Consider the following 57,671-nt stretch of genomic DNA (forward strand, 5'->3'; position numbering starts at 1 on the left):
TAAGGACTCGCTTTTCTATTGTACAAACAGGGCACTGGCATCTGTAGGTACGAACTTATTTGTGAATTACTCATATGTATAAAATTAATTTTGAATAGTTACTTATGTAATTATTTTTATAGAGTGATTGAAGTGCTGGGATGGATTGCAGATCCTTTTCTAAAGGCTTTAGTCACTCTTTTTTTATTTTTTCCAGTTGCGATTGGTTACTATACCATAAGCTTTGCACTTGTTGAGTTTTAATTATTTTAAAATTATGATTATGGAAAACATTGAAAATACAGGACTTCAAAGATTTATCGAAGCCCAAAACGACAGTTATGACCAAGCTTTGAAAGAGATAATAAACGGCAGGAAATTGACGCACTGGATATGGTATATCTTCCCGCAGATGAAAGGTCTTGGTTTCAGCTATAATTCAGAGTACTATGGAGTTACCTCCTTGCAGGAAGCCAGAGATTATCTTGAAAATGAATTGCTCCGTAAAAGACTTTTCGAGATAACAGAAAGTCTGCTTATGCATAAAGGAAAAGACATCGAAAGCATTATGGGAGATATTGATGCTTTGAAACTTAAATCAAGCATGACGCTGTTCGATGCAGTGAAGCCGGGTAGCATATTCGGCGAAGTGCTCGACGGTTTTTATGGAGGGGAGAGGTGTAGAAGGACGTTGGAAAAGATACGTTGATATATGGGTGGTCCCAATAATAAAGATACCAATTAGTATTTATGGATAAAGAGAAAATAAAAGAAATAATAGGAAGTAATCTGCCTTCTGGTATTGGTTTAAGTTTTTCAGATGATACACTTGAAATCGTATTGAATCGTAAGTCAGTATTCGGAAATATGCAGGAGGATGCATCTGCATTCGAGGGATGGATATTGTGCATAAAATCAGAATTGGAGAATAAAGGATATCAGGTAAAAAAAGTAAACATAAAGTTTTGTGACAGCTTTCAGATGGGTGACTCTCCAAAAGAGAAACAATTCTGTTACCGTCTGTTTAAATGTAGCCGGAATTATGGCTGGAAGATACCGGAAGATGCAATGATAATGGCAAATGTATCTTCACTGGACAGAGCGGTATTGACATGTCCGAAAAATGATGCAGCAAGCATCGAAGTGGCACAGAACGCGGAAGCCAGACTGGAACGCATATACATAGAAGCTCAAAAGAAGAAAGGAAAGGTTATAAACCAACAGTTGCCCATAGGGCTTTTTAAGGACAAAGTGGCCGACGTTAACAGATTGACTCTGACTTCATTTCTCGATATGTGGGAAATAGAAGAAGAAACCATGAAAATCTATGAACTGAAAGCCAAAGGAAACAATAAGGTAGGTATAATATCCGAACTCCTGTATTATACCAACATGATGTCGGACATACTCAATGGTCGTTTCTATTTTGAGCCGAACAGCAAGGATTTTAGGGGAGTGGAAACGTTAAAGAAAAGCATCGGAAAGATAAAATATCTGAAAGGAGTATTTCTTACGGATACTCTTCATCCGTTAATTTCTGAAAATAAGAAAAAGCTTGCCGATGCAATGGCGTTTGTTTCCGGAGCTGTAAATGTATCATTTACGTTTGAGAAAAACACTGATGATATATCGGACTATAGCGATTATATGGGAAGGTAGTGCGAGAATCATGAAATTTTTCTTGATGAGAAAATGAATTGTTGGATAAGGGGGTGTATCGTTTGGTTGATCCTCATTTGATAGTAGAAACTATTGCTAAGGATGATAAATATGGGGAATTGGTGAGGTATTTAAGGGTACACTATAGTTGAGGGTAATAAAGGGTTACTTTCATTAAGCTTTTGAGACATAAAAAATCCCCCGTTAAAGGACGAGGGAACCTAATGTTTTCACAACGGAATAATCCTTATTGTGAATTGCTTCAAATCATATTGCAAATGTAAAGAAAAAAATATATGTTCAAAATGATTTTAAGTAAAATTATATTATATTTGTTGCAAAACATATATAATATTTACCATGAAAAAGATTTTAGGACTTGATTTGGGAACCAACAGTATAGGTTGGGCAGTTATAAATAAAGCGGAAAACGAAGGTAAAGATGTCCTGTGCGGTATTGAGGCTGCTGGTAGTAGAATTATACCTATGGACGCAACTATTATGGGGGATTTTGAAAAGGGTAATAGTGTTTCTCAGACAAAAGATCGCAGGGAACATAGAAGTACAAGGCGTTTGTACGAAAGAGGTAAATTAAGACGCGAAAGGTTGAATAGAGTTTTGTCTGTAATGGGGTTTTTGCCTGATCATTATGTTTCTCAACTAGACAGATATGGAAAGTTTCTTTCCAATACAGAACCTAAACTGGCATGGGTCAGAAATGCTGACTGCAAATATCATTTTCTTTTTATGGATTCCTTTTCAGAAATGCTTCAGGAGTTTAAAACAAATAGTCCACAATATATTTCTGAAGAATCTAAAGTTCCATACGATTGGACTTTGTATTATCTTCGAAAGAAAGCCTTGACTCACAAGGTTACTAAAGAAGAACTTGCTTGGATTCTGCTTAATTTTAATCAGAAAAGAGGGTATTTCCAACTTAGAGATGAAAGTGAAGAGGAAAAGAAGCCAAGTAAGATCAGGCAGTATTTTGAACATCAAAAGGTGGTAGATATTATAGATACAAACGAAGTTTATAAGGGCTTGAAAGTTCTTATCGTAATATTGGCAAATGGTATCTCAGGCAAAATCTTTAAAAAGGAAATACCTGATTGGATTGGTGTTGAGAAAGATATTATTGTTAAAGTAGATATTGATAAGGATGGTAAAGATAAGTTTAATGAAGATGGTTCTTTGTCGTGCAGATTCAATATACCTACCGAAGCTGAATGGGATACAGAATGGGAACTTATAAAGCAAAAGACACAAAACGACCTTGATGCATCAGGAAAGACAGTAGGTGAGTACATTTTCGATACACTGCTGCGTAATCCGGAGCAGAAGATACGTGGAAAACTTGTACGTACTATAGAAAGAAGATATTATAAAGAAGAAATCAACGCAATACTTAAAAAACAGAAAGAGTTTCATCCTGAGTTAAGTGATAGAGCTCTTTATGAGAAATGTGTTGAAGAATTATATCCCAACAATCCAGCACATAGGAACATGATGCTGATACATGATTTGTCTTATTTCCTTGTAAATGATATATTATTTTACCAGAGACCTTTAAAGAGTAAAAAATCTTTGATAGATGAATGTCCTTATGAATCACACTTATATATTGATAAAAAATCGGGTGAAAGAAAACCGGTAGCAGTGAAATGTATAGCCAAATCCCATCCTCTATATCAGGAGTTCAGGCTTTGGCAGTTTATTTCAAATCTTCGTATATATCAAAAGACAAAAGAGGTAGGTAATTCTCTCAAAGTAGATGTAGATGTAACAAATGAGTTCCTTAAAGGTGAGAATGATTATGTAGAATTATTTGATTGGCTTAATACTAAGAAGGAAATAAAACAGGAAGACTTTTTGAAGTATAAGCCATTCGGATTTACAAAAGGCAATATAAACAATTACCGTTGGAATTATGTGGAGGATAAGATATATCCATGTAATAAAACTCATTATACAATTTTAAAAGGGCTTGAAAAGGCTGATATTACTTTTGATGAGTTTATAAGTCACGATTCATTAGCAGAAGAAAACTTGTGGCATATATTATATTCAGTTTCGAGTAAAGAAGAGTTAAAACATGCTTTGGAGTCATTTGCAGATAAACGCGGTTTGAGTATTAAGTTTGTTGATGCTTTTATAAATACTCCTGCCTTCGAAAAATCGTATGGTGCATATTCTGCCAAGGCAATAAAGAAACTTCTTCCTCTCATGCGTATGGGAAAATATTGGAAGGAGGAAAATATATGTGATTCTACACGTGAAAGAATAGATAAAATCATTACAGGAGAATATGACGAAAATATACGCGACAGAGTAAGGGAGAAATCTATCAATCTTACAGATATCACTTTGTTTAGAGGTTTGCCGCTATGGCTTGCGTGCTATGTGGTGTATGACCGTCATTCGGAAGCTGGAAATACAGAGCGGTGGACATCTCCTTCTGATATAGACCATTATATTAGAAAATTCAAGCAGCACTCATTGCGTAATCCTATAGTTGAACAGATTGTGCTTGAAACATTGCGAACAGTTAGGGATGTGTGGACTGAAGTAGGAGGTATAGATGAAATCCATGTGGAATTAGGCAGAGAAATGAAGAATCCGTCTGACAAGAGACGCAAAATGAGTCTGCAAATGCAGGAGAATGAAAACACGAACTTGCGTATAAAGGCTCTTTTGGCAGAGTTTATAAACCCGGAATTGGGTATTGAAAATGTTCGTCCTTATTCACCTTCACAACAGGATTTACTCCGCCTTTATGAAGAAGGAGCCTGGAACTCTCCTGAAATAGATGAAAAGCAAGTTGACGAAATGCTTGCCATATTGAAAAAGTTTAATGAAACAGACTCTAGTAAACGACCTACAAAGTCTGAGATTAAGCGTTACCGTCTGTGGCTTGAGCAGAAGTATAGATCTCCATATACAGGTACTCCTATACCATTGAGTAAACTCTTCACTACTGCCTACGAGATAGAACATGTCATACCAAGATCACGTTTTTTTGATGATTCACTAACAAATAAGGTTATTTGTGAATCAGAAGTCAATAAGCTGAAGGGTAATATGCTTGGTTATGAGTTTATAAAGAGTCATTATGGAGAAAAAGTACAATTATCATCAGGCTCTGAGGTACAAATATTTTCGGTAAATGATTATGAGAAGTTTGTTAAGGATCATTATTCAAAGAATAAAGCAAAAATGAAGAAACTTCTTATGGATGATATACCAGAAAAGTTCACAGAACGACAAATGAACGACAGCCGATATATAAGCAGATTAATTGTTTCTTTGCTTTCGAATATAGTAAGAGAAAAAGGCGAACAGGAATCAATTTCCAAGAATGTTTTGGTTTGTACGGGTGGAGTGACCGACCGCTTGAAGAACGATTGGGGTGTGAACGATGTATGGAACAAGATAATACTTCCGCGTTTCAAGAGAATGAATGAGATTACAGATAGTACAGATTATACCTCTGTAAATACAAGCGGACATATAATACCTGCAATGCCACTACATTTGCAGAAGGGGTTTAACAAGAAACGTATAGATCATCGCCATCATGCCATGGACGCTATTGTGATTGCTTGTGCAGGAAGAAACATTGTAAATTATCTTAATAATCAATCCTCCAAGAGCGATGTAAGCCGTCATGATCTTCGTAATTTATTGTGTGAAAAGGATAAATCAGACAGAAAAGAGTTGATTATTAAGCCGTGGGATACATTTACTCAAGACGTTTATTCGGTTCTATCAAGTATCATTGTAAGTATAAAGCAGAATTTGAGAGTTATAAACAAAACTAAAAACATTTATCAGCGTAAGGAAGATGGTAAAGTTATAATATCAAAACAGGAGAATAACATTAATTGGTGGGCTATAAGAAAACCTTTGCATAAGGAGACTGTTAGCGGTGAAGTCAACTTGAGAAAAGAGACTACAATAAGTTTGAAGGAGGCTATTGATAATCCTGCAAGAATTATCGATAAGGATTTTAAGAAAAAATTGCGTGAACTTATTCTTATGGGGTACAATGAAAAACTTATAAAGAAGTATTTTTATGATAATAATGAAAGTTGGCAGGATGTGAATCTGAAGAAGATTCCTGCATATTACTTTACTAAAGATACAAATGACAGGTATTTTGCCTCGCGTAGTCTGCTTGATGAAAACTTTGACAAAAAGAAGATAGAAAATAAAGTTACGGATACAGGTATTAGAACTATCTTGTTGAGACATCTTGAGGTAGAGGGGGGTGATTCTAAGGTCGCTTTTTCTCCAGAAGGTCTTGAGCGTATGAACAAAAATATTGAAATCTTGAATGGAGGGAAGAAACATAAGCCAATCTACAAGGTGAGAGAATATGAAAAGGCAGAAAAGTTTGCGGTAGGAATGAGAGGTAATAAAGCCTCAAAATTTGTAGAGGCAGCCAAAGGCACTAATTTGTTTTTTGCAGTTTATGATAATGGTAAGAAACGCTCATTTGCTACTGTTCCGCTTAATGAAGTAATAAGACTGCAAAAAGAAGGGTTGCCTTCTGCTCCTGCTAATGAAGAAGGTTTACTTCCAAAGTTTGTTTTATCTCCTAATGATTTGGTATATGTACCTACGGAAGATGAATTGAGGAGTGGCTTGCTGCCGGAAAATCCTGCACCTGAAAGGATTTATAAGATGGTGAGTTGTACAGGATATCAATGCTTTTTTATTCATTTTAGTGTTTCTGGAGTGCTGTGTGATAAAAAAGAATTTTCAAGTCTAAATAAGATGGAGAGAGCCATATCTGGTGAAATGATTAAGGAAATATGCATTCCACTTAAAGTAAATCGTCTAGGTAAGATTATGTATAACTTGTAGTTAAAACTATATTAATTGTAATGCTTTATGATAAAGAAGACATTGTATTTTGGAAATCCTGCGTATTTGTCGTTAAGAAATGCACAGCTGGTTATAAGACTTCCTGAAGTAGTAAATAGTAATTCTCTTCCAGACTCATTTAAGCATCAGTCCGAAATAACCAAGCCTATAGAAGATATAGGTGTGGTTATTTTGGATAACAAGCAAATAACCATAACAACAGGAGCTTTAGATGCTCTTTTGGAAAACAATTGTGCCATAATTACTTGTGATAGTAGAGGTATGCCTGTTGGTATGATGCTGCCACTTGAGGGAAATACCATTCAAAGTGAGCGATTTAGGAAACAGATTGATGCATCCATTCCTTTGAAGAAGCAATTATGGCAGCACACCGTTCAGGCTAAGATATTGAATCAAGCATCAGTGTTATCAGTATGCAAAGGAGAAGAAATAAAATGTATGCAAGTATGGGCTAATAGTGTTAAAAGCGGTGATTCTGAAAATATTGAGGCAAGGGCTGCTGCTTATTATTGGAAATCGTTGTTTGCAGAGGTGGATGGTTTTACACGCGAAAGAGATGGTGTACCCCCTAACAATCTTTTAAACTACGGTTATGCAATTTTAAGAGCTATTGTATCAAGAGCTTTAGTTTCAAGTGGATTACTCCCAACATTGGGCATACATCACCATAATAGATATAATGCATATTGTTTGGCGGATGATATAATGGAACCTTATAGACCGTATGTTGATCGTTTGGTGTACACTATTTATAAAAGTATATTTGATACTTGTGATGGTAAAAGTATTGAATTGAATAAGGAAATAAAAACTTCATTATTGTCTATCCCTACTATGGAAGTAATTATTGGTGGAAAACGAAGTCCTTTAATGGTAGCAGTAGCTCAGACAACTTCTTCATTGTACAAATGTTTTGATGGAGAATTAAGGCGTATTCAGTATCCAATTATTCCAATTTAACGTATATGTAATATAAAACTTTTTTAGAGTAAATATTCTTTTATGGAACGATTTAGTGAATATAGGGTTATGTGGATACTCGTTTTTTTTGATTTGCCAACAGAAACAAAAAAAGAAAGAAAAGCTGCATCGGATTTTCGCAAACTTCTTCAGCGAGATGGGTTCACTATGTTTCAGTTTTCCATATATATACGTCATTGCGCAAGTAGTGAAAATGCAGATGTTCATATAAAAAGAGTTCAGTCATTTTTACCAGAATTGGGACAGGTAGGAATTCTTTGTATAACTGATAAGCAATTTGCACAAATTAAGATTTTTTATGGTAAGAAAATTACAAGTCCTAATGCTCCTGGACAACAGCTGGAATTATTTTAAAACAATATAACCCGCTAGAAGCGGGTTATATTGTTTTAAAGAACAGCATTTTTTTATTTCTAACAATGCTTCTAATAGATTGAAGCATAGGGCGTTGTACGTGTTGTGCTGTTCTTGTTAGCACAAAGATAATGATTTGAAAGCAATTCACAACAACATAGGAACTTTCCATTTAAAATCCAAAGCTGTTCTTGTTAGCACAAAGATAATGATTTGAAAGCAATTCACAACACCAGGACCATAAAGACCTGATAAGCGAATGCTGTTCTTGTTAGCACAAAGATAATGATTTGAAAGCAATTCACAACAGATGTTGATGATTGCCAAATTGAAATGAAGCTGTTCTTGTTAGCACAAAGATAATGATTTGAAAGCAATTCACAACACTGCATTTCGTTTCGTGGATGGCAAGACGGCTGTTCTTGTTAGCACAAAGATAATGATTTGAAAGCAATTCACAACTGGATTCTATAAATCAAGAATAGATGCAAAGCTGTTCTTGTTAGCACAAAGATAATGATTTGAAAGCAATTCACAACGCCTTCTTCAGTTTCAACGCCGGTAAAAACGCTGTTCTTGTTAGCACAAAGATAATGATTTGAAAGCAATTCACAACAGGTCACAGCCCGTACATTGATTAGAATCGGCTGTTCTTGTTAGCACAAAGATAATGATTTGAAAGCAATTCACAACAATATTTTGATTCATACGATGAAGTCAGGGCTGTTCTTGTTAGCACAAAGATAATGATTTGAAAGCAATTCACAACCATGCAACAACAACTGCAGGATGATGCACAGCTGTTCTTGTTAGCACAAAGATAATGATTTGAAAGCAATTCACAACTCCTGAACATCCTTAATAAAATCCTCGAAGCTGTTCTTGTTAGCACAAAGATAATGATTTGAAAGCAATTCACAACTTGTTCTATATAATTAAGCTGGTTTGATGGCTGTTCTTGTTAGCACAAAGATAATGATTTGAAAGCAATTCACAACAACGGAGAAATTAATTTAAAATTAGAATCAGCTGTTCTTGTTAGCACAAAGATAATGATTTGAAAGCAATTCACAACTATGTTCACTGAGGGATTATATTCACCTCGCTGTTCTTGTTAGCACAAAGATAATGATTTGAAAGCAATTCACAACGATTAGGAGAATAGAGGAATTTATTAAATGCTGTTCTTGTTAGCACAAAGATAATGATTTGAAAGCAATTCACAACATAATTCAGTCAAACATAAGAAACAAAACGCTGTTCTTGTTAGCACAAAGATAATGATTTGAAAGCAATTCACAACAGATGCACAGAACAGATGAGCGAGAAAGAAGCTGTTCTTGTTAGCACAAAGATAATGATTTGAAAGCAATTCACAACATATTTCTTTTTTTTGCCAACTTTGCACAGGCTGTTCTTGTTAGCACAAAGATAATGATTTGAAAGCAATTCACAACGTATGACTCCTTATTCAGTAGAAAGTACTGCTGTTCTTGTTAGCACAAAGATAATGATTTGAAAGCAATTCACAACCAAGCCTTGATAATCAAGAGGAAGAACCCAGCTGTTCTTGTTAGCACAAAGATAATGATTTGAAAGCAATTCACAACCCACTATAATCGAACAGTATCTGAATCTCGCTGTTCTTGTTAGCACAAAGATAATGATTTGAAAGCAATTCACAACTGCACAGGCAAGTGATAGTTATGATACTGAGCTGTTCTTGTTAGCACAAAGATAATGATTTGAAAGCAATTCACAACTCTTCATCTTTCATTCACTTTTACACAAAAGCTGTTCTTGTTAGCACAAAGATAATGATTTGAAAGCAATTCACAACTCTTTAAACTTGCATATATTATATATTAAGCTGTTCTTGTTAGCACAAAGATAATGATTTGAAAGCAATTCACAACCATACACAAGTTTTCTTGTATCCTTGTCTGCTGTTCTTGTTAGCACAAAGATAATGATTTGAAAGCAATTCACAACATAATACAAGAAATATAATGAATATTTTTAGCTGTTCTTGTTAGCACAAAGATAATGATTTGAAAGCAATTCACAACAGCTAATCTACATTCAGAAGATTAAGCTGGCTGTTCTTGTTAGCACAAAGATAATGATTTGAAAGCAATTCACAACCGAGTTCAAAAATAGAGGAGCTACAGTCTGCTGTTCTTGTTAGCACAAAGATAATGATTTGAAAGCAATTCACAACTTAGAAGTTTTCCATACTGAATTTATTCTGCTGTTCTTGTTAGCACAAAGATAATGATTTGAAAGCAATTCACAACAATATTCTGGGTATGCTTTGGCCGCCTGGAGCTGTTCTTGTTAGCACAAAGATAATGATTTGAAAGCAATTCACAACTATCATGCTTATACCTTTATTGGTATTTTGCTGTTCTTGTTAGCACAAAGATAATGATTTGAAAGCAATTCACAACAGTATCTTAAACTTATGGAACAACAGAAAGGCTGTTCTTGTTAGCACAAAGATAATGATTTGAAAGCAATTCACAACAACTGCTCCATGCTGTCAAGTCCGGCGTCAGCTGTTCTTGTTAGCACAAAGATAATGATTTGAAAGCAATTCACAACGAATACCGAACAGTACACAACCCATACGGGGCTGTTCTTGTTAGCACAAAGATAATGATTTGAAAGCAATTCACAACGATATGCTTGTAAACGTCATTCTTAATATCGCTGTTCTTGTTAGCACAAAGATAATGATTTGAAAGCAATTCACAACTCTTTTGGATTGCTCTTCTAATTTAGATAAGCTGTTCTTGTTAGCACAAAGATAATGATTTGAAAGCAATTCACAACTATCGAAGCTCGTCATAGATACCGTGTCCTGCTGTTCTTGTTAGCACAAAGATAATGATTTGAAAGCAATTCACAACATAATTACTAACGCTATTTGTTCTGTCCTGCTGTTCTTGTTAGCACAAAGATAATGATTTGAAAGCAATTCACGACAACATAGGAACTTTCCATTTAAAATCCAAAGCTGTTCTTGTTAGCACAAAGATAATGATTTGAAAGCAATTCACAACAAAGCGTTTACGTAAACATTATGCAAAATGCTGTTCTTGTTAGCACAAAGATAATGATTTGAAAGCAATTCACAACTCCAGAGTACTTCAAACGGAACAAAATAAGCTGTTCTTGTTAGCACAAAGATAATGATTTGAAAGCAATTCACAACTATCGCAAATATAATCTTTATTCTTTAAGGGCTGTTCTTGTTAGCACAAAGATAATGATTTGAAAGCAATTCACAACTAGGAACGATAAATAGTGTAACAGCACGTAGCTGTTCTTGTTAGCACAAAGATAATGATTTGAAAGCAATTCACAACAGTTCTACCACCGTTTACTTTGGTGGGCTTGCTGTTCTTGTTAGCACAAAGATAATGATTTGAAAGCAATTCACAACACCAGTCAAAGAATTTTGTAACATCTTTAGCTGTTCTTGTTAGCACAAAGATAATGATTTGAAAGCAATTCACAACTCTTCGGAAATAGTAAGGAAAAATTTTCTGGCTGTTCTTGTTAGCACAAAGATAATGATTTGAAAGCAATTCACAACGCAGATTGTATAACTGATATAGATAAAAAAGCTGTTCTTGTTAGCACAAAGATAATGATTTGAAAGCAATTCACAACAATATGACGGCCGTCCTGTTCTTGATACCGCTGTTCTTGTTAGCACAAAGATAATGATTTGAAAGCAATTCACAACCCGTCAACGTAGTGATAAACGGGAAAATCGGCTGTTCTTGTTAGCACAAAGATAATGATTTGAAAGCAATTCACAACTAGGAACGATAAATAGTGTAACAGCACGTAGCTGTTCTTGTTAGCACAAAGATAATGATTTGAAAGCAATTCACAACATAATTCTATAAAACATAAAAAGCAAAATGGCTGTTCTTGTTAGCACAAAGATAATGATTTGAAAGCAATTCACAACCAATCAATGGCATACTACTGACAGTTACATGCTGTTCTTGTTAGCACAAAGATAATGATTTGAAAGCAATTCACAACTATCAGCTACATTAGTATCAACAAGGTTTGGCTGTTCTTGTTAGCACAAAGATAATGATTTGAAAGCAATTCACAACTCGATGCCATTTTAAATTTCTATTATAACGCTGTTCTTGTTAGCACAAAGATAATGATTTGAAAGCAATTCACAACAGAAGGAATGAGTGTATATGCGTCTGACAGCTGTTCTTGTTAGCACAAAGATAATGATTTGAAATAATTTACAACAAATTAATATTTATTTCTACGATTTGTTATGGTATATTTTATCGTTTTGATAGAAGTTATATAAGATAATGCACAAATGTTATATACTAATAATTAAAAAAAATATTTGGATAACATAAATTTATTGTATATATTTCGTAAACATAAATTTTTGTAACCTTTAGAATTTAAACTTATGAATTCAAAAATTAAAATTTGCCCGAATTGTGGAAATGATATGAATTTGGGAAAGAGATTTTATTTCTGTCAAGAATGTGGCATGTCTTTGCCTATAATTGACAATATTCGTTCAGTTAAAAAACTTTATTCTTCTAGATATGTATTTATAAGTTATGGACATGATTCATATGCTGAGTTTGCGAACCGTTTATGTGATGATTTAAAGATAAGGGGGCATCACGTATGGACTGACCTTGAATTGAAAATAGGTAATGATTGGGAGTATAGTATTGAAGATGCATTAAACAAAGTTACATCTCATAAACCAAATGGATGTTTTGTGCTATTGATGTCACCACATTCTGTTAGGCGTCCTGATGGCTATTGTTTGAATGAATTGTCTGTTGCTATTAGAAGTGGATTATTTCTTATTCCTGTAAAATTACAGAGTATAGAACCTCCGTTGTCAATAGCTAGAATTCAATATTTGGATATGTCTGAATGCTTATTGTCTGGTTTTAGTGAATCTATTTATCAGAGGCAGTTGGGACTTCTAGTTAACGCCATAGAAAATGATGAAGTTAACTTTGATGGAATGCAGTCTCGTTTAATAAGCCTGCTTCGTCCTATTGAGTTCAAGAATGAAATAAAAAAATATATGAGAAGGTTTACTGGACGTCAGTGGGTCCTTAAACGAATTAGGGAGTGGTTATATACCCCTAATGCTTCAAAGGTATTTTGGCTAACGGGTGGACCAGGGGTGGGGAAAACTGCTTTGTCTATATGGTTAAGTTGTCGTGAAATACCGGAGATTCATGCATGGCATTTGTGTCAACACTCGGATACGTTAACAAGTAATCCTAAAAATTGTGTACTTTCTCTTGCATATTATTTATCTTCACATTTACAGGAATATTTTGATAAATTGTGCTCAATGAATTTGGAAGAGCTTGTTAATCTAACTAACGTAAATATTAATACTTTATTTACTAGATTATTGTTGGATCCGTTGAACGAGATAGAACCTCCACAAAAACCTGTTGCTATTTTGATAGATGCTATAGACGAGGCTGGTATGGAGAACGGAGAAAATGTATTAGCCAAATTTATTGGACGTTATTTCTCGGAATTTCCTGATTGGGTAAGGCTTATAGTAACAAGTCGGCCGGTATTGGAAGTGGAAAAGTGGTTTAGACAACTTAAGCCGGAAATTCTTGATACGGCAGATGCTAGAAATGTAGAGGATATACGTTTGTATGTAAAGAAAAGAATTGCAGATAAAAATCTTACGGTCTCAGAAAAAATAGATATCGAGGAGGCTATAATAAATAAAAGTGAAGGAGTGTTCTTGTATGCAGAGTTTGTATGTGATTCTTTGGATAACGGAGATCTTGATGCGTTGAAACCTTCATCATTTCCTGCCGGATTGTATAATACTTATGAGGATTATTTTGAACGGCGTTTCCCAGTGATAGAGGTATATGAGAAGGAAATATTACCTTTCCTTAGTTTGATTGTAGCTGCAAGGGAACCGTTGAATTTACAGGATATAGACAGATTTTTTGGCGTAAAGAATGTTTTATGGGAAGAAGATAATATTTATTTTTTGACAAAGAAAGTAGGATCGTTGTTCAAAGTTAATGATAATATTATTGTTCCATTTCATAAATCTATAATAGATTGGTTGACTAAAGATAAGAACTCAAAATATTATATTAATAAACGTAGAGGGGACATGTGTTTTATTGAATGGGCTGAGGCATTTAATAATGATTACACAAAACTTCCAAACTACTTTCTTAAATTTCTAGTAACTCATTATATTCAGTTAAGGATGTTTAAGGAAGTAGAGAATGTACTTATAAGTTATGAATATTTTAATCAACAAGTTTGCAGACTGGGCTTTGATGATGCTTTGTCCATATATTTCTCTAATTTAAAGCAATTTGCCCAATGTTGTATTGATTCATTGGAAAAAATATATCTGTCAGACTTTTTTCTAAATCTTATAAATAATCATAGAAGATATCTTTTAGATAATGGTTATTTTTTGGATCTTAGTACAATGAATTTTAGCTGTATAGTTTCAAAATTGTTGATTTCTCCTGTTTGCGAAGTTTCAAGGTATATTGGGCTATTGTATTATTATTATGCGATTGAAGATTTTTCATCAGTAATTAGCCTTACGCATAAATTATTGGAGAATTCATCTTTTATAAATGTTTCGGATTATTCTAAATCTCAAATGTATGAGGTTTATGGATTAAGTCATAGAAAATTAGGAAACTTTATGATAGCCAGGGAAGCTTTTGAAAATACAGCTAAATTAGGTAAATCCTCAAATAACTCATATCAAGTTTCATTGGGATATGCAAATTTGGCAAAAATAGAATATCATCAGTTGAATTTTGAAAAAGGGTATGAATATAATCATTTGGCTTTTGAATCTTTATCTAGAAGTTTGGATGAGTTAGATAAAACTAAGGGAGATAAAACTATTAGTATTCGTTTGTTTATGGCTGAATATAAAAGATTAGCAGCTGAAACATATATTTGGGGATATGAATTTTCAAAAGCCAAAGAATGTTTAGATTATATTGAAAACGTATATTCGCAAATTAAAATTAGGGATAGATATTATGTTAGGTATCTTTACACGTCTGCTTTGTATAATATATGTATATCTGATTTGGATTTGGCGACTATGCTTTTGGATAAAGCGACCATGCATTGTAGAAATAGTTATGATATGGCTACTGTTTTTTATTATAAATCGATAATAATGCTAGCTAATGATTTTCTTTGTTGTAAAGGTAAAATAGATGTCCTGATAAATGAGTCAGAAAAATTGTTTTCAAAAATTAATGCAAACATTGAGTTGACAGAAATTAGGATTCTTAGATTATTTGTCGATATGTCAGCTAAAGTTGAAGTCGATTTAAATAATATCCGGTGGTTTAAATATGTATATGATTTTTTTGTTAATTTATTATCTAATGTATATGGAATTAAAAGTATTGGGAAGTGGAGGATGGATTCCGACAAGTGCTCGGGAAACTTGTTCTTATATAGTGAATAATAATGGGGATATTTTGTTTCTTGATATGGGGACTGGTATTTCAAGGTTTGATTTGTTTGAACATGAAATAACAGGTGAAAGAGTTAATATTGTTTTGTCTCATTATCATCTTGACCACATAATAGGTCTTGTATATTTTCTAAATGTATGTAGGGATAAGGATATATATATATGGGGGCCAGGAAAGGATTTTTATGGCGCAACATGTAAAGAAATATTAGAAAAAATAATTTCGCCTCCTTATTTTGGAAGACCTATTATGAATTTTTCCAATAATGTAGTTATTTCTGATTTTAGGATTGGTGTAAATAATATAACTGATAATTTGATTTTTGAGACGGTAATGCAAAAACATTCCTCACCGTCTTTTGGTATTATTGTTAATAATAAAGTATATTATGCCACTGATACATCTGTATTGAATGATACATTTAAAAGATCTGTAAATTTTGACTGTCTGCTTCATGAATGTTGGACTTTGGATAATGAAATGTCAGGATCTAAACATTCGTCATTGGTAGATATAATAAAAATGTTTGATGAATATAGAATTGAAAATTTGAAATTGATTCACATTAATCCCAATTGGAGAGAGATTGAATTTGAAAAAGCTGGTAAGATGATAGGAAAACGTAATATATCATTTGCAAATGATGGTGACATCTATTTTTTAGATAAATGTTCGTATAAATCTGTTAATTTAGAAAATTTGTAATTATGGAAACTAAATCTGCTCAAGTGGTTATTTTTTCATCAGGAAGTCAGAGGAATACTATATTGAAGCTTTCTGAGGAACTGGAAAAAAAGAATTGTAATTGTACGTTATGGACAAACCTGTTTACCCGTCAGAATGATAACAGTAAATTTGCTTTGTTGCCTACCTTGCTGAAAAAAATCCCAACTTTCGACTTCGCTATAATTCTGGCTACACCCGATGATTCGGTTAACAGAATACGCGACGGGGTAGAAGAAAATTTCCAGTGTATGAGGGATAATGTAATTTTTGAAATAGGATTGTGTGTCATGGCACTGGGGGCCAACCGTACAATTATACTTCAGAATGAGAGTGTACACTTGTTTGATGACCTGATAGGGGTGTCTGGTGTAAATAATACTGAGACTATGTTGTCGGCTTCTGCTTTGGGGGTAAAATGTTTTACATATTCTGATGTTAAACGTCTGGAACAGATTTATGATCCTCTGGTTGATTATATAAACAGTGAAATGCAGGTGTTCTCGCCGGTTGTAATTGGAGCTGCATGTTCTACGGCAATTGGATATTATAATATGTTTATAAAGAGAATTGTTCGAGGTTTGGACAGTCCGGATTTTGCTATGAAAGATAAGGAGGTAAGGGTACTGGTTCCGCTGTATATCAGTAGCAGTATCTTTAAGGATATTGATGATTATTATGCTGATAATGGTTTCAGTAAGATGACACGAAAAATGGATTCCGGAAGAGATATGTCGTTCTATTACAAAATGGAGAATGACAGTTTTATAGTATGTGACATTCCTACAAGTATTGGTGCTTCTTATCAGATGGCTCAGGATATACTGTCAATAGAAGCGGCTGATATAGATGATGTGGACTCGGAAAAACGGTTTTTGATGAAAGAGGCCAACATGTTTTATCTGACATTGAAAAAACTGTTGGCGGAAGAACTCACGAACAGTAAAGTGAAAATTGTGCTTGAAAGAATGTGTGAAAATTAATTGTCTTAATACTGAAAATTATGAGCCTGAATGAATATAAACCAAAACCGGTTGATGTGTCGGATGTGGATTTGCCTGATTCGCTTAAAGAACTGATGGAACAGATTGCTGAGAATGTGCATGAGGTATGGAGTCGTGGTAGAATGGAGGATGGATGGGTGTATGGTCCTGAAAGGGATGATAAACTGAAGACGCACCCGTGCCTGATTCCGTATGGAGAATTGGATGAAAAGGAGAAGGAATATGACAGAAATACCGCTCTCAATACTTTGAAACTTATAATTAAATTGGGGTATAATATTAATAAGGGGTAGATTATGAGTGTAATAGGATATTACAAGCGATTGTTCTCACAAGAGAATATTGACAGAACTATATCTGGAGGTATCAGACCACAATTGAAAATACTAATGACTTTAGTAGCTACAATCTTATTCATATTCTTTATTATAGTTCTTATATTTTCTATTGAACTTGGAGGTTCTGATGGTTTCTGGGAACGGCTATGGCTTGTTTATAATAATTTTGTCGATTCTGGTAACCAGGTAGTGGAAAAGGGATGGGTAAACCGTTTATTGGTCACATTTATGAGTTTGTGTGGCACTGTATTGTTGAGCGGGGTGCTGATTTCAACTATCTCGAACATTATTGAAAGAAGAGTGGATGCCATCAAGTCGGGAAAGGTGACATATCGTAAAATCAAACAGCATTATGTGATAATCGGTTTTTGTGATACTACAATTAGTCTTATAAAGGAGATATGTAAAAAAGACAATACCAATCCTTTGTTATTGATGAGTGGGGTGGAAACTGAAACTATTCGTTCGGAAATACAGTCGCATTTGAGTAAGGAGGATGAAAGTAGGGTTATTATTTATTTTGGAAATATAGAATCTGAAGAAGAACTGGCGAGACTTAATATTCATCTTGCAAAAGAAGTCTATATTTTGGGAGATGAGAATATGATGGGGCGTGATTCCAAGAGTATTGAATCTGTGCATAAGGTTAGTAAGCTTAGGGGAAATCCTGCAGGAAAACCTTTGCTGAATGTTTATGTGCAATTTGACAGAATACCATCGTATTCTAATATACAGAAAATGGTTTTACCGAAAGAGTATGTGTGCTATGGGAATGTTCCGAATATTTATTTCAGGCCGTTTAATTATTATGAGAATTGGGCGCGTCAGTTATGGGGCTTGTATTCTGTAGAAAATGGCTATGGCTTTAAACCGTTGTTTAATAGACCTCTGACAATGACTGTAATGGATGGTAAATCTGTGGCTGATAGTGCTAATAGCTTTGTTCATTTGGTAATAGCAGGCTTTAACCGCATGGGGCGTTCTTTATTCTTGGAAGCATTGCGCGTATGTCATTATCCAAACTACGATGATACCGTGGATAAGAGCAGAAGTGTGCGTACAAAGATAACATTGATTGATAGGAATATGGATGAAATGTTGCCATATTTTAAAGCTCAGTTCCCGTATTTGGATAGTCAGATTTTTGATATAGATATCAATTATATGAATGCTGACATAAGTAGTAAACAGGTTAGGGATTACATTGTGGGGTTGGCTTCGGATAAGGATTGTATGCCTACGATTGCAATTTGCGTAAGTGATCCTGATATGAGTCTTTCGTTAGGACTTAACTTGCCTTCTGAAATATATGAGAAGGAGGTTTCTGTTCTTATACGTCAGGAGATACAGACAGACCTTGGAAGATTGATAAACAGTGACAGTGGAAGATTTAAGAATGTAAAGATTTTTGGAATGCTGGATCAGGGTATGTCAATGTCTTTATTGGGTGATGAACTGCCGGCTTATGTAAATCAAATGTATAAATGCAGTTGCTGTAAGAATACTCCGGGAAAAGAGGATAAGTCTTCTAACGATTATTGTTCGATATATGGAACCAAAGGCTGTAAGTTATTTGTAGAAGGAAGTGCAAATAATCATTACATGTTGAGCTTGTGTAAGTTTGTTCATGACGAACCTGAGTATGCTGCAAGGATGAAAGAATGTGCATATGATGCATGGTTTACTTTGTCTGAGGTATATCGTTGGGCTAACAGATACCAGATTGATGCATATGTGGTTTATTGTCGTACTCTTGGATATGAAATCTTTAAAGGTGAAGTTGGTAAGGAATGGGAAGAAGTTTCATATGAAGATTTTGAGAAGAGAATAGATGAAGGATATTTACGTACTCTGATGCGTATGGAAAAGTACAGATGGAATGCTGAAAGAACTATTGAGGGATGGCGGTATGGTGAGGTTCGTAATAATACTTATCTGGTGCATAATCTTATTTTGCCGTATAATGAGTTAGAGAAAAAATATCCGCAAGAGATAGGTAAGGATGAGGATGTTATAAGAAATATTCCTTATATCTTGAAGTTGGGTGGATATAAAATTTATAGAAAAATCACTCTTTAATCAGTGAAAATGCTATATATTTACACTGATGAACACCTAAACAACATGGAAAATCAAGTTACGAAGCAGGATAATAAGGACATGGTAAAGGATTTACCATACAATATAGGTCTGGCACTTAGCGGTGGCGGAGCAAAAGGTTTTGCACATCTTGGTGCCTTGCAGGCTCTGGATGAAAAAGGTATTAAACCTGATATTATAGCCGGTACAAGTGCCGGAGCTGTGGTAGGTGCCTTTTATGCAGCCGGATTCAAACCTAAGGAGATTCTGAAATTGTTTTTGGGGCATGACTTCCGTGATTTCGTGAGTTTTATGATACCGAAGGAGGCTTTGCTGAAATATGACGGATTCATAGAATTTATGGAGAAGAACTTGCCGGTGAAACGGTTTGAGGAACTGAATATTCCTTTCTGTGCCGTGGCGTCAGATTTTGACAAAGGTGAGAGTAAGGTCTTTACCGAGGGTGAGCTTGTGCCTAGAGTTATGGCTTCGTGTACCATTCCCATTGTGTTCAAGCCGATGATGATTGACGGTGTGAGGTATGTGGACGGTGGGTTGTTCAAGAATTTCCCTGTTACGCCTATTCGTGATTTGTGCCGTAAGGTGATTGGGGTGAATGTATGTCCCAAGCATCCGGAGGAGTATGAGGATAATATCCTGCGTGTGGCTCTGAGGTCTTATCTGTTTTTGTTCAAGCAGAATGCGGTGGAGGATTCGGAACTGTGCGACTTGTTGCTTGAGGTGGATTCCATAGATGAATATAATATTTTCAATCTTAAAAATGCTTTGAAGATTTATAATCAGGGATACAGGCAGATGGTTGAACTGCTAGCCTCACAAACTCATAAACTCATAACCGACGGTCAGCGAAGTTAAACTTATAAACTCAAAAACTTATAAACTTAAAAAATATATGGAGAAATTATCAAATGATGTACTGAGCATTCAGGTGTCGGCAGCCGGTGCCGAACTGTGCAGCATACAGTGTAACGGTAAGGAGTATCTGTGGCAGGCTGATCCTGCATTCTGGAACAGACACTCGCCGGTTCTTTTCCCTATAGTGGGAAGAGTGTGGGATAACACTTACAGATGCGAGGGTGAGACTTATTCGTTGGGGCAGCACGGATTTGCGCGCGATATGGAGTTTCAGCTTGTGAGCATTACTGACAATGAGGTGTGGTACAGACTGACTGACAATGAAGAGACTCATAAGAAATATCCTTACAATTTCTGTCTGGAGATAGGTTACAGGATAGAGCAGAAGAAGATTCATGTGATGTGGAGGGTTAAGAATACCGGAAAGGGGGATATGTATTTCCAGATAGGAGCTCATCCGGCTTTTTATTTCCCGGGATTTGACGCATCTACAAAAGAACGTGGCTACTTCGGTTTCGATAAGAAAGAGGGACTGGAATATATCCTCATAGGTGAGAAGGGATGTGCCAATACTGATGTGCACTATCCGTTGGAACTGAAGGACGGACTGTTGCCGATGAATACTTCTACTTTCGATGGTGATGCTCTGATTTTGGAGAACGGACAGGTGGGTGAAGTTGCCTTGTATGACAATTCGCGAAAGGCTGTGTTGCATCTGTTATTCGACGCTCCGGTTGTAGGACTGTGGTCGCCTCCTGGAAAGAATGCTCCGTTTGTGTGTATCGAACCTTGGTATGGACGTTGTGACAGTATGAATTTTGATGGCGAATATAAGGAAAAGGACTGGATACAACATCTGCCTGAAAACGGAACTTTCGATGGCGGTTATGTGATTGAAATAATGGAATAAGTTTTATGAAGATTATACACACGAGCGACTGGCATTTGGGACATACCTTATATGAGCATGACAGGACGGCGGAACATGCCGCTTTCCTGTCTCAGTTCAGGGATATAGTGGAGGAGGAAAAACCGGATGCCCTTCTTGTAAGCGGTGATATCTACGACCGTACCAATCCTTCTACTTCGGTGCAGAAAATGTATTACAAGGCTTTGCTGGAGATGCATAAGGCATGTCCGGATATGGCTATTGTGGTGACTGCTGGCAACCATGACAGCAAGGCGATGCTGGAACTTGGACGTGAACTGTGGCTGATGGCAGGAGTAAGGGTAGTGGGACAGCTGGAAAGGAAAGACGGGACGGTCGATCTGGACAGGCATATCATAGGTATAGAGGATGCCGATGGTGTGTTGAAGGGATATGTGGTGGCTGTGCCGCATATATTCGACCAGAGTTATCCGCTGATGGATGAGGAGGCTTCCAAAGAGGAACGCAGGTGTGTATTTTTCCGTGCTTTGCAGGACAGGGTTAAGATGGTGAATACTGCCGGGGTGCCGGTGGTGTTGATGGCACATATGACGGTGGCAAACAGTAATCTTGAAGGGCACGACACTGACGTGATAGGGGGAATCAATGAGGTGGCTCATGAGGAGCTCGGTATGGGTTATGACTATATCGCGCTGGGACACATACATTATCCTCAGACACTGAGAGGAGCTGCCGGAGTGGCAAGATATTCTGGTTCGCCTGTTCCTGTGAATTTTGATGAGACTTATCCTCACTCCGTTTCAGTGATTACGGTGGAGAGAGGAAGGGAACCTGAAATAAGGGAGATAAGGATTAAGAATATTCGTCCTATGCTGACTGTTCCTGCTGTTCCTTCTGCTTTTGACGTGGCTGTTGACGGGCTTTCTGACATCGGTGATGACGAGGAGTGTTATGTAAGACTGAATATACTTCTTGATAAGCCTATGCCTGCCGATTATATGGAGAAGATAGCTAAGGCCCTAGATGGCAAACGTGCCGCATATTGTTATTGTAAGATTACCAGACCGGAAATGCTGGCCGCGGATAGTGATACGGTTATGACTTATGATGAGTTTCAGGAACTTACTCCGATAGATGTGGCACAGAGATTTTACAAATCGAAGTTTGGTACTGATATGCCTTCTGAGATGGCTGATATGATAGATGAAGCCGTGAAGAGATATAACGGGAGAAATGTATAAAAGTCTTTACAATTTATGAAACTGGCTAAACTGAAAATTGAGAACATAGCGTCTGTAGAGGTGGCTGAGATTGATTTCGATAGTGGAGCGTTGGCTGAAGCTTCTGTTTTTCTGATTACCGGCGATACGGGGGCAGGCAAGACTACCATTCTGGATTCAATCTGCCTGGCTTTGTATAACACTACTCCAAGGCTGAATATGGCATCGGGGGTGAAATCGAATTTCGGAACAGACAATATCACCGCTAGAAACACGTCAAATCTTTTGAGGCATGGGGCACGTCAGGCCTCGGCTGTACTTACTTTTCTCGGGTCTGACGGGGTAATGTATGAGGCTGTGTGGCAGGTGAAGCGTAACAGGAACAATAAGCTTACATCGCCGGAACAGACTTTGTCGTGGGGTGACACTACTGTGAAGAATGCCGATGCCGTGAGAAAGGTTACGGAGGAAGCTGTAGGGCTGGATTTTGATCAGTTCTGCCGTACTACGATGCTGGCTCAGGGACAGTTCACTCAGTTCTTAAAAAGTAAGGATGATGAGAAATCTGAAATTCTGGAAAAACTTACAGGAACGGAGATATATTCGGAAATAGGAAAGAAAATAGAGGAGATAAAAAAGGAAAAGGAAGCTGATTATAATGCTCAAAGGAGTTTGACAGAAGGGATAGTATTGCTTAAACAGGAGGAGATTGACTCGCTGAACGGACAGAAATCGGAAGCTTTGCTCAGAAAGAAACAGCTTGATGGGGAGGCGTCGCGTCTGGATTCTTGTGTGAAATGGATGGAGGTCTATAAAAAGCTGCAGGAAGAAAAGGTGGTGGCAGAACGGAAATTCAAGTTATGTATGGAGGTAATAAATTCTGACAGCTTTAAAGAGGAAGCCAGACTTATCTCTGATTATGACAGAATGGGTAATGCCGGTAGCTGCCTGCAGACGAAGAGAGAGGCAGAACAAAAGGTAAGAGAGCTTGAACTTGAAGCGGGTAGGTTGAAGACACTGTTCGTAGAGCTTCATAAGGGAAGAAACGGTTTGAGGGCATGGATACAGCAAAAGAACAACCTGCTTGAAGCATTGAATGTCCGTATAGCCGGAGCTGCGGCAAATGTACCTATGTTTTCGAACGTACAGAAAATAGAGACTTTGCTTAATTCTGTTTTGGAGACATCTGTCAGGGTTAGGGGAAATACAGAGGCTCTGAAGAAACGAAATAACAGTATGCCTGTAATAGAAAAAGCCTGTTCGGACAAAGAGGATAGCGTAAGTAAGCTGGGAAACCTTGTAGAATTAAAGGAAAAAGAGATAAGTGCCGCCACACAGGCTGTAGCCGATATGAAACCGGAGACAGTCAATGAGGAGGTACGTAGTCTGTCGGTAGAGAAGGATAGTCTGAATAGGCTTAATACGCAGATTGGCGTACTGAAAGATTGCAGCAAGACTCTTGCAAGGCTGGAGAAAGAAACGTCGGCTCTTATGGAGGAATGTAAACTTCATGAGGCTGAACAGGTAAAACTGGATGTGAGGCTTGAAGAAAAGAATAAAAAGCTGGTGGAGGCCAGAAAGGCTTATGACGGAGTGGAGCTTTCTTTGCGTGACTGGACTGTGAGTCTAAGAAGTAAATTGGCAGTGGGTGATGTATGTCCGGTATGCGGACAGGTGATAGACAGGTTGACTACAGATGAGGAGTGCGAAGAGAGATTGAAACCGCTTGAGGAGATGGTTGCATTGGCTGAGAAAGAACTCAGAGAAACTTTGGCTGAATGTAATGCCATACAGATTATTGTGGAGCGCCTGAAGAAGGATATTCAGGCTAAACTGAATGAGAAGAAGGAGGCTGAAGACGCAATAAGGAATGCCGGGGCTCTGGTAAGGAACATGTGTGCGGAATTGTCTGTCAAGTGCGGAGAAGGTGATGAGCTTGATGTGACGAATCTGGATGAGACTTTACATATTGTATCTGCAAATAATTCGGCAAGGATGAGTGCTTTGATAGAGATGCAGAAGAAAATAAATGACAGCAACAACCATCTTACTTTGCTGAATAATGAACTGAAGGATATAAGGAAGGAATTTGAGAATGCTGTCAAGTCGAGAGATAAGGCAAAAGAGGACAGGCAGACGGTGGTGAATGAAATTGAGCGTATCAGCTCGTTGATAAAGATTGACAATGAGATGATAGCCAAGGCCCTTCAAGATGCCGGCGGAATGATTGTGATAGAAGGATGGAGGAATATGTGGGATAGTGATCCGTCAGGCTTGCTGTCTTCCATACGCAATTCCGCTGCTGAGTATGATGGATGGGTGAAAGACGTAGCGGCAACTGAAAAGCTGCTTTCCCAGGCTTTGCCGGCATTGGAGAATGTGGAAAAAATCCTTACAGAGATATCCGAAGTATGGAAGAACTGGAATTGTGATAATATTACGGACGCTATATTGGTTGACAGGCTTACAGACAAGTGTATTGACTTTTCTGCCAAGGTGCATGCCCTTACTACATCGCTTGCCAATGAACGTGAGAGGATGGTCAAGGCAACCGGCGAACTGGATGCTTTCCTTTCACTGAATCAGGATTTCGACCTCGGAAGGATAGAATATATCTCTTCAATAAAGAATATATCAGAGATAAGAAAACAGCATGATGCCGAAATCACCGGAAGCAAGAATGCGGAAAGTGTTCTTGCGGCTAAACAGAAGGAGCTTGATTTGCATCTTGCGTCTTGTCCTGAAGATGTACGCGATGGTGTAGCCATAGAAATGATGAAATCAATGCTTGCAGACGTACGTAGTGCCATTGATACGGTCATGTCTGATATTGGCCGTATAGAGCAGCAACTCAAATCGAATGAGCAGAACATTGCCAGATTTAGTGTGGAAAAGGAAAAAGAAGAAGCCAAAAGGCGCATTTTTGTGGAATGGGAGTCTCTGAACAAGCTTTTCGGCGGTGGCGACGGAAAGATTTTCAGAAGGATTGCTCAGAGCTTTATACTTAATGACTTGCTGCATCGTGCGAATGGGTATCTGGTTAAGTTGAACAAACGCTACAGGTTGGACTGTGAGCCGGGTACATTGACTATCAGGATGATGGATATGTATCAGAATGATGCTCAGGGACCGGTTGACATTCTTTCAGGAGGAGAGGGATTTCTGGTTTCTCTTTCTTTGGCTTTGGCTCTTTCCTCGCTCAACAGGAGAAATCTTTCCGTGGATACATTGTTTATCGACGAGGGATTCGGAACGCTGAGTGGTGATGTACTGAATACGGTTATGAATATGCTGGAAAAACTGCAGGGTATCAACGGAAAGCGTGTGGGTATAATCAGCCATGTGGAAGGACTAAAGGAAAGGATACCTGTGCAGATCAAGGTCAGTCGTATTGACCAGACGCGAAGTATGGTGGAAGTGGTAGATAACAGAATATAACAGATGAAGTATGAAGAATATAGTATGGATGTTGTTTGTGGTGCTGGCGTATGGATGTACGGAAGAAACAACAGTAGATAATGGTGAAGATAATCAGAGTAAGATAGTGGGTAGCATTGAACTTAAAGAATTGATTTCTAGCGATTCATATGATGTTACTTCAACCAAAACTTTCATATTTTCTGATGGCCGAATATCATATTATGTCTCAGCCCAGGAGGTTGAGGGAGGAAAGCTGTTCAGCAGTTCGGATACTACATTCGTTTCTGCCTCAGACCAAAGTGTGAGAATAACCGACAGCTATGGCAATATACGAACTTATCAGTTGGATACTTCCGGATTTGCGGTTTCATGCCGTATGGAGGAAGGCGGAGGTACAGAAAGAAACTATGATTTCACATATATTACCGACAGTGAAGGACATAAATATCTGTCGGGAGTTACGGAGAAAACAGATAACGGGGATACTTATTCTTCATTGAGGCTTGACTATTCTGAAGAAGGGAAGGTGAGAGTTGAACAGACAGTTGACGGATCATCAGAGACTTATATAATTGAGTTCAATAAATCGGTTGCCGTAGAGAATGCGCATGGCTTGCCGGATTTATTCCTGTCGGAATTATATCCGCTTTCCATGCACATGGTGGCATTTTATGGAGGGTTTATCGGTGATTCATACAGGTACTTATGCACGGATATGTATCCGGCCAGCAGTCCGGAACTGGAAGAACACACCTCTTACGAGTATTCCTTGGGTGACGATGGTGAATTGAGCGGTTGCCGGATGTTGACTGTCAGTGGCGGAGAAGAATATGTAAGAAACATTAGTGTAAAACTTACAATATAAAATATTTTTAATATATTTGTCCGTGAAAGACATACAGGCATATATTCCTGATGAATGGAATTTATGCAAAACCATTAAACTAATATGAAAACGGACAATATTAAATCAATAGCTGTTGTAGCAGCTGTAATTGTTACAAGCGAAGGTATCCTTGCCACTCAGAGAGGTAGTGGCGATTTCAAGGATAAATGGGAATTCCCCGGAGGAAAGATAGAAGCCGGAGAGACACCAGAACAGGCCTTGATGCGCGAGATACGAGAGGAACTTGATCTGGAGATACGTATCGACTCGTTTTTGGATACGGTTGATTATACATATCCTGATTTTAATATAAAGCTACATGTGTATGTGTGCTCGGTCATATCAGGTATTCTAAACCTGAAAGAACACAAATCTTTGAAGTGGCTTAAATCGGACGGACTTTATTCTGTAGAATGGTTACCTGCAGACAAAGTGATATTGCCGGCATTGGAGAACTATCTTGAAAATGTGACTGTGGATAAGAAGGATGACATGCCGGCATATACTTATCTTCAGGAAGGGCATTTTGCATTGCTTCGTAAGCCTGTTCCTCATATCGTCAATCCCAAAGACGCGATAGTGCGTGTGACTTTGAGCAGTATATGCACTAGCGACCTTCATATAAAGCATGGAAGTGTGCCGCGTGCCGTTCCCGGAATAACCGTAGGCCATGAGATGGTAGGAGTGGTTGAGCAGGTTGGTAGGGAAGTCGCCAATGTGAAACCGGGTGACCGTGTTACCGTGAACGTGGAAACTTATTGCGGTGAGTGTTTCTTCTGCAAAAACGGTTATGTGAATAATTGCGAAGACCAAGATGGAGGATGGGCCCTGGGATGCCGTATAGACGGCGGACAGGCATGCTATGTGCGTGTACCTCATGCGGATATGGGATTGAACCGTATTCCTGATAATGTTACAGACGAACAGGCTCTTTTCGTAGGTGACATTCTGGCTACCGGATATTGGGCTGCGCGAATATCTGAAATAAAGGAAGAAGATACTGTATTGATTATCGGGGCCGGACCTACTGGCGTTTGCACTCTTCTGTGTGTGAAGCTGAAAAATCCGCGTAAAATAATTGTCTGCGAGAAGTCGGAAGAAAGGATAGCCTTTATCAAAAGACACTATCCTGATGTCATGGTGGTGAAACCTGAAAACTGTAAGGATTTTGTGATGCAGGAGTCTGCACATGGAGGTGCTGATGTAGTGCTTGAAGTGGCAGGGGCAGATGATACTTTCCGCCTGGCATGGGAATGTGCGCGACCTAACGCGGTGGTGACAGTGGTTGCCCTTTATGACAAGCCTCAGGTATTGCCTTTGCCTGATATGTATGGAAAGAACCTTACTTTCAAAACCGGAGGAGTTGACGGATGCGACTGTGAGGAAATACTCCGCCTTATCTCCGAAGGCAAGATTGACACTACACCGCTCATCACACACCGTTTTGCGCTTGATGAAATAGAGGAAGCATACCGTGTTTTCGAAAACCGCCTCGACGGTGTGATAAAGGTGGCTGTAAACGAGAATTAACACTATCGTATTTTTAACCTAATAAACAATTTTATGATTTTATTATGAGAAAGACATTTAAATCCATGCTCCTATGTGTGGGTATGGCGCTGTGCGGAGTAATGGCTTATGCACAGGATCCTAATTTTTATATTTATCTGTGTCTGGGACAGTCTAACATGGAAGGTAACGCCAGATACGAGTCTCAGGACACAACTGTCAATCCGCGTTTTCAGGTATTGTCGGCTGTCAATAATGATGAAGTGGGAAGAGTGAAGGGTAAGTGGTATCCTGCTCGTGCTCCATTGTGTCGTAAAGGTACCGGTCTGACTCCTGCTGACTATTTTGGACGTACCATGGTGGAATATCTTCCAGAGAATGTAAGGATTGGTGTGGTACATGTGGCTATTGGCGGTTGCCGTATAGAATTATTCCAGAAAGATAAGCGCGAGGAGTATATAAAGACTGCCCCTGACTGGATGAAGGGAATACTGGGCGAGTATGACAATAATCCTTATGAGCGTCTTGTAGAGATGGCACGACTGGCGCAGAAGGATGGTGTGATAAAAGGTATTCTGCTGCATCAGGGAGAATCCAATACCGGTGATAAAGAATGGCCGATGAAAGTAAAGAATGTTTACGAGAGCCTGTTGTCTGACCTTAATCTGAAGGCTGAGGATGTGCCTTTGATTGCCGGAGAGGTGGTTAATGCCGACCATAAAGGTACCTGTGCAAGCATGAATGAGATAATTGCCACCCTGCCACAGGTTATCAAGAACTCTGCCGTTGTTTCTTCTGCCGGACTCAGCTGTGCAAGCGATCATCTGCATTTCGATGCTGCCGGTTATCGTGTTCTGGGACGACGTTATGCTGAAAAGGTTCTTGGAATGATGGGCATCAGACTGCAGACTGCAGAGGATGTGATAGCTAGCACTGTTCCTGCGTCATCAAATATGCATGGCTGCGATTTCCCGCGTCTGGATAAGGACAATCGTGCTTATTTCCGTATCTATGCTCCGGACGTAAAGAGATTGCAGGCTGATGTGTGTGGAGTGAAATATGATTTGTCGAAAGACGAAAACGGTTGGTGGACTGGTCATACCAATCCTCTTGTGGTAGGTTTCCATTATTATTTCCTGTTGGTTGACGGATTTTCCGTAATTGATCCTATGAGCTGTACCTTCTTCGGCTGCAGCCGTATGGCAAGTGGAATAGAAGTGCCTGAAGGCAGTGAAGGTGATTATTATCGCACGAAGGATGTGCCTCACGGACAGGTTAGGACGTGTACTTATTACTCGGAGTCGCAGAAACGTTTCCGTCGTTGTGTAGTCTATACTCCGGCCGAATATGAGACAAACAGTAAGAAACGTTTTCCGGTATTATATCTTCAGCATGGTATGGGAGAGGATGAGACCGGATGGAGCACTCAGGGATATATGTATAATATTCTCGACAATCAGATTGCCGAAGGCAAATGTGAGCCTATGATTGTGGTGATGGAAAGTGGGGATATCGAAGTCGGTTTCCGTCCGCGTCCGGGAAAGAATGTTGACGAGGAAAGAAATCTGTATGGGGCTTCGTTTGCCACTCTTATGGTTCATGATCTTATACCATATATCGACAAGACATTCCGTACCTATACCGACGGAGATCATCGTGCCATGGCTGGACTGTCATGGGGAGGAAAGCAGACATTCGACATTACGCTGAATAACCTCGACAAGTTCTCCTATATCGGAGGTTTCAGTGGGGCTATTTTCGGAGTTGATGTTAATACGGCCTTCAACGGAGTGTTTACTGATGCCAAGGCCTTCAACAAGAAGGTACATTATCTTTTCCTTGGATGCGGAACAGATGAAAACATGGGGACGGAGTCTTTGGTCAAGTCTTTGCGTGGTCTCGGTATTGAGGTTGACTATTATGTGTCAGAAGGTACCGGACACGAGTGGCTGACATGGCGCAGATGTCTGAACGAGTTTATTCCACATTTGTTTAAAAAATGATATATACTGAAATTATGATAAAGAATTTATTTTTCTCATTGGGATTGCTCTTAATGTCCGGTCCTGCTTTTTCTGAAAGTGCCGGAAGGGCTGTAAATCCACTTATTTATTCTGATGTACCCGATATGTCGATGGTCAGGGTTGGAGACACGTATTACATGAGCAGTACAACCATGCACATGGTTCCCGGTGTACCTATAATGAAATCAAAGGATTTGTCGAACTGGGAACTTGCAGGTTATGCGTACGACACCCTTACTGACAGTCTGGCTACGATGAATCTTGAGGATGGAAAGAATACATACGGACAGGGTTCGTGGGCAAGCTGCATCCGCTACCATAACGGAAAGTATTATGTCTCTACCTTTGCTCAGACTACCAATAAAACATATTTTTTCATTACGGACAATCCAGAAAAGGGCCCGTGGAAACGTATAGAGTTTTCTCCTTCGTATCATGACATGAATTTCTTTTTTGATGAGGACGGTAAAAAATATATGATTTACGGAAATGGAAAGCTTGTCATGGCAGAGCTTAAAGACGATTTGTCGGGAATATTGCCTGAAACCAAACATGTTCTTATAGAGAATGCCAGTGCTCCTGCAGGAGACAATATCATGCTTGGTTCTGAAGGCTCGCAGCTGTTTAAGGTGAATGGTAAATACTATCTGTTTAATATCGTATGGCCAAGAAACGAAATGCGTACGGTAGTGGTTCACCGTGCTGATAAGATTACAGGTCCTTATGAGGGCAGGGTAGTGTTCCAGGACAAGGGAATTGCCCAAGGTGGTATCGTTGATACTCCAGATGGACGGTGGTTTGCTTATCTGTTCCAGGATTGTGGGGCGGTAGGACGTATCCCTTATCTGGTGCCAATGGAGTGGAAAGACGGATGGCCGGTTATTGGAGTAAACGGCAAAGCTCCCGAATATCTGGATTTGCCTGCTTCCAAAGGTCTCGATCCCGGAATTGTATGCTCCGACGATTTCTCAAGAAAGTCAGGTGAGAGGGCATTGCCTCTTACATGGCAGTGGAACCATAATCCTGATAATTCCTTGTGGTCTGTTTCCGACCGTAAAGGTTATCTGCGCCTTACTACAGGAAGTGTAACCAACTCTATCTTACAAGCTAAAAATACATTGACACAACGAACTTTCGGTCCTGTATCGTCGGCTACTACCTGTGTAGATGTTTCTGCAATGAAAGACGGTGATTATGCGGGTCTGTCGCTGTTCCAGAAAAAATACGGTTATGTGGCAGTGAAGAAAGTTGATAACAAGAGATATATTGTCATGGAGGACGCTTCCGGTAATGAACCGGTGGAAGTGGCCTGCATACCGTGTAAATCAGATAAAGTGTATTTTAAGGCAGAATGTGATTTCAGAAACCGCACCGACAAAGGATATTTCTATTATAGTCTTGACGGTAAGAAATGGACTGAAATAGGTAGTGTGGTGAAAATGCAATACACCATGCCGCACTTCATGGGATACCGTTTCGGATTGTTCAATTATGCCACTAAAGAGACAGGCGGTTATGTCGATTTCGACTTTTTCAAGATAGATGACAGTATCTCCAGATAATGTATATCTGATATAAAAGAAAAAAGTTCCCGGATTGTTACATTTTCGGGAACTTTTTTGTTGGGATATGTTATATTAGTAACTTTGCCTGTACGAATATTTATAAGATATGGAAAACTTTGCAGCAATAGATTTTGAAACAGCCAACTATGAGCGTAGTTCTGTTTGTTCTGTCGGCATCGTTATAGTGCGTAATGGTGAGATTGTTGACAGATTTTATTCATTGATACAGCCCGAACCTAATTATTACAATTACCGTTGTTCGTGCGTTCATGGATTGAGCTGTTCTGATACTGACGATGCTCCTGTGTTTAGCGAAGTATGGTCAAAAGTAGAACCTTTGATAGAAGGCTTGCCGTTGGTGGCCCATAACAAGTCTTTCGACGAAGGATGTCTGAAAGCGGCTTTTCGCGTTTACAGGATGGACTATCCGGACTATGAGTTTTATGACACATTGTATGCGGCACGCAAGGCATTCCCTTATTTGGACAATCACAGGCTTGACACTGTCGCTGCCGAATGCGGTTATGACCTGTCACATCATCATCATGCCCTGGCTGACGCGGAGGCGTGTGCGGTGATAGCCATAAATATTCTGTAGGCATCCGGCAGTCCGTCAATCTGAAAGAACCGTCATTTATTGTCCTTAAAGAATTTCTTGTGATAATATGAGTTGGCTGTATAAAGTGCTGCTACAGGATTGTTGCCTGTCACACGGTCTTTAGTCACAAGAGTAGTGACATACGCATCCGAATATTTATAGAACAGGCTGTCATGTCCCACGCACAAACCAATCACCACATTCAGGTCGGTCTGTGCCTTGTTAAGCAGGCGTGCCTGCATTATCGGGTTACACATGGCAGGGCCTATCTTCTCACATTCTGCCGGTATTCCCATTGATGTTTTTGCCTGTCCTGCCACTTTGCATATCACCGAGTAAACTTCAAATCCGTTTGCTCTCAGTATCTTTGCGAATATGCGTGCCTCATTTATCAGACCGATGCAGTTGGCTATACCGATACGTTTGGCATTTATCTTTCTGGCGAATTCCATTATCTCCTGTACTCGTGTCCACTGGCAGTATCCTTCGTATTCCACTTCGGCACTGGCAATCATTATTTGCCGGTTGTTGCCTTCGTCATATCTTTCCAAAGCCCATTCCTTATCTTCTTCAGTCAAGGCTGTAGTTAGGCAGAAGTCAGGATATGTGCGGTCTTTGAACTTGCAGTTCTGTGTACCGCAGTCCACACATGAGTGTATTGTTTCTTTTTCCATAATATAAAATTATTTCATTCCTTTCATCGTAAGCTGTACACGCTTCCTTTCATGGTCTATTCCGAGGACTCTGACACGTACATGCTGATGTATGCTGACCACACTAGTAGGATCGCTCACGAACTTGTCAGCAAGCTGGGAGATGTGCACAAGACCGTTCTCCTTTATACCTATATCGACAAAACAACCGAAGTTGGTAATGTTTGTCACTATTCCCGGCAGTTCCATGCCTTCACGGAGATCGTCGAGTGTTTTTACGTCCTTGTCGAACTCGAATACCTGAATCTGCTGACGAGGGTCTCTTCCCGGTTTGTCGAGTTCCTTCATTATGTCGTTCAGGGTAGGGAGGCCTACAGTGTCTGTGACATATTTCTTTATATCTATTTTGGCTCTCAGTTCCTTGTCCTTGATAAGGTCGGCTACAGTACATTTCATGTCCTTTGCCATCTTTTCCACTATGGCGTAGCTTTCAGGATGAACGGCTGAGTTGTCGAGAGGATTGTCTGCTCCAGGTATTCTGAGGAAACCGGCACACTGTTCGAATGCCTTAGCTCCCATGCGGGGAACTTTCAAGAGTTCTTTGCGTGATGCGAAAGGTCCGTTTTCAGTTCTGTAGTCCACAATGTTCTGAGCTAGTGAAGGCCCTAGGCCTGATACGTATGTCAGAAGATGCTTGCTGGCAGTATTGAGGTTCACTCCGACAAGGTTTACACAACTTTCCACTGTGCGGTCAAGAGACTCTTTCAGCTTGGTCTGGTCAACATCATGCTGGTATTGTCCCACACCGATGGATTTTGCATCAATCTTTACCAGTTCTGCCAGAGGGTCCATCAGACGGCGGCCTATGGAGACTGCTCCACGCACAGTTACATCATAGTCCGGGAATTCCTCACGTGCTGTTTTCGAAGCTGAATAGATTGAAGCACCGTCCTCGCTTACCACGAACACCTGCACCTCACGGTCGTATCTTTGTGAAGTTACGAAACGCTCTGTCTCACGGCTTGCTGTTCCGTTTCCTATGGCGATTGCCTCTATCTTGTATTGTTCAACGAGTTTTACAATCTTTCTTGCAGCCAATGCCTCTTCCGATTTAGGCGGATGAGGATATATGGCTTCGTTGTGAAGCAATGTTCCCTGAGCGTCCAGACATACCACCTTACAGCCTGTTCTGAATCCAGGGTCGATACCCATCACACGTTTCTGTCCCAATGGGGGAGCAAGAAGCAGCTGTCTCAGGTTCTCGGCAAATACACGGATTGCCTCCTCGTCGGCTTTCTCTTTGCTGAGAGCTGAGAACTCTGTTTCGATGGCCGGTTTAAGCAGGCGTTTGTAAGCATCCTTTACCGCTTCCGCCACTTGCGAAGAGCATTCACCGTTACCTCTTACGAACTGACGTTCAAGTCTGTCTGTACATTCTTCATCTTCTTCAGGTGATATTGTCACTTTCAGAATACCTTCGGCTTCACCACGGCGGATTGCAAGCAGACGGTGTGATGTACAGCGCTTCAAAGGTTCGCTGAAATCGAAATAATCGCGATACTTTGCAGCATCCTCTTCCTTTTCTTTGCCTTTCACCACTTTGGCTGTTATTATGGCCTGACGTGTAAATATATTTCTTACCTGATTTCTGGCTCTTTCATCTTCATTCACCTGTTCGGCAATGATGTCGCGTGCACCTTTCAGCGCGTCTTCCTCGTCCTTTACTTCACCCTTTACGAACTGGGCTGCCTTTGCCATAAGGTTGTTTTCGCGCTGCATCATCAGGATGATTGCCAGTGGCTCAAGTCCTTTCTGACGAGCGGCTTCGGCCCTCGTTTTTCTTTTAGGCTTGAAAGGAAGATATATGTCCTCCAGTTCTGTAGAGTCCCAGCAGTTGTCTATTCTGCTCCTCAGCTCGGCAGTCATTTTGCCCTGCTCCTCTATAGTGGAAATGATGGTTTCCTTGCGTTTTGCAAGTTCGCACAGTTTCTCGTATCTGTCGTTTATTTCGCTTATCTGCACCTCGTCCATACCTCCTGTAGCCTCTTTTCTGTATCGGCTGATGAACGGTATGGTTGCTCCGCCCTGAAGAAGTTTCAGAGTGTTTTCCACTCTGTGTTCCTGCAGCTTCATGGCGGCAGCTATCATCTTGCTGAATTGTTCCATGTGATTGTGTGTTGATATTAGTTTAAGTTTATTCTTTTACCAGACATGCGTCAAGCTCTTTGATAAGCTGTTCCTTGTCCATATTTTTTCCTATGAATACTATTTTCTGCATTCTGTCGCCGTACTTATCGTCCCAGTCTCTCATCAGTCCCGGTTCCTGTTCCAGCAGTCTTTTGATGTCTGCTTCCGGTAGGGTAGCATACCACAGTCCGGCTTCGGAAATCTGTTTCTGCTTGCCAGCCTGTTCGAACAGATACGACATTTCAGGTTGGTCGCTGAAGTAGCATACGCCTTTGGCTCGTATTACGCTTTTCGGCCATCTTGACGAAATGAAGTAGTCGAAACGGTTCATGTCGAATGCTGCACGTCTGAAGTAGAGTAGTGTGCTTATGCCGTATTCTTCTGTTTCGCCACCTTCGTGGTGATGATGGTGTCCGCACGAACATTCTCCTTCGTGGTGGTGATGTCCGCATGAACATTCTTCCCCGTTTTCGTGATGATGATGCTCGTCATGATTGCAGTGGCATTCTTCATCATGATGGTGATGATGGCAATGGCTGTCTGTATCTTCTTCAGTTACATGCTTGCCCAGTTCTTGTACCCATCCTGCTGATGCTGCTACGTGTTCGTATCTGAACATCGAAGTTGATATAATCCTGTCAAGGTCAATATCTGTATAGTCGCATTCTATAATCTCTGCAGCAGGCTGAAGTGTCTTTACTATACGGTGTATGGTCTCAAGTTCTTCTGGGGTTACTTCTGAAGCTTTATTCAGTAAAACTATATTACAGAATTCAATTTGGTGTATAAGCAGATTTTCAATATCGTCTTCAGAAAGATTTTTATCTGTAAGGCTTTCGGCACAGCAGAATTCATCCTTCATACGAAGTGCGTCAACCACTGTTACCACAGAGTCAAGGCGTGTGATACCATACTTGGTGTATGCGCCTCCCAGTTGAGGTATCGAGCAGATAGTGTTTGCTATGGATTCGGGCTCACATATTCCGCTTGCCTCTATAACAATATAGTCGAATTTCTCTGTTTTGAGGATTCCTAAAATCTGTTCTATAAGGTCGGTTCTCAGTGTGCAGCATATACATCCGTTCTGCAGAGCCACAAGGCTGTCGTCGTTCATACCGACAACTCCCTGACGCTGTATCAGCTCAGCATCAATGTTCACTTCGCCGATGTCGTTTACAATGACAGCAAATCTGATGCCCTTTTTGTTGGAAAGAATTCTGTTGACGAGAGTGGTTTTCCCACTTCCCAGATAACCTGTAAGCAACAGTACAGGTATTTCTTTAATTTTATCCATCTATATTCTGATATAAGAATCTCTTGATGCTCTTCTTGGCAGTCTTTTCAAATTCTTCAGGATATAGTTTGACTTTTGAAATCTGCGAGAATGCAGGAAGAGTTTTGTTAAGTTCTATTCTGTTTTGCTCTATGGCTTCTTCCAGTTGTGATAATGACAGTCCGTGTGCAAAAGCGTCATCGCTGTCAGGATATACCAGAGCGACAAGTTTCTCGCCTTTCAGTATGATAAGCGATTCGTTGACGTACGGCATATTGTTCAGCTTGGCCTCAATTTCTTCAGGATAGATGTTTTGTCCTGTAGAAGTGAGCAGCATGTTCTTGCATCTTCCTTTTATGAAGATGTTGCCTTCCGCATCTTTTATAGCCATGTCGCCTGTGTGCAGCCATCCTTCATTGTCTATGGCCTGTGATGTAGCTTCCTCATTCTTGTAATATCCCAACATCACGTTTGCGCCACGGCAGACAAGTTCGCCCGGTACTGTTTCCGGATTATCGGAAAGAACTTTGGTTTCCATATTTGCTACAGTCTTTCCGCATGACTGGTATTTTATTTCGTCCCAACGGCTGTGGCATATCAAAGGCGCACATTCCGTCATACCGTATGCAATGGTGTAAGGGAAGTTTATCTTTCTTAGGAAGGCCTCTACTTCGGCATTGAACGGAGCACCGCCTATGACTATCTCGATGAAATTGCCTCCGAATGCCTGCATTGCGTGATGACGTATCTGTTCTTTAATCTTGTCGCTGATGATAGGCAGGTTAAGAAGCAGTTTTCCCAGTTTGTTGTCAACGTGCGGCAATATGTTCTTCTTTATAATCTTTTCTACTAAAGCGGAACGCATGCGATAACTCTAGGCCTTATTTCTGAAAAAGACTCTGCTATAATCTTAGGACTTGGCATACGTGTCAGGAACCAAAGATGTGCTCCTACTGTGATGCCGTAAAGAAAATCGAACACAAGGCCGAATATATGTCCCAATGGCAACATTGAAACGATGTTGTCACCGGCCATAAGTCCTACTTTCTCGTGTATGTGGATAATGTTCGATTGAATAGCCCTGTACGGGAGCATTACACCTTTAGAATATCCCGTAGTGCCGGAAGTATAATTGATTACTGCCAGCTCTTCCGGTTCCTCTTTTCTGTAGGAAACTTGTTCGGCTCTGAAACGGCACGGATATTTCTTTCCGAATTCCTCATTAAGATGCTCTCTGGCGTATGTCAGCTGTTCTGAACGTGAAACCACCAGATCGAAATTCTTCAATTCTATGATACCTTCAAGCAGAGGCATACACGCTTCGTTCAGGTTCTCCCATATCTGGTCGCCGGCAAACAGCATTCTCGCTCCAGAGTGGTTTACTATGTGGTGTATGTTGTCAGGCTTGAATTCGTGAAGGATTGGCACTGCCACACCGCCGTATGTGATTATTGCCAGAAACATTGCAGTCCAGTTTGCACTGTTACGTCCGCACAATGCTATCTTGTCTCCCGGTTTTATTCCTGCATGTTGGAGCAGAATATGCATTTTCTCAATCTTTCTTGCTACATCCTTATATTGGAGTGTTATTCCCTTATAGTCAGTTAGCGCATTTCTGTCCCAGTTTTGTTTTATGCTTTTTTCTATTAATTCTATAAAGCTGTTGTTTAATTCCATGTCAAACAAAATATGTACACATTTCGTGATAATGTGTGCAAAAATAGTAAAAGTTAATTTAACGTAGGCATGGTATGTTTATTTATTTTTAATTATTCCTGCCATTTCTGTATAAATCCTTATATTTGCAGTGTTAAAGATTTACATTTATGCTTATTTACAATACTACATTTCATGTTGAGATGAATGATGCCAGAAATTTCGTAATCTGGTTGAACGAGTGTTATATCCCTGAAGCAGAGAAGACCGGGGAGTTGAAAAATCCGCGTATCTTGCGTATCCTGAACCATAAGGAACAGGACAGCGAGTGTTTCTCACTCCAGTGGGAGGTAGAAGACAGTGCAGCTCTTCACAGCTGGCATACCAAGTGTGGTGCCCGTATGAACGAGGAGATGGCAAAGATTTTCAAGGATAAGGTTATAGGTTTCCCTACTTTGATGGAGGTTATAAAGTGATTTGTCCCGTTAAGGAAAAGATAATATTAGGTATCGACCCCGGAACCAACATTATGGGTTATGGCGTAATAAAGGTTGTGGGTACCAAAGCTGAGGTTGTCACTCTTGGGGTGATAGATATGCGTAAGTTCACCGATCCGTATCTGAAACTGAAGCATATCTACGAACGTGTACAGGGAGTGATAAGTTCATACCTGCCGGACGAACTTGCCATTGAGGCTCCTTTCTTCGGAAAGAATGTACAGTCCATGCTTAAACTGGGTAGGGCTCAGGGGGTGGCTATTGTGGCGGCATTGTGCAGGGATATACCTGTAACGGAATATGCTCCGCTAAAAATTAAGATGGCCATTACCGGTAACGGTCAGGCAAGCAAGGAACAGGTGGCAGACATGCTGCGACGCATGCTTAAAATCAGGAAAGAGGACATCGGACCTTTTATGGATGCCACAGACGCCTTGGGAGCGGCATATTGCCATTACCTGCAGATGGGACGACCTGAAACCCATAAGGCTTATTCGGGATGGAAAGATTTTATAGCGAAGAATCCTGATAAGGTGGTGAAGTAGTTCTTGATTAATAATTAAAAATTAATAGTTAAGAATTGCTGCTAAGAACTAAAAGCTAACAACCAACAACTAAAGAAAAACAATGCAACAACGAGTTATTTCAGTATCAAATGGCGTTACCCGTCATCCTCTGTACAGAATGGGTAAGCCTGTGGACTTCTGCCTGAATGCAGGCGAGCAATTGGCAGTGGTAGGTCCTAACGGTGGAGGTAAAAGTATTCTTATAGATATCATTACAGGAAAATATCCTCTGTTGATGAATGAGGTGGCATACGATTTTTCACCTTCAAGTTCAAATCTTGTTTCGGACAATCTCAGATACATAACATTCCGCGATTCGTATGGTGATGCCGACGGTAGCTATTACTATCAGCAGAGATGGAACTCGCAGGATATGGAGAATATTCCTGTAGTGGGCGATCTTCTTCCACAGTGCAAGGATGAAAAGCTGAAAGAAAGTCTTTACACTCTGTTCAGAATAGAAGAAATGCTGCAGAAGCCTATCATACTTCTTTCAAGCGGAGAGTTGAGAAAGTTCCAACTGACCAAGACACTGCTTTCTGGCCCAAGAGTTCTCATTATGGATAATCCTTTCATCGGACTTGATGCCCGTACACGTGATTTGCTTAAGTCGCTTCTTGCAGAGCTTATAAAGGTTATAGGTCTTCAGGTTATCCTTGTACTTTCCAAATCGGACGATATTCCTGACTTCATCACTCATGTGATAACTGTTGAGAATATGATATGTGGCGAGAAACTTCCACGTTCCGAATACAGTGGTGTCTGTGTCCCGGAAAAGATGCTTTCCGACGAAAAGGTTCAGGCTATACTTGATATGCCTTATAAGGATAATCTGTATAAGGCAGCCAATGTAGTCAAACTGAATAAGGTAAGTATCCGCTATGGAGAAAGAACTATTCTCCGTGAACTTGACTGGACAGTGAAGTGTGGAGAGAAATGGGCCTTGAGCGGTGAGAACGGTGCCGGAAAGTCAACACTTCTGAGTCTGGTTTGTGCCGACAATCCACAGAGCTATGCATGCGACATCACTCTGTTCGACCGTAAGCGAGGCAGTGGCGAGAGTATATGGGAAATCAAGAAGCATATCGGTTACGTCAGTCCTGAGATGCACAGAGCCTATCTGAAGAATATTCCTGCCATAGATATTGTGGCAAGCGGACTTCACGATTCTATAGGACTTTACAAGCGTCCTAAGGAAGAGGACAGGGAAGTGTGTCTGTTCTGGATGGATATCTTCGGAGTGAAGCAGTTGACAGACAGGAGTTTCCTTCAGTTGTCGAGTGGCGAGCAGCGACTTGTACTTTTAGCACGAGCTTTTGTGAAAGACCCAGAGCTTCTTATACTCGATGAGCCGCTTCACGGACTTGACCTGTATAACCGCCGTCTGGTGAAGGATGTGATAGAAACATTCTGCCACCGAAACGACAAGACCATGATTATGGTTACCCATTACAAAGAAGAACTTCCTGCCTGCATTACAGATTCATTGTATCTTATTAGAAACAGGTAAGTCTCGAGTATAAAAGATTGTGAAACAGTTCATATTTATTTAAATTACAGCAAAAAGATAGCGGAACACGTTCGTGTCACGCGTGCAACACGTACGTGTTCCGCGCGTTACACCTTCGTGTTCCGCGCGTTACACGAACGTGTAACGGTAACTTTGTAAGGTCATTTCTTATTTTTTGAACCATCTGTCTATAATAACAGCCAGCGCACCGTCGCCAGTAACATTGCATGCGGTGCCGAAGCTGTCCATGGCGATATAAAGTGCTATCATCAGTGCTTGGGCGTTATCATCGAATCCAAGCATTGATGACAGTATTCCCAATGATGCCATAATAGCTCCGCCGGGCACTCCCGGGGCGGCTACCATGGTTATTCCCAGCATAAAGATAAATCCCGACATCATCCTGAAATCGTATGGTATGTCTTGCATCATCATCAGTGCAAGGGCACATGCCACAATCTTCATTGTACTTCCAGAGAGGTGTATTGTGGCACACAGAGGTATCACGAATCCTGCGGTATCTTCGTTCACTCCGTTCTTTACTGTCTGTTTCAGCGTTACCGGTATGGTGGCGGCAGATGACTGCGTACCCAGTGCAGTGAAATAGGCCGGCATCATGTTCGCAAGCATCCTGAAAGGGTTTTTGCCTGCTATCAGTCCTGCTATCACATACTGGAAAACCAACAGAAGTATATGAAGGATGAAGATTATTCCGATAATCTTGATGAACACACTCAACACGTGGAACACCTGTCCCGAGTGTGTCATATTGAAGAATATGCCGAAGATGTATATCGGCAACAGCGGAAGGATAACCTTCTGGATGGTCTTTACGATAATATCCTTGAAATCGACGAAAGCATTTTTCAGATAGCTCGTATTGAGGTTAGCCATTCCCAGTCCAAGAGTGAAAGCCATGACGAGCGCCGTCATCACATTCAGCGGTTCGGGAATGTCGATGGTGAAGAACGGTACCACCCCGTTTGCCTCACTGATTTCCGAGAGCGGAATATCCCTTGTTATCAGCATCGGGAAGAATGTCTCGCCCACAGCGTATGAAGTAAACCCGGAGAAAAGTGTAGCCCCGTAAGCCAGCAGTGCAGTTACGGCAAGCATCTTTCCTGCGCCCTTGCCGATATCCGCAATGGCGGGAGCCACAAGTCCCACTATTATGAGAGGAATGATGAATGCCAGAAATTCGCTGAACAGTCCGTTGAATGTAACGAATATTCTTACAGGCAGGGCAGGTGATATGATTCCCGCTCCGATACCTAACACTATGGCTATTATAATCTGAGTCAGTAGTCCGGGTCTTTTCAGTTTCATGTTGTTGTGGTTTTAAGTTTAGAACATAGCTTTGCTTTTTCCGCTTATGCTTTCTATATCCAGTCTGATAATCTCTGTGCGGTGGAAAGATTTGTTGGCATATTCCATACCCATAATCTTATGGTCAGGACAATATTTGCTTATAAACAGCGAAAGTGCCGACATACGCTCAGCTTCGTGCAGACTGTGATGTGCGGTACATTTCATCACTACACTCTCATAGCCGGTGGTAAACTTGTCAGGGTGAATTTTAGTCTTTCCAACCACGCAGAATGACACGTTAGGGTTTGCATCAATGCATTTCAGCTTTCTGCCTACCGGGGCACAGTGGATGTATATCGAGTTTCCCCTGTCCCAAACGTAGCTCAACGGTATTCCGTAAGCACCGTCTGCGTCTTCGCTCACCATTGACAAAATGCCATATTCACCTTCTTTTATTATCTCCATTGCACGCTTTTCGTCAAGTAATCTGTCCTGACGGCGGACTTCTTTATTGCTAAATTCCATAGTTAGTGTATATTACTTTGTTGTTTCATTCACAAATATAAAGTTTTTTTTCTTACCTTTGCAAGCATCTAAAAATAAGAATATGAAATCAGATATAGAAATCGCACGCAGTATTGAGTTAACCAAAATCAAACAGGTTGCTGCAAATTTCGGTATGCCATTGGAATACGTCACACACTACGGACGCTACATGGCTAAAGTTTCGGAAGAAATAATAGATGAAGAGAAAGTAAAAAACAGTAATCTTATTCTGGTTACAGCCATCACCCCTACAAAGGCAGGTATCGGTAAGACTACAGTGTCAATAGGTCTGGCATTGGGACTTAACAAGATAGGCAAGAAAGCTATCTGTGCCTTGCGCGAGCCGTCACTGGGCCCATGTTTCGGTATGAAGGGTGGTGCAGCCGGAGGTGGTTATGCACAGGTTCTTCCTATGGAGAAAATCAATCTTCATTTCACTGGCGACTTCCACGCCATCACTTCTGCACATAACATGATTGCAGCACTTCTTGACAACTACATGTATCAGAACCAGGACAATGGTTTTGCCATGAAGGAAGTGTTGTGGAACAGAGTACTCGACGTAAACGACCGTGGATTGAGATATATCGTTACAGGTCTTGGCGGCAAGACAAACGGTATCACACGCGAATCAAGTTTTGATATCACTCCTGCATCGGAAATCATGGCTATCCTTTGTCTTGCAAAGGATGAGGCTGACCTTCGCCGCAGAATAGAGAATATTCTCCTTGGCTTTACTATCGACAACAAGCCTTTCACAGTGAAAGACCTTGGAGTGGCAGGTGCCATAACAGTGTTGCTTAAGGATGCCCTTTCTCCAAACCTTGTACAGACTACAGAGGCTACTCCTGCATTCGTTCACGGAGGTCCGTTCGCCAATATAGCACACGGATGTAACTCTGTTCTTGCTACCAAGCTTGCAATGACTTTCGGTGACTATGTAATTACAGAAGCCGGATTCGGTGCCGACCTGGGTGCAGAAAAATTCTATGACATCAAGTGCCGCAAGGCAGGTCTGCAGCCTAAGCTTACAGTGATTGTTGCAACTGCTCAGGGATTGAAGATGCATGGTGGAGTTGAAATTGACAAGATTAAGGAACCTAACCTTGAAGGATTGCGCGAGGGAGTGAAGAACCTCGACAAGCATATCGAGAACCTTCAGTCGTTCGGACAGACTGTAGTTGTGGCATTCAACCGTTATGCAAACGATACTGAGGAAGAAATCAATTTCGTTCGTCAGCACTGCGAGGAAATGGGAGTAGGATTTGCCGTTAACAATGCATTTGCCGAAGGTGGTGCAGGTGCTGTTGAGCTTGCAAACCTTGTAGTTGATACTATAGAGAACAAGCCGTCTGCTCCTCTCTCATTTGCATACGATGAAGAAGACTCAGTAGAGGTTAAAGTCACTAAAGTGGCATGCGAACTTTACGGTGCTAAACAGGTGTTGTTCGGCCCTGCTGCAAGAAAGAAACTGAAGATGATAGAAGAACTCGGTTTCAGTCACTTCCCTATATGTATTGCCAAAACACAGTATTCGTTCTCTACAGATCCGAAACTGTACGGAGTGGCATCAGGATTCAACTTCGCAGTGCGCGATATAGTAATCAATGCCGGAGCTGAGATGTTGGTAATCGTTGCAGGTGAAATGATGCGTATGCCGGGATTGCCTAAGGAACCACAGGCACTTCATATTGATATCGTTAACGGTGAAATAGAAGGATTGTCTTAATTTTGAAGTTAAAGGAATAAAAGAATTTATAGAAGTTAGGTAGTCTGCCATGGATGTTATGTCCGTGGCAGATTTTTTTTGTCTTTTAAAAAATAAAGTATCGTATCTTGTTATACTTAAAATAAAATGATAATTTTAAGACACTAATTAATATTATGTTATAGAATGAAAAGACTATGTACTACCGCCATTGCAGTAGCCTTATCTGCATTGTGCTTCGGACAGACGAGTATAACCATAGAGGAGTGTTACAGAAAAGCCAGGGAGAATTATCCTCTTATCAGAAAGCTTGGTCTGGTGGAAAAGACTAAGGAATATAATATTGATAATCTCAATAAGGGCTATCTTCCCCAACTGATGTTCTCCTCAAAGGCGACATATCAGTCCGATGTCACGAAGATACCTATCGACCTTGAGGCTATGGGCTTTAAGGGAGTGGAGATTCCGCATCTCAGCCAGGATCAGTATGGCATATCGCTCGACCTCAATCAGACTATCTGGGACGGTGGGGCAATCAAATCATCTAAAGAGGCAGTGAAATCTTCTTCTGAGGTTGAAAGGAGCAATATTGAGGTCAGTCTCTATGCCGTAAACGAAAGAATTAACCAGATCTATTTCGGAATACTGCTTGCCGATGCACAGATAGAGCAGAACAGGGTGCTGAAAAAAATCCTTGCAGACAGCTATGCTCAGGTGGAGTCCTACGTAAAGAACGGTATAGCCAATCAGTCAGATCTGGATGCCATCAGGGTAGATATTATTAAGTCAGAACAGAACGAAATAGACTTTCTGACGGCAAGAAACACATATATCGCTATTCTTGCCAAACTTACAGGTATGGAGATTGATGAGGAAACAAAGTTAGTGAAACCTTTGCCGGAACGTCCAACGCAGAGCGATGCTTTCGGACGACCGGAGATGAGCCTGTTCGATGCGCAGGTGATGAAGTACAGAAGCGATTATAACCGTATCAATTCAGGGCTTTATCCCCGCCTGAGTGTTTTCGCCACAGGAGGATATGGCAAACCGGGACTTGATATGTTCGAAAATAAGTTTGCTCCATACTACATAGCCGGGATAAAGCTGAACTGGAATATCGGCAACTTCTATTCTCTGAAAAGTCAGAGAAAGCTGATACGCAACAATATAGATATGGTGGAAAACCAGCGTGAACTCTTTCTCTTCAATACTGATATTGACAAGACGCAGAAAGAGCTTGCAATAGACAAATACATGGATCAGATAAAGTACGATGACGAGATTATCCGCCTGAAGACTTCAATCAGAAAAGCATCAGAGGCAAAGATAGCCAACGGGACTATATCCGGTACAGATCTTATGCGTGACATCAATTCGGAGCATGCTGCCATACAGACAAAGATTCTGCATGAGATACAGCTTCTGCTTGCCATCTACGATTTCAAGTATGTGATGAACGACTTTTAAATACCATTTAAACACCGTTTAAAAGCCTTTTAAAACACTTTGCAAAAACTTTTCAATACATAAAAAACAGGGAAATATGAGAAACATTCTTTTTATTATATCAGCAATGGCTCTCCTGACAGCATGTTCGGGAAGCGACAGTAAGTACGATGCTTCGGGAGTATTCGAAGTGACAGAAGTAATGGTATCGGCAAGAGTGGCCGGTGAGATTATGGAACTTGATATAGACGAAGGTACGGAAGTTACTGCAGGTAAGCCTGTGGGATATATTGATACCGTACAGCTTTACCTTCAGAGGCTTCAGCTTGAGGCCAATGTAAAGGCGACAGAAAGCCGTATATGTGATGTGGAGAGACAGACAGCAGCCATACGTCAGCAGATTGCTACACAGAAAAAGGAACAGACCCGATTCGAAAATCTAGTAAACGCCAATGCCGGAAACCGCAAGCAGTTGGACGATATCACTGCTGCCATCAATCTGTTGGAGAAACAGTTGGATGCACAGACCGAAACATTGATAAACGGCAATGCCAATGCCAAGGCTCAGGCAGAAGCCTTGAAGGCTCAGATAGCACTTACGAACGATATGATAAGTAAAAGTACTATCGCATCACCGGTTGACGGAACAGTTATGGCCAAGTATGTAGAAAAAGGAGAACTTGCCGTACAGGGACGCACTCTGTTCAAGGTGGCAAATATCAACGATATATATCTGAAAGCTTATATCACATCCGGACAGATTACCGGTCTGAAGATTGGTCAGGAAGTAAAGGTTTTTGCCGATAGCGGTGACTCCGACAGAAAGGAATACCGCGGAGTAATTTCATGGATTTCAGACAAGGCAGAGTTTACTCCGAAGACCATTCAGACACGCGATGAACGTGCTAACCTTGTATATGCCGTAAAGATTAAGGTACAGAACGACGGATATATCAAGCGCGGAATGTATGGCGAGGTGAGTTTTTAATTCTTAATTTTTAATTTTTAATTCAAAAAATGCCCTCAGTATCAGTAACACAATTATCAAAATCATATAGTTCAATCAAGGCGCTCGACAATGTCAGCTTTGATGTTCCGAAAGGCGAACTCTTCGGTATCATAGGTCCGGACGGAGCGGGGAAGACTACACTCTTCCGTCTCCTCACCACACTGATATTGCCGGACAGTGGCAGTGCCGTGATTGAAGGTCTTGATGTGGTGAAGGACTATGCCGCAGTACGTAATATAATAGGGTATATGCCCGGCAAATTCTCATTGTATCAGGACTTGACCGTAGAGGAAAACCTGAATTTCTTTGCTACGGTATTCAATACTACTGTAAAGGAAAATTACCATCTGATAGAAGATATCTATAAGCATATCGAACCGTTCAAGACTCGCCGGGCAGGAAAATTATCGGGAGGTATGAAGCAGAAACTAGCACTGAGCTGTGCACTTATCCATAAACCGAAAGTCCTCTTTCTTGACGAGCCTACCACCGGAGTAGATCCCGTATCAAGAAAAGAATTTTGGGAAATGCTTCTGAAACTGAAGAACCAGGGTATAACCATCATTGTATCAACACCGTATATGGACGAAGCCAGACTTTGTGACAGGATAGCACTGATGCAGAACGGAAAGTTCCTTAGGATAGATTCGCCGGACAATATCATAGCATCCTATCCCCCAAAACTATGCTCTGTCACAGCAGACAATATGCACGGACTGCTGAACGACCTGCGTTCCTGCCCATACTTGAAATCGTCGTTCTCATTCGGTGCATGCTATCATGTCACTATGGTTGAAAGTGCTACTGCCGCTATACTCAACGAATATCTGATTAATAAGGGATACGGAAATATTGATATTACAGAGATTAAGCCTACAGTGGAAGACTGTTTCATGTTGATGTTAAAGGAGGATGAGCAATGAAAGAAGAATACGTTATACAGGCCGAGAACCTTACCAAGAGGTTTGGCAATTTTACGGCAGTCGATCATATTACTTTCAACGTAAGGAAAGGAGAAATCTTCGGTTTCCTTGGTGCCAACGGGGCGGGCAAGACTACAGCTATGCGAATGCTTTGTGGACTGAGCCGTCCTACAGAGGGTAAGGGAACAGTGGCAGGTTTCGACATAGATAGCGAACCTGAAAAGGTAAAGCGCAATATCGGCTATATGAGCCAGAAATTCTCATTGTATGAAGATCTGAAAGTATGGGAGAACCTGCGTCTGTACGGAGGTATTTACGGTATGAAGGATAAGGAAATAGCCGAAAAGACTGATGCAGTTCTCCGCAGTATAGATATGGAATCAGAGCGCGACACCATAGTGTGCGACCTTCCTTTGGGCTGGAAACAGAAACTTGCATTTGCCATATCCACTTTCCATAATCCCAAGATAGTATTTCTTGACGAGCCAACTGGTGGGGTAGATCCTATCACGCGCCGCCGTTTCTGGGAACAGATATACGGTGCGGCGTCAAGCGGTATCACGGTGTTTGTCACCACTCACTATATGGATGAGGCCGAATACTGCGACCGCGTCTCCATTATGGTAGATGGCAGGATAAAGGCGCTGGACAGCCCTATGGCTCTGCGTAACAAATTTGGTGTGTCGGACATGGACGAAGTATTCCGCATGTTGGCACGCGAAGCTACACGAAAAGGAGATTGACAGTTATGAAACAGTTTATTACATTTGTCCGAAAGGAATTCCTTCACATATTCCGCGATTCCAGAACAATGCTTATCCTCCTGGGTATGCCCATGGTACAGATGCTTCTGTTTGGTTTTGCCATTACCACCGAAGTGAGAAACACCAAGGTTGCTGTGTTCGATCCTTCACAAAGTATGGAAACAAGAGCCATAAAAGAGCGTTTCGATGCCAGTGAATATTTCACCATTGCCGAGGAAATTCGGGATGTATCGCGCATAAACGATGTATTCAAGTATGGCGAGATTGGCCTTGTCATGGTGTTCAGCGATGATTTCGAAAATGAACTCCATAAGGGAGGCGATGCCGCCGTGCAGCTTATTACCGACGGTACGGAACCTAATCAGGCGTCAATGATAACAGGCTATGCATCCAATATCCTCGCACAGAGCATGCAGGAACTGTCCGAAGGTAGCAGTGCCCCGTGCCGTATAATACCCGAGATAAGGATGCTGTACAACCCACAGGCAGAGAGCGCATACAACTTCGTTCCCGGAGTAATGGGAATGATACTTATGCTTATCTGTGCCATGATGACCTCAATAGCCATTGTGCGCGAAAAGGAGAATGGCACAATGGAGATTCTCCTTGTATCACCAATGAAACCGATATATATCATCCTTTCGAAAGTAACACCATATTTCACACTGTCACTGGTAAACCTTATAACCATACTACTGCTTTCGGTATATGTACTCGGAGTTCCGATTGCCGGCAGTCTGTCTCTGCTGTTTTTCGTATCGGTGATATTCATCTTCCTTGCATTGTCGCTCGGACTGCTGATCTCCAATGTGGTGAATACCCAGGTGGCAGCCATGCTCGTATCAGGAATGGGACTTATGATGCCCGTCATGCTCCTTTCCGGTCTGATATTTCCGGTAGAAAGCATGCCCATTCCGCTACAGTGCCTTTCCGCCATTGTTCCCGCAAGATGGTATGTCGATGCCATCAGAAAGATAATGATTCAGGGAGCAGAGATACAGTTCGTCCTGAAGGAGATAGGAATACTGCTTTTTGTCACGGTTGCCTTGGTAGCACTGAGTCTGAAAACATTCAAGAACCGTTTAAACTGAAATGTCTATGCTGAAATATTTGTTGGAAAAAGAATTCAAGCAGATAATGAGGAACAAGTTCATTCCCAAGATGATAATAGCCATGCCTCTTTTCATGATGCTTATCATGCCATGGGCTGCAAATCAGGAAGTGACGAATATCCGTCTTACTGTGGTTGACAACGACCGCAGCGTGATATCAGACGAACTGGTGCGCAAGGTAGTTTCGTCAGGATATTTTATCTTCCAGTCGGTGTCCGACGGTAGTGAGGAAGCCCTCAGAGACGTCGATGCCGGAAAGGCAGATATAATACTCGACATTCCGGACGGATTCGAGAAAGATTTACAGACTGAGAGAGTAGCAGGTGTGATGATTTCGCCAAACTCCGTAAACGGAACCAAGGGAATTCTGGGCAGTAGCTATCTTTCTACGATAGTCAATGATTTTGCGGCATCGCTGTCTGGAGAAATGATGATGTCGCAACCGGCTGTAACTAGTTCAGTGGGAAACTCATTCAGGATTATGCCCCAATACAAGTTCAATCCACACCTCGACTATAAAGTCTTTATGGTACCTGCCATAATGGTGATGCTACTCACCATGATAACCGGATTTCTCCCTGCGTTCAATATAGTGGGCGAGAAAGAAGCCGGTACCATAGAGCAGATAAATGTGACTCCAGCAAGCCGTATGCAGTTCATACTTGCCAAGCTGATACCTTACTGGTGTATAGGTCTTATAGTCTTTACACTCTGTATGTTGCTGGCTGTGTTTGTATATTCACTGATACCTGTTGGCAGCCTTCTGACGATATATCTATTCGCTGTGGTATATATCGTTGCCGTATCAGGTATGGGACTTGTAGTATCCAATTATTCTGATACCATGCAGCAGGCCATGTTCGTGATGTTCTTCTTCATAATGATATTCCTGCTTATGAGCGGACTTCTCACTCCCGTAGCCAGTATGCCGGACTGGGCACAGTATATAACCATATTCAATCCGTTGAAATATTTTATCAGCGTCATGCGTATGGTATATCTCAAAGGCAGCGGTTTTGCCGAACTCGTTCCGTATTTCCTGTCCCTATGCGGTTTTGCCGTGGTGTTCAATGCTTGGGCGATATTGGGGTATAGGAAGAGGAGTTGAGTATTAGTTGTTAGTTTTTAGAGAAGATTTGAAGTAAAATAATCATACAATTAAACAAAAAAATGGCGAGAGTACAATCCCGCCATTTTTCATTATTAATTATTCATTTTTAATTCATTCAAACGACCCATACCGTGTCGGTAACAGCTTGCGGTCGCCCAATGTATTGTCTATTCTTGCCACATTTATCCAGAACTTGTTCTGTCTTACGCTTTCCAGCGGATATACAGCTTTTGCGCGTGTGTAAGGATGATCCCATTCACCTTCCACCACTTCATATTCCGGATGAGGCGCATTCTTCAGAACATTGTCTTCTGCAGAAGCGGTTCCGTTCTTCACTTCCTCAATCTCATTCCAGATACTCAGCATAGTATCTACAAAGTTGTCAAGCTCTGCAAGACTTTCACTTTCTGTCGGTTCAATCATAAGAGTGCCGTGAACAGGGAATGAAAGGGTAGGAGCATGATAGCCGTAATCCATCAGACGCTTTGATATATCGTTTTCGTCGATACCGCTTTCCTCATGCAGTCTTCTGCAGTCAAGTATCATTTCGTGTCCCACAAATCCGTTTGTACCTCTATATACTATTCCGTAAGTGTCGTTCAGGCATGCAGCCAGATAGTTGGCATTGAGGATAGCAGCCTTAGTCGCGTTCTCCAGACCTTCAGCACCCATCATGCAGATATATGCGTATGTGATAGGCAGGATTCCGGCACTGCCGTAAGGAGCTGCTGAGACCTCGTTCAGAGCATTGCCGGTTGAAGCATGTCCCGGCAGGAAAGGAACCAGATGCGATTTCACGCATACAGGACCAACACCCGGACCGCCACCACCGTGAGGGCTGGCAAATGTCTTGTGCAGATTCAGATGACATACGTCCGCACCGATAGTACCAGGGTTGGTAAGTCCCACCTGAGCATTCATGTTCGCACCGTCCATATAGACCTGTGCACCGCAGTTATGTATGATATTGCAGATTTCCACTATATCGGCCTCAAAGATTCCGTGAGTGGAAGGATAAGTAATCATCAGTGCTGCCAGACGATCCTTGTTTTCTTCGGCTTTGTGTTTCAGGTCTTCCACATCCACATTGCCATGTTCGTCGCACGCACAGGTCACAGTGGTAAATCCGGCCTGAATAGCCGATGCAGGATTTGTTCCGTGAGCCGATGCAGGAATAAGAATAATATCCCTGTCACCCTGACCGATGCTGTTCAGATAAGCCGCAATGACGCGCAGACCTGTATATTCGCCTGCTGCACCTGAGTTAGGTTGGAGAGTTACCCCGTCCATACCAGTGATAATAGCCAACTGTTCCGACAGATTTGTTATCAGCTCCATATAACCTTCAGCCTGGTCAGCCGGAGCCAGAGGATGCATGTTCATCCACCCCGCATTGCTGAGAGGGAGCATTTCGGAAGCCGCATTCAGCTTCATTGTACAAGAACCCAGTGAAATCATGGAATGAGCCAGAGAAATATCCTTACGTTCCAGACGCTTGATATATCTCATCATTTCAGTCTCAGTGTGATATTTGCAGAACACCTCGTGAGTGAGATATCCGCTCTGACGTTTCATATCCTTCTTGATAACCGATCCTTCAGGAATTTCAGCAGTTTCTGTGAAAGGTTTTTCTGCAGCAATGGTAAATATGCTTAACAGGAGATTTGCTTCGGCTACAGATGTAGTCTCGTTTACGCTCAGTCCCACATCACCATTGTCAAAATATCTCAGATTGACACCTTTGCCGACAGATATAGTCTTTATTTCGTCAGTCTTTACATGATCAGGCATCTGCAGTCTCAGAGTGTCGAAATAAACGGCATTCTTCTGCACATAACCAAGTTTTGAAAGCTGTTTAGCAAGCCAAACCGTAGTGCTGTGAATACCCGAAGCAATATTCTTTATACCTTCCTGGCCATGATATACGGCATAGAATCCCGCCATTGTAGCCAGCAAAGCTTGGGCTGTACAAATGTTAGATGTAGCCTTTTCGCGTTTGATATGCTGTTCGCGTGTCTGCAATGCCATACGATAGCACAGATGTCCATACTTGTCTTTCGACAGACCTATGATACGTCCCGGCATATTTCTCTTATATTCGTCCCTTGTAGCAAAATAAGCAGCCGACGGACCTCCGTAGAACATAGGAATACCCAGTCTCTGAGTGCTACCGAATACGATGTCGGCACCCCATTCACCCGGTGGAACGAGCAGAGCCAGCGACATGATGTCCGCATCCACAGCCACCTTGCATTCAGCCTGATGAGCCTTTTCTGTGAACTCTCTGTAGTCTTCCGCGCTACCGCTGTTGTTAGGATATTGCACTATGCAGCCGAACACATCCGGAGTAAATTCGAAATCCTTGTATGAGCCGGTCTTCACGTTCATGCCCTGAGGAATAGCCCTTGTCATGATAACGGCAAGGTTCTGCGGGAAAATCTCCTCATCCACAAACAGTGTACATGCCCCTTCCTTCTGCTGCTTGCGGCTTCTAAGTGAGAACATCATAGTGGCAGCCTCGGCAGCGGCTGTAGCTTCGTCAAGCAGAGAACAGTTGGCAAGCGGCATAGCCGTAAGGTCGCACACTGCAGTCTGGAAGTTGATAAGAGCCTCAAGTCGTCCCTGAGATATCTCAGCCTGATAAGGTGTATAAGAAGTGTACCACACAGGATTTTCGAATACGTTCCTCTGTATTACGGCAGGAGTGGCAGTGTCATACCATCCCTGACCGATATACGATTTGAATCTTGTGTTTTTCGCTGCCATACGGTTTATGTGGTTGGCAAACTCATATTCACTCATGGCAGGTTTAAGTGGCAGTCTCTCTTTAAGTCTTATTTCAGACGGGATGGTCTTTTCTATAAGTTCATCCACAGACTTTACTCCGATTTTTTTGAGCATAACAGGAATGTCCTGTTCCGAAATACCGATATGGCGGTCGGCAAATGAGAAACTTTTCATGGTAATATTAGTTTTAAGTTTGTGAGTTTTTAAGTTTTTAGTTTTTTTAAGGTGACAAGTTGACGAGTTGACAAGGTTTTTTATCGGATGGATGCCTTGTCAACTTGTAACTGTAGCCTTGTGGCCTTAACGGAAAAACGGATTATTCATCTTTTCGTTTCCTATTGTAGTAGGTTCGCTGTGTCCCGTATAGACTTTTGTATCGTCCGGCAGGGTGAACAGGCGGTTGCTTATACTGTCTATCAACTGTTTGTAGTTGCCTCCGTCAAGGTCAGTTCTTCCTATACTCCCTCTGAACAGTACATCGCCGCAGAACAGACAGCCATCCTTCTCGTTATAATATACAAGACTTCCCGGCGAGTGTCCCGGAGCCTTTATCACCTTCAGCGTTGTATTTCCGAAGTGAACCTCATCACCGTCGGCCAGCTGCTTTCCAAGTGCAGGAACATCCTCGTTCATCGCTATCCCGAACATGCGGCAATAATCCTTAGTCTTAGGCAACAGGAATTCATCGTCAGCCGAAGCCTCAGGCATAACGCCATAAGTCCTGCTCACAAAGGCATTTCCGAATATATGATCCAGATGCAGATGAGTGTTGAGCAGATGTTTCACAGTGAGTCCGTTTCTCTCGATATACTGCTTCAGCATCTCCTGCTCTTCCTCGTAATAACATCCGGCATCTATTATTACCGCTTCGTTAGTTTCGTCCGAAAGCACATACGTGTTTACCGGAAACATATTGAATTCAAAGCATTTTATAGTCATAGATCATTTGTTTATAGTAACGTAAACCACCTTTTTGGTCTCGAAGAATTCCTCTTCGAAATAATCTTTCAGATCATACATCACTGTCTGATGTTTCACAGGCAGCACCTCGTTCTGAAGCTCACCGCCCTTCAGGCAGATAAGTCCGTTAGGCAAAGCGTTGTTCTGTTCCTTCTTGATATTCTTTCTGATTATTTTCAGAAGGTCTGTAAGCGGCATTACGGCACGGCTCACAACGAAATCGAACAGCTGCTTCTCTTCCTCGGCCCTGCAGTGACGTGTAGTGACATTCTTCAGTCCTATGGCAGAAGCTATTTCAGTAGCCACCTTCACCTTTTTTCCGATGCTATCTACCAGATGGAAATGAGTGTCCGGAAACATGATGGCCAACGGAATGCCAGGGAAACCGCCACCTGTTCCCAAGTCCATAATCTCAGTGCCCGGTCGGAAATTAATCACCTTGGCGATACCCAGCGAATGAAGTACATGGTGTTCGTACAGGTTTGTAATGTCTTTTCTGGAAATCACGTTAATCTTGCTGTTCCAGTCGGTATATAAATCGTATAAAGCCATGAACTGCTCCTTCTGTGTGTCGGTCAGTTCCGGAAAATATTTCTGTATAATCTCCATTTATTGAGTTAATAATTAAGAATTAAAAATTAAGAGCTATTTTCTGTTCAGCATCGTTTCAATCTCAGCGTATGGCACGTCGATGATGAATTCGCCCATAGAATACGGAGCTATGTCATATCTGTTGTAGAGAAACGAAACCCTGTCCTCAAGCAGCAGGAAGTTGTCAGGAATATAAAGCTCCACATCCAGCAACGCGCCGTTCTGTTTCAGCCCTTCCAGCGAAGTTATGGTGTCAGTCTCCAGTCTCTGGTTCACCTCGTCAATAAGATGCTTCAGTATCAGGCCGATGATTTCCTTCTCCTTGTCTTTTCTGAACACCACTTCCTTGGTAAGCACTTTACCCGATTTTGCCAGCAGGTTAGCCCATTTTATAGTAGTGTTAGGATGAGCTCCGCCTGTATCCTTGAAAGTAGATACGGAAAAATTCCATATACTGTCATTATTGAGCGACAGTTCCGAAGTAATCTCATATTCATAGTTATACCATGCAGGGATATCCTCCGGTTTTACTCCGTTATGAACGTCAGCCTCGTAGAATTTGGTGAGTTTGTCCCTGTAGTCCTGGGTATATTTGCCCACCACAGCAGGAATGGCTTCTTTCGGCTCCATATTGCTATATTTATAGCCGAACGCAATACTCTGAATTTTGGAATTTATGATGGCAGAAATTGAATCCTTCTCGTCTCCGGCCTCAAGATACATATAGTCTATGGAAACCTTGCATTTTGGCGATGCTTCGTCACCGGCTTTCAGCGAAACCAGAGTATCCGCCTGTATGCTTGACACTTTTGCAGTCTTGGCTGTTTCCGTATTTTGGCAACCCAGTAATGAGAAACACGCAAGCGCCCCACACATCAAGGTCGTATTAAGTACCGTTCTTTTTTTCATAAGCTGTTTTTGTGATATTTCTATTTAATACAAATATAAACAAAGTTCTTGAAAGAGTTAAACTGATACTTACATTTTAATAGTTTTTTGCTGTATCTGCAGCATGCTTTATGCCCTACATCTTGCAATATTAAGATAAAACCTATATTTTTGTTTTAAACTAAACCCATAACCATGAAAATAGAAGACTGGAAGCACATCCCTTATTCCGAAGCCTGGGAACGGCAGACGGAATTGTTCAATTCTTTAATAAAAGCCCGCAGCGAGGGACAACCGTATGAGAACCGTATAATCTTCTGTACGCACCCGCACGTATATACAATAGGCAAACACGGCAAGCAGGAAAACATGCTGATAAGCGACGAGATGCTTTCGCGCATAGGAGCCGAAGTGTTCCGTATCGACCGTGGAGGCGACATCACGTATCACGGTCCAGGACAGCTGGTATGTTATCCCATACTCTGTCTGGAGGACTACCATCTTGGACTGAAAGACTATCTTCACCTGCTTGAAGAAGCCGTTATCCGTACCTGCTCGCATTACGGAATAGTGTCAGACAGGGTAGCGGGAGCAACCGGAGTATGGCTTGACACCGGTACACCACGCGAAAGAAAGATATGTGCGATGGGAGTCCGGAGCAGCCATTTTGTCACTATGCACGGTCTTGCGCTCAATGTAAATACCGATCTCGATTATTTCCGTCATATCAATCCGTGTGGCTTTATAGATAAGGGCGTCACCTCTATTTTCAAGGAAACGGGCTCCGAAATACCTATGGACGAGGTCAGGGACATACTAAAAGAAGAGTTGCTCCGTCTTTTTTCCGAGAGGGTGTAAACCATCTGATAATGTGTGTCTTGAACGGTCTGTAAGCCCCCAGATAGTATTTAAAAGGATAAAAAACGGATAAAATTGTCTTTAAAATGTTTTGTAAATTAAAATAAAAGTCATACATTTGCACCCGCAATCGAAAATGATGCACTCTTAGCTCAGTTGGTAGAGCAACTGACTCTTAATCAGTGGGTCCAGGGTTCGAATCCCTGAGGGTGTACTTCTTTCGGGAAATTTGACAATAATTTAGTGGATGCACTCTTAGCTCAGTTGGTAGAGCAACTGACTCTTAATCAGTGGGTCCAGGGTTCGAATCCCTGAGGGTGTACGTACACTGACGGTTTTTTGGATTGGGGAATCCATTGGCCGGAAAAAACGAACAAGGAGTCCTTTAAATCGTGAAGATTTGAAGGGCTTTTTTATTTGTGTCTTCAAAAAAATAAGGGATGCCGAAGCATCCCCATTTTCTAAAAATACATTTCCTAATGTCAGAACATTCTTTGTTCAAGTTCCAGGCTTTTCGGGAACATGATATTGTTTTCAATATGTATATGTTCGAACAGTGCATTCACGAACTTCTCCAGTTCCGTCATCATCAGGCGGTAAGTATTGCATCCGTCCTGCGGAACTTCAAAATTTTTGGTAATCTCCTTTATGTGTAAATATCTGTTACCTTCATTCTCATGTTCCATGTTCATTACCATTATAGGATTTGCTATTGATCCGCAGTGCATAGGCTCAATACTGATATTTCTTTCCGACGCATCGAAAAGTTCAAGCAGGTATGGGAACAGT

Annotated in this window: 39 protein-coding genes, 2 tRNA genes, 3 pseudogenes and 1 CRISPR repeat array (1 of these 45 running past the window's edge); of the genes and pseudogenes, 33 read left to right on the forward strand and 11 right to left on the reverse strand. The window is 41.0% G+C overall.

The features are described 5' to 3' along the window. Positions 1 to 262 precede the first annotated feature (262 nt). The 20 genes and pseudogenes from OCV82_RS00005 to OCV82_RS00100 all read left to right on the forward strand — a co-directional run bounded on the left by OCV82_RS00005 (position 263) and on the right by OCV82_RS00100 (position 32,529). Positions 263 to 688 (forward strand): DUF1810 domain-containing protein, encoded by a 426-nt coding sequence (locus tag OCV82_RS00005; RefSeq protein ID WP_154042503.1) that lies wholly within the window; start codon positions 263 to 265, stop codon positions 686 to 688. A gap of 41 nt (positions 689 to 729) precedes the next feature. Continuing rightward, complete coding sequence (locus OCV82_RS00010; RefSeq protein WP_154042504.1) at positions 730 to 1,638, forward strand: hypothetical protein; 909 nt, start codon at positions 730 to 732, stop codon at positions 1,636 to 1,638. 360 nt (positions 1,639 to 1,998) lie between these two features. Next, complete coding sequence (gene cas9, locus OCV82_RS00015; RefSeq protein ID WP_154042505.1) at positions 1,999 to 6,504, forward strand: type II CRISPR RNA-guided endonuclease Cas9; 4,506 nt, start codon at positions 1,999 to 2,001, stop codon at positions 6,502 to 6,504. Between the two features lie 27 nt (positions 6,505 to 6,531). Next, positions 6,532 to 7,485 (forward strand): type II CRISPR-associated endonuclease Cas1, encoded by a 954-nt coding sequence (gene cas1 / locus OCV82_RS00020; protein ID WP_154042506.1) that lies wholly within the window; start codon positions 6,532 to 6,534, stop codon positions 7,483 to 7,485. A 42-nt stretch (positions 7,486 to 7,527) separates the two neighbouring features. Further along, a complete protein-coding gene (gene cas2, locus OCV82_RS00025; RefSeq protein WP_154042507.1) occupies positions 7,528 to 7,860 on the forward strand; it encodes a CRISPR-associated endonuclease Cas2 in 333 nt (110 codons plus the stop codon). A 107-nt stretch (positions 7,861 to 7,967) separates the two neighbouring features. Continuing rightward, positions 7,968 to 12,151: a CRISPR direct-repeat array (repeat unit 47 nt; unit sequence GCTGTTCTTGTTAGCACAAAGATAATGATTTGAAAGCAATTCACAAC). A gap of 174 nt (positions 12,152 to 12,325) precedes the next feature. After that, positions 12,326 to 15,388 (forward strand): TIR domain-containing protein, encoded by a 3,063-nt coding sequence (locus tag OCV82_RS00030; protein WP_154042508.1) that lies wholly within the window; start codon positions 12,326 to 12,328, stop codon positions 15,386 to 15,388. Continuing rightward, the gene (locus OCV82_RS00035; RefSeq protein ID WP_262542694.1) at positions 15,312 to 16,103 is read left to right on the forward strand and encodes an MBL fold metallo-hydrolase; all 792 of its coding nucleotides are present in this window, start codon (positions 15,312 to 15,314) and stop codon (positions 16,101 to 16,103) included. Before OCV82_RS00030 ends, OCV82_RS00035 begins: the two co-directional genes overlap by 77 nt. 2 nt (positions 16,104 to 16,105) lie before the next feature. Next, positions 16,106 to 17,104 (forward strand): TIR domain-containing protein, encoded by a 999-nt coding sequence (locus tag OCV82_RS00040; RefSeq protein WP_154042510.1) that lies wholly within the window; start codon positions 16,106 to 16,108, stop codon positions 17,102 to 17,104. A 20-nt stretch (positions 17,105 to 17,124) separates the two neighbouring features. Then, complete coding sequence (locus OCV82_RS00045) at positions 17,125 to 17,418, forward strand: RyR domain-containing protein (protein WP_154042511.1); 294 nt, start codon at positions 17,125 to 17,127, stop codon at positions 17,416 to 17,418. Positions 17,419 to 17,421: 3 nt separating this feature from the next. Further along, positions 17,422 to 19,542: a hypothetical protein gene (locus OCV82_RS00050; RefSeq protein WP_154042512.1), complete on the forward strand. Its 2,121-nt coding sequence runs from the start codon at positions 17,422 to 17,424 to the stop codon at positions 19,540 to 19,542. 45 nt (positions 19,543 to 19,587) lie between these two features. Next, positions 19,588 to 20,418: a patatin-like phospholipase family protein gene (locus OCV82_RS00055; protein ID WP_262542698.1), complete on the forward strand. Its 831-nt coding sequence runs from the start codon at positions 19,588 to 19,590 to the stop codon at positions 20,416 to 20,418. A gap of 37 nt (positions 20,419 to 20,455) precedes the next feature. Then, positions 20,456 to 21,328 carry an aldose 1-epimerase family protein gene (locus OCV82_RS00060; RefSeq protein ID WP_154042513.1) on the forward strand — a complete coding sequence of 291 codons (873 nt, stop codon included), beginning with the start codon at positions 20,456 to 20,458 and terminating at the stop codon, positions 21,326 to 21,328. A 5-nt stretch (positions 21,329 to 21,333) separates the two neighbouring features. Beyond that, positions 21,334 to 22,548, forward strand: a complete 1,215-nt coding sequence (locus tag OCV82_RS00065; RefSeq protein WP_154042514.1) for an exonuclease SbcCD subunit D — start codon at positions 21,334 to 21,336, stop codon at positions 22,546 to 22,548. Between the two features lie 15 nt (positions 22,549 to 22,563). Continuing rightward, positions 22,564 to 25,965, forward strand: coding sequence for an AAA family ATPase (locus tag OCV82_RS00070; protein WP_154042515.1), 3,402 nt, complete (start codon positions 22,564 to 22,566; stop codon positions 25,963 to 25,965). Between the two features lie 10 nt (positions 25,966 to 25,975). Next, positions 25,976 to 26,812, forward strand: a complete 837-nt coding sequence (locus tag OCV82_RS00075; protein WP_154042516.1) for a DUF4595 domain-containing protein — start codon at positions 25,976 to 25,978, stop codon at positions 26,810 to 26,812. Positions 26,813 to 26,896: 84 nt separating this feature from the next. Continuing rightward, positions 26,897 to 27,256: pseudogene (locus tag OCV82_RS00080) on the forward strand ((deoxy)nucleoside triphosphate pyrophosphohydrolase); the annotation flags it as partial. Between the two features lie 69 nt (positions 27,257 to 27,325). Continuing rightward, positions 27,326 to 28,363: an alcohol dehydrogenase gene (locus OCV82_RS00085; protein WP_262542854.1), complete on the forward strand. Its 1,038-nt coding sequence runs from the start codon at positions 27,326 to 27,328 to the stop codon at positions 28,361 to 28,363. A 44-nt stretch (positions 28,364 to 28,407) separates the two neighbouring features. Then, positions 28,408 to 30,345: a sialate O-acetylesterase gene (locus tag OCV82_RS00090; protein ID WP_154042518.1), complete on the forward strand. Its 1,938-nt coding sequence runs from the start codon at positions 28,408 to 28,410 to the stop codon at positions 30,343 to 30,345. A gap of 14 nt (positions 30,346 to 30,359) precedes the next feature. Beyond that, positions 30,360 to 31,928, forward strand: coding sequence for a glycoside hydrolase family 43 protein (locus OCV82_RS00095; RefSeq protein WP_154042519.1), 1,569 nt, complete (start codon positions 30,360 to 30,362; stop codon positions 31,926 to 31,928). Positions 31,929 to 32,037: 109 nt separating this feature from the next. After that, positions 32,038 to 32,529, forward strand: coding sequence for a 3'-5' exonuclease (locus tag OCV82_RS00100; RefSeq protein ID WP_154042520.1), 492 nt, complete (start codon positions 32,038 to 32,040; stop codon positions 32,527 to 32,529). A gap of 32 nt (positions 32,530 to 32,561) precedes the next feature. Here the strand turns inward: OCV82_RS00100 and OCV82_RS00105 are convergent, their stop codons facing one another. From OCV82_RS00105 to OCV82_RS00120, 4 genes and pseudogenes are all read right to left on the reverse strand, one after another. Further along, the gene (locus OCV82_RS00105; RefSeq protein WP_154042521.1) at positions 32,562 to 33,203 is read right to left on the reverse strand and encodes a DUF1847 domain-containing protein; all 642 of its coding nucleotides are present in this window, start codon (positions 33,201 to 33,203) and stop codon (positions 32,562 to 32,564) included. A 9-nt stretch (positions 33,204 to 33,212) separates the two neighbouring features. Beyond that, positions 33,213 to 35,348 (reverse strand): Tex family protein, encoded by a 2,136-nt coding sequence (locus OCV82_RS00110; RefSeq protein WP_154042522.1) that lies wholly within the window; start codon positions 35,346 to 35,348, stop codon positions 33,213 to 33,215. 28 nt (positions 35,349 to 35,376) lie between these two features. After that, positions 35,377 to 36,663: a CobW family GTP-binding protein gene (locus OCV82_RS00115; protein WP_154042523.1), complete on the reverse strand. Its 1,287-nt coding sequence runs from the start codon at positions 36,661 to 36,663 to the stop codon at positions 35,377 to 35,379. Next, positions 36,656 to 38,319: pseudogene (locus OCV82_RS00120) on the reverse strand (AMP-binding protein). Before OCV82_RS00120 ends, OCV82_RS00115 begins: the two are co-directional and overlap by 8 nt. 149 nt (positions 38,320 to 38,468) lie before the next feature. Here OCV82_RS00120 and OCV82_RS00125 point away from each other — a divergent pair. The 3 genes from OCV82_RS00125 to OCV82_RS00135 all read left to right on the forward strand — a co-directional run bounded on the left by OCV82_RS00125 (position 38,469) and on the right by OCV82_RS00135 (position 40,871). Next, positions 38,469 to 38,774: a DUF4286 family protein gene (locus OCV82_RS00125; protein ID WP_154042524.1), complete on the forward strand. Its 306-nt coding sequence runs from the start codon at positions 38,469 to 38,471 to the stop codon at positions 38,772 to 38,774. Continuing rightward, positions 38,771 to 39,340, forward strand: a complete 570-nt coding sequence (gene ruvC, locus OCV82_RS00130) for a crossover junction endodeoxyribonuclease RuvC (RefSeq protein ID WP_154042525.1) — start codon at positions 38,771 to 38,773, stop codon at positions 39,338 to 39,340. Before OCV82_RS00125 ends, ruvC begins: the two co-directional genes overlap by 4 nt. An 82-nt stretch (positions 39,341 to 39,422) precedes the next feature. Further along, a complete protein-coding gene (locus OCV82_RS00135) occupies positions 39,423 to 40,871 on the forward strand; it encodes an ATP-binding cassette domain-containing protein (protein ID WP_154042526.1) in 1,449 nt (482 codons plus the stop codon). Positions 40,872 to 41,039: 168 nt separating this feature from the next. Here the strand turns inward: OCV82_RS00135 and OCV82_RS00140 are convergent, their stop codons facing one another. Then, complete coding sequence (locus OCV82_RS00140; RefSeq protein ID WP_154042527.1) at positions 41,040 to 42,197, reverse strand: dicarboxylate/amino acid:cation symporter; 1,158 nt, start codon at positions 42,195 to 42,197, stop codon at positions 41,040 to 41,042. A gap of 18 nt (positions 42,198 to 42,215) precedes the next feature. Then, positions 42,216 to 42,704, reverse strand: a complete 489-nt coding sequence (locus OCV82_RS00145) for a pyridoxamine 5'-phosphate oxidase family protein (RefSeq protein WP_154042528.1) — start codon at positions 42,702 to 42,704, stop codon at positions 42,216 to 42,218. An 82-nt stretch (positions 42,705 to 42,786) separates the two neighbouring features. Here OCV82_RS00145 and OCV82_RS00150 point away from each other — a divergent pair, with 82 nt between their 5' ends. The 7 genes and pseudogenes from OCV82_RS00150 (at position 42,787) to OCV82_RS00180 (ending at position 50,795) form a co-directional block, all read left to right on the forward strand. Next, complete coding sequence (locus tag OCV82_RS00150) at positions 42,787 to 44,454, forward strand: formate--tetrahydrofolate ligase (protein ID WP_154042529.1); 1,668 nt, start codon at positions 42,787 to 42,789, stop codon at positions 44,452 to 44,454. Positions 44,455 to 44,619: 165 nt separating this feature from the next. Continuing rightward, on the forward strand, positions 44,620 to 45,900 hold the full coding sequence (locus OCV82_RS00155) for a TolC family protein (protein ID WP_154042530.1): 1,281 nt from the start codon (positions 44,620 to 44,622) through the stop codon (positions 45,898 to 45,900). Between the two features lie 76 nt (positions 45,901 to 45,976). Further along, positions 45,977 to 46,867, forward strand: coding sequence for an HlyD family secretion protein (locus OCV82_RS00160; RefSeq protein ID WP_154042531.1), 891 nt, complete (start codon positions 45,977 to 45,979; stop codon positions 46,865 to 46,867). Between the two features lie 29 nt (positions 46,868 to 46,896). Further along, positions 46,897 to 47,811, forward strand: a complete 915-nt coding sequence (locus tag OCV82_RS00165) for an ABC transporter ATP-binding protein (protein WP_154042532.1) — start codon at positions 46,897 to 46,899, stop codon at positions 47,809 to 47,811. An 8-nt stretch (positions 47,812 to 47,819) separates the two neighbouring features. Next, positions 47,820 to 48,554 (forward strand): annotated as a pseudogene (locus OCV82_RS00170) (ABC transporter ATP-binding protein); the annotation flags it as partial. A gap of 5 nt (positions 48,555 to 48,559) precedes the next feature. Continuing rightward, positions 48,560 to 49,666: an ABC transporter permease gene (locus OCV82_RS00175; RefSeq protein WP_154042534.1), complete on the forward strand. Its 1,107-nt coding sequence runs from the start codon at positions 48,560 to 48,562 to the stop codon at positions 49,664 to 49,666. A 7-nt stretch (positions 49,667 to 49,673) separates the two neighbouring features. Next, on the forward strand, positions 49,674 to 50,795 hold the full coding sequence (locus tag OCV82_RS00180; RefSeq protein WP_154042535.1) for an ABC transporter permease: 1,122 nt from the start codon (positions 49,674 to 49,676) through the stop codon (positions 50,793 to 50,795). A 114-nt stretch (positions 50,796 to 50,909) separates the two neighbouring features. Here the strand turns inward: OCV82_RS00180 and gcvP are convergent, their stop codons facing one another. The 4 genes from gcvP to OCV82_RS00200 form a co-directional block, all read right to left on the reverse strand. Next, positions 50,910 to 53,759: an aminomethyl-transferring glycine dehydrogenase gene (gene gcvP, locus OCV82_RS00185; protein ID WP_154042536.1), complete on the reverse strand. Its 2,850-nt coding sequence runs from the start codon at positions 53,757 to 53,759 to the stop codon at positions 50,910 to 50,912. Between the two features lie 126 nt (positions 53,760 to 53,885). Continuing rightward, on the reverse strand, positions 53,886 to 54,524 hold the full coding sequence (locus tag OCV82_RS00190; RefSeq protein ID WP_154042537.1) for an MBL fold metallo-hydrolase: 639 nt from the start codon (positions 54,522 to 54,524) through the stop codon (positions 53,886 to 53,888). Between the two features lie 3 nt (positions 54,525 to 54,527). Further along, entirely contained in the window at positions 54,528 to 55,154 is a 627-nt protein-coding gene (gene rsmG, locus OCV82_RS00195) for a 16S rRNA (guanine(527)-N(7))-methyltransferase RsmG (protein ID WP_154042538.1), read from the reverse strand. A gap of 36 nt (positions 55,155 to 55,190) precedes the next feature. Further along, a complete protein-coding gene (locus tag OCV82_RS00200; RefSeq protein ID WP_154042539.1) occupies positions 55,191 to 56,045 on the reverse strand; it encodes a DUF3298 and DUF4163 domain-containing protein in 855 nt (284 codons plus the stop codon). Between the two features lie 174 nt (positions 56,046 to 56,219). Between OCV82_RS00200 and lipB the strand changes: the two genes are divergently transcribed. The 3 genes from lipB (at position 56,220) to OCV82_RS00215 (ending at position 57,204) form a co-directional block, all read left to right on the forward strand. Beyond that, positions 56,220 to 56,882, forward strand: a complete 663-nt coding sequence (gene lipB / locus OCV82_RS00205) for a lipoyl(octanoyl) transferase LipB (protein WP_154042540.1) — start codon at positions 56,220 to 56,222, stop codon at positions 56,880 to 56,882. 141 nt (positions 56,883 to 57,023) lie between these two features. After that, positions 57,024 to 57,096 (forward strand) — tRNA-Lys (locus tag OCV82_RS00210). A gap of 35 nt (positions 57,097 to 57,131) precedes the next feature. After that, a tRNA-Lys gene (locus OCV82_RS00215) sits at positions 57,132 to 57,204 on the forward strand. A gap of 160 nt (positions 57,205 to 57,364) precedes the next feature. On the opposite strand, the gene ric is transcribed toward OCV82_RS00215, so the two are convergent. Beyond that, positions 57,365 to 57,671, reverse strand: partial view of an iron-sulfur cluster repair di-iron protein gene (gene ric, locus OCV82_RS00220; RefSeq protein ID WP_154042541.1) — the end only. It continues 410 nt past the right edge of the window; 307 of the gene's 717 nt are visible here — the last part of the coding sequence; the start codon falls outside the window, past its right edge; the stop codon is at positions 57,365 to 57,367.

Origin of the sequence: Bacteroides cellulolyticus (assembly GCF_025567135.1) — a bacterium.
Taxonomy (GTDB): domain Bacteria; phylum Bacteroidota; class Bacteroidia; order Bacteroidales; family Bacteroidaceae; genus Phocaeicola; species Phocaeicola cellulolyticus.

Coding starts and splice junctions, on each gene's coding strand:
- OCV82_RS00005 (WP_154042503.1), top strand. CDS start 263: ATGGAAAACATTGAAAATACAGGACTTCAAAGATTTATCGAAGCCCAA.
- OCV82_RS00010 (WP_154042504.1), top strand. CDS start 730: ATGGATAAAGAGAAAATAAAAGAAATAATAGGAAGTAATCTGCCTTCT.
- cas9 (WP_154042505.1), top strand. CDS start 1,999: ATGAAAAAGATTTTAGGACTTGATTTGGGAACCAACAGTATAGGTTGG.
- cas1 (WP_154042506.1), top strand. CDS start 6,532: ATGATAAAGAAGACATTGTATTTTGGAAATCCTGCGTATTTGTCGTTA.
- cas2 (WP_154042507.1), top strand. CDS start 7,528: ATGGAACGATTTAGTGAATATAGGGTTATGTGGATACTCGTTTTTTTT.
- OCV82_RS00030 (WP_154042508.1), top strand. CDS start 12,326: ATGAATTCAAAAATTAAAATTTGCCCGAATTGTGGAAATGATATGAAT.
- OCV82_RS00035 (WP_262542694.1), top strand. CDS start 15,312: ATGGAATTAAAAGTATTGGGAAGTGGAGGATGGATTCCGACAAGTGCT.
- OCV82_RS00040 (WP_154042510.1), top strand. CDS start 16,106: ATGGAAACTAAATCTGCTCAAGTGGTTATTTTTTCATCAGGAAGTCAG.
- OCV82_RS00045 (WP_154042511.1), top strand. CDS start 17,125: ATGAGCCTGAATGAATATAAACCAAAACCGGTTGATGTGTCGGATGTG.
- OCV82_RS00050 (WP_154042512.1), top strand. CDS start 17,422: ATGAGTGTAATAGGATATTACAAGCGATTGTTCTCACAAGAGAATATT.
- OCV82_RS00055 (WP_262542698.1), top strand. CDS start 19,588: ATGGAAAATCAAGTTACGAAGCAGGATAATAAGGACATGGTAAAGGAT.
- OCV82_RS00060 (WP_154042513.1), top strand. CDS start 20,456: ATGGAGAAATTATCAAATGATGTACTGAGCATTCAGGTGTCGGCAGCC.
- OCV82_RS00065 (WP_154042514.1), top strand. CDS start 21,334: ATGAAGATTATACACACGAGCGACTGGCATTTGGGACATACCTTATAT.
- OCV82_RS00070 (WP_154042515.1), top strand. CDS start 22,564: ATGAAACTGGCTAAACTGAAAATTGAGAACATAGCGTCTGTAGAGGTG.
- OCV82_RS00075 (WP_154042516.1), top strand. CDS start 25,976: ATGAAGAATATAGTATGGATGTTGTTTGTGGTGCTGGCGTATGGATGT.
- OCV82_RS00085 (WP_262542854.1), top strand. CDS start 27,326: ATGCCGGCATATACTTATCTTCAGGAAGGGCATTTTGCATTGCTTCGT.
- OCV82_RS00090 (WP_154042518.1), top strand. CDS start 28,408: ATGAGAAAGACATTTAAATCCATGCTCCTATGTGTGGGTATGGCGCTG.
- OCV82_RS00095 (WP_154042519.1), top strand. CDS start 30,360: ATGATAAAGAATTTATTTTTCTCATTGGGATTGCTCTTAATGTCCGGT.
- OCV82_RS00100 (WP_154042520.1), top strand. CDS start 32,038: ATGGAAAACTTTGCAGCAATAGATTTTGAAACAGCCAACTATGAGCGT.
- OCV82_RS00105 (WP_154042521.1), bottom strand. CDS start 33,203: ATGGAAAAAGAAACAATACACTCATGTGTGGACTGCGGTACACAGAAC.
- OCV82_RS00110 (WP_154042522.1), bottom strand. CDS start 35,348: ATGGAACAATTCAGCAAGATGATAGCTGCCGCCATGAAGCTGCAGGAA.
- OCV82_RS00115 (WP_154042523.1), bottom strand. CDS start 36,663: ATGGATAAAATTAAAGAAATACCTGTACTGTTGCTTACAGGTTATCTG.
- OCV82_RS00125 (WP_154042524.1), top strand. CDS start 38,469: ATGCTTATTTACAATACTACATTTCATGTTGAGATGAATGATGCCAGA.
- OCV82_RS00135 (WP_154042526.1), top strand. CDS start 39,423: ATGCAACAACGAGTTATTTCAGTATCAAATGGCGTTACCCGTCATCCT.
- OCV82_RS00140 (WP_154042527.1), bottom strand. CDS start 42,197: ATGAAACTGAAAAGACCCGGACTACTGACTCAGATTATAATAGCCATA.
- OCV82_RS00145 (WP_154042528.1), bottom strand. CDS start 42,704: ATGGAATTTAGCAATAAAGAAGTCCGCCGTCAGGACAGATTACTTGAC.
- OCV82_RS00150 (WP_154042529.1), top strand. CDS start 42,787: ATGAAATCAGATATAGAAATCGCACGCAGTATTGAGTTAACCAAAATC.
- OCV82_RS00155 (WP_154042530.1), top strand. CDS start 44,620: ATGAAAAGACTATGTACTACCGCCATTGCAGTAGCCTTATCTGCATTG.
- OCV82_RS00160 (WP_154042531.1), top strand. CDS start 45,977: ATGAGAAACATTCTTTTTATTATATCAGCAATGGCTCTCCTGACAGCA.
- OCV82_RS00165 (WP_154042532.1), top strand. CDS start 46,897: ATGCCCTCAGTATCAGTAACACAATTATCAAAATCATATAGTTCAATC.
- OCV82_RS00175 (WP_154042534.1), top strand. CDS start 48,560: ATGAAACAGTTTATTACATTTGTCCGAAAGGAATTCCTTCACATATTC.
- OCV82_RS00180 (WP_154042535.1), top strand. CDS start 49,674: ATGCTGAAATATTTGTTGGAAAAAGAATTCAAGCAGATAATGAGGAAC.
- gcvP (WP_154042536.1), bottom strand. CDS start 53,759: ATGAAAAGTTTCTCATTTGCCGACCGCCATATCGGTATTTCGGAACAG.
- OCV82_RS00190 (WP_154042537.1), bottom strand. CDS start 54,524: ATGACTATAAAATGCTTTGAATTCAATATGTTTCCGGTAAACACGTAT.
- rsmG (WP_154042538.1), bottom strand. CDS start 55,154: ATGGAGATTATACAGAAATATTTTCCGGAACTGACCGACACACAGAAG.
- OCV82_RS00200 (WP_154042539.1), bottom strand. CDS start 56,045: ATGAAAAAAAGAACGGTACTTAATACGACCTTGATGTGTGGGGCGCTT.
- lipB (WP_154042540.1), top strand. CDS start 56,220: ATGAAAATAGAAGACTGGAAGCACATCCCTTATTCCGAAGCCTGGGAA.